The following is a 53,557-nucleotide window of genomic DNA, read 5'->3' as shown; positions in this document are numbered from 1 at the left end:
AAGGTATTAACTGATGAAATGTATAGAAGAAAAATTACAAAATAACATCTTAATATTAGATGGTGCAATGGGAACAATGATCCAGCAAGAGGACTTAACTGCGGAAGATTTCGGAGGAGAAGAGTACGAAGGGTGTAATGAATATTTAGTAGAAACAAGACCTGATGTCATTTTAAAGATTCATAAAGCTTATATTGAAGCTGGAGCGGATATTATTGAAACAAATACATTTGGGGCAACGAATATTGTACTAAGTGATTATGAGCTGTCTCATTTAGATGAAGAACTAAATGAAAAGGCAGCACTTTTGGCGAAGCAAGCTGTTAAAGAAAGCGGGAAGGAAGTATATGTTGCGGGAGCGATGGGACCAACAACGAAAGCAATTAGTGTTACAGGTGGTGTGACTTTTGAAGAATTGATTGAGGCTTATACAAGGCAGGCACGAGGATTATTAAAAGGAGAAGTTGATGTATTACTCGTTGAGACGAGTCAAGATATGCGTAACGTGAAAGCAGCTTATATTGGAATTCAAGCCGCTTTTGAAGAAATGAAAAAAACGGTTCCTATTATGATTTCAGGAACGATTGAGCCAATGGGAACGACTCTGGCTGGGCAAACAATTGAAGCTTTTTATTTATCAGTAGAACATATGAAACCATTATCTGTTGGATTAAACTGTGCGACTGGTCCGGAGTTTATGAGGGACCATATTCGTTCACTATCTGATTTATCGGAGTGTTACATTTCTTGTTATCCAAATGCAGGTCTTCCTGATGAAGATGGACATTACCATGAATCTCCATCTTCTCTTGCTGAAAAGGTGAAACGATTTGCTGAAGAAGGATGGGTTAATATTATTGGTGGTTGTTGTGGCACGACACCAGAACATATAAAAGCAATGAAAGAAGCACTAGCATCTCTTAAGCCTCGTGACCATCATGAGAGAGAAGGACATGGAATTAGTGGATTGGAGGCACTGCAATACGATGAGTCTATGAGACCGTTATTTGTAGGTGAAAGAACGAATGTTATTGGATCACGTAAATTTAAACGATTAGTAGCAGAAGGGAAATTTGAAGAGGCTGCTGAAGTGGCAAGGGCGCAAGTGAAGAAAAATGCTCATATTATTGATATTTGTATGGCAGATCCTGATCGTGATGAAATAGAAGATATGGAGAAATTTTTGACAGAAGTTACGAAAGTGTTAAAAGTACCGATTATGATTGATTCAACGGATGAAAATGTTATGGCAAGAGCACTTACTTATATTCAAGGAAAAGCTGTTATCAACTCTATTAATTTAGAAGATGGAGAAGAGCGTTTTGAAAAGGTAACACCGCTTCTTCGTAAGTATGGTGCTGCAATTGTAGTTGGTACAATCGATGAAGATGGTATGGCAGTAAGTGCTGAAAGAAAATTAGAAATTGCAAAAAGAAGTTACGAATTATTAACTACGAAATATGGGATACGCCCGTCAGATATTATTTTTGATGCACTTGTGTTTCCAGTAGGGACAGGTGATGAAGAATATATTGGTTCAGCGGCAGCGACTATAGAAGGAATTCGCCTTATTAAAGAAGCGTTACCAGAGTGTTTAACGATTTTAGGTGTAAGTAACATATCATTTGGTTTACCACCAGCTGGACGTGAAGTATTGAATTCCGTCTTTTTATATCATGCTACGAAGGCTGGATTAGATTACGCGATTGTTAATACGGAAAAATTAGAACGCTATGCGTCGATTCCAGAGGAAGAAAAACACCTTGCAGATGCATTACTGTTTGAAACGACGAAAGAGACGTTAGAAGAATTTACAAACTTTTACCGAGTCGCTAAAAAGAAAGATGTCGTTGTGCAAGAAACGTTAACGCTTGATGAAAGACTAGCAAATTATATTGTAGAAGGTACGAAACAAGGATTACACGAGGATTTAAGTCTTGCACTTGAAGAAGGAAGAAAACCTCTTGATATTATTAACGGTCCGCTTATGACAGGGATGGACGAGGTAGGACGACTATTTAATAATAATGAACTTATTGTTGCTGAAGTATTGCAAAGTGCCGAAAGTATGAAAGCTGCTGTAAGCTATTTAGAGCCACATATGGAATCTAGTGATAGTGCGAAAAAAGGGAAAGTATTATTAGCAACTGTAAAAGGTGACGTGCATGATATTGGGAAAAATCTCGTTGAAATTATTTTAGCGAATAACGGATATGAGATTATTAATTTAGGAATTAATGTACGTTCGGATCGAATTGTTCAAGAAGTACAAGAAAAGAAGCCGGACATTATAGGCCTCTCAGGTTTATTAGTAAAATCAGCGCAACAAATGGTAACGACTGCTGAAGATTTAAAAGCAGCAAATATTGATGTTCCCATTGTTGTAGGTGGTGCAGCGTTAACGAGAAAGTTTACAGATAATCGGATTTCACCATCATATAAAGGGCTCGTTTGTTATGCGAGTGATGCAATGACGGGGCTCGATATTATTAATAAGCTTCAAAAAGAAGAAGAGCGTGAGAAGATGAAACAGGATAAGAAAGAACGGCATCTTCATATCGTAAAAAAAGAGGAGAAGAAAGTAGAAATTCCAGCAGTAATTGAGCCATTACCGAAGACTGAGGTTATCGTGCCTGATTCAACAAAACGAATTGTATTACGCGATATTCCCGCCCTTCATCTCGCTCCATTTTTAAATAGACAAATGCTACTTGGGCATCACCTTGGATTAAAAGGAAATGTGAAGAAGCTTTTGAAAGAGGGAGATAAGAGAGCGTATGAATTAAATGATTTAATAGATGAATTATTGCAAGAAGGACAATCTTGGTTAAAGCCAAAAGCAGTGTATCAATTTTTCCCAGCGCAAAGCGACGGACAAAACATTGTAATATATGATCCAGAAGATCATACGCGTGTTATAGAGCGTTTCACATTCCCTAGACAAGGAAAGGCCCCCTATCGTACTTTAGGCGATTATTTGCGCCCAATTGGAGATGAGATGGACTATGTTGCTTTCTTATCTGTTACGGTTGGGGAAGGAGTTCGGGACATTGCTGAAGAGTGGAAAGCGAAAGGTGATTACTTACGTAGTCATGCCATTCAATCGTTAGCGCTTGAATTAGCAGAAGGACTTGCTGAAAAAACACATATGCTCATTCGTGACCGCTGGGGCATTCCAGACTCACCTGAACTGACGATGGAAGAACGTTTCCGTACGAAATATAGGGGAATACGCGTGTCATTTGGTTACCCGGCGTGTCCAGAACTTGCAGATCAAGAAAAGCTATTTCGCTTAATTCATCCAGAGGAAATAGGTATTTCATTAACAGAAGGATTCATGATGGAGCCAGAAGCGTCCGTAACGGCTATGGTATTTTCTCACCCTGAGGCAAGATATTTTAGTGTATTATAGTCTAGAAGGGGGAGACGTATGAAGAAAATAGTCTTTACAGGTGGCGGTTCGGCAGGACATGTAACACCTAATTTAGCCATTATCCCACATTTACAGAAAGACAACTGGGATATCTCTTATATTGGTTCTCATCAAGGTATTGAGAAAACGATTATAGAAAAGGAAGGCATTCCCTACTATAGTATTTCGAGTGGAAAGCTACGTCGTTATTTTGATTTGAAAAATATAAAAGATCCTTTTCTTGTAATGAAGGGTGTTATGGATGCGTATGTAAGGATTCGAAAACTAAAACCAGATGTGATTTTTTCAAAAGGCGGTTTCGTATCTGTACCAGTCGTAATAGGAGGATGGCTAAATAGAGTACCAGTTTTATTACATGAATCTGATATGACGCCAGGACTAGCAAATAAAATTGCGCTTCGTTTTGCTTCGAAAATATTTGTTACATTTGAAGAAGCAGCGAAACATTTACCAAAAGAAAAAGTAATATATACGGGATCTCCTGTACGTGAAGAAGTGCTGAAGGGAAATCCTGAAACAGGTTTAGCATTTTTAGGTTTTTCACGTAAAAAGCCAGTTATTACGATTATGGGAGGCAGCTTGGGCGCGAAGAAAATTAATGATACGGCTCGAGAAGCATTACCAGAACTTCTTAAAAAGTATCAAATTGTTCACCTTTGCGGAAAAGGTAACCTTGATGAAAGTTTACAAAATAAAGAAGGATATAGACAATTTGAATATGTACATGGAGAACTGCCGGATATATTAGCGGTAACCGATTTTGTTATTTCACGCGCGGGCTCCAACGCAATTTTTGAATTTTTAACATTACAAAAGCCGATGGTTTTAATTCCATTATCGAAATTTGCAAGCCGTGGCGATCAAATATTAAATGCAGAGTCCTTTGAAAGGCAAGGGTATGCCTCCGTATTATATGAAGAAGATGTAACTGTAAAATCTCTGATAAAGTATGTCGAAGAATTGAATCAAAATAATGAGAAGTATAAAACAGTACTAAAAAAATATAATGGAAAAGAAGCAATTAAAACAATTATTCAAAATATTTCAGAGGCATGATGAAACAATCATGCCTCTTTTAGTAGGGTGAAAGATTCCAAGAATTGATATTTTTATGTTACAATAAAGTGAAACTTTAATCAGTTGGGTGCATCCCACATCTAACTTCTTTACTTTTACTGAAATTTGAGGAGGGAGTCTTACTGCCCTCAAATAGCGGGATAACAAATGGGTTAATAGGGAAATTCCAATTAATGAGGCGTGAAAATACGAATGGATTAGGAGTGACTGTGTTGGAGCTAAGTCTCTATGAAAATACTGCACTTATTATATGCTTTGTGTTGTACGTTGGTAGTGTTATTGTTTATATTTCAAGGAAATTTTCGCAAGAAAGAGGGCTTGAAAAGTCAGAGATAACAGCTGAACTAGAAATGTTAGCTGATGAAAGTTATAAAAAACAAAAAATAAAAGAAGACCATGAAGCATCCCATCATTTAAACGCAAATAAGTTTTAAAGATGGGGATTTTTTTTGAAGTTGTTCTTTATTATAGCTATAACAAATAACGCTAAAAAGGAGTTTCCCCATACATAATGAAGGAGTGTATATAAATGAATTTTTATATCGCCTCAGGTTTCCAAAATAAACATCTTGTACGTTCCGTAGCAAATGAACTGAAACATGCAGGATGGCATCATACATATGATTGGACCAAAAACGAAAGAGCAGCGAATCAAGAACAATTAAGAGAAATTGGTCAGGCAGAACAAAATGCTGTAAAAGAAGCGGATGTATTTTTACTTATATTAGATGGCGGAAACGGGAGCCATACAGAGTTTGGAATGGCGATTGCGCTAGAGAAAACTATATATGTATATCATGCAGGAAATCCGTTCCAAACAACGTTCTATCACTTGCCAGAAATAAATATTTTTGAAGGAGATGTAGCTGAGTTTGCATCTTATGTTATGAATCATGTGAAATAATAGTAACTACCTAAAAGGTTATAAAAGTGATCTTTTGGGTACAGTGATGATAAGAAACGTATATAAAGGAGTACATAATATGAAATTAGAAAATGGATGGGAAACGAGCTTTTTAGAAGTCGTACAAAATAGTGAATTTAAGAAAGAGGCACTTCTTAGTCAATTGCTTTGTCAGGATAGTGAAGAAGTAGAAGAGCTTGTGGATGATTACGGCTACGAAGAGCTTGTTGAACGCGAACATGATGATGAGTTAGCTGAAATTTTAGGAGAAGAACTTTTTAGTGAGATGGAACGACAAGTATTCTTATCTTCAAACCCAGAAGAAAAACTTATTTCATTCGTCAATGGATTAGGTTTTCATGTATTAGATTGGATCGTTCTTCTTGAAACAGAATTTGGAATTGATAGTGCAAACTTTACATCAGATGCTGTGAAGGTGTTAGAAAAGCGTTTCAGCCAGTTTCCATACATAGAGGATAAGACAATTTTTGATATGACATTTGGAGAATCGATGGATGTATTAGAATCTGTTACAGGATTACAACTAAAGGAAAAGATGAACGTATAATGAAAAAAGAACGTGATTGGATCACGTTCTTTTTTTACATAATAATAATTTTATCATCTAGTTTTGTCTGCCCGGTAAGAAGTGCGTTTAAATATTCCACTTTTCTTATACAAGCTTGTATATGTCTTTCAACCTCTTGTAACTCTGCTTGGTGATGTGTTTCAATTGGATGAATTTGTACGTTGAATTTTTCAAATTGACTACTATATGTTATTTCTGCATAGCCGCTCATAATATCGGTTTCGTTATGAAATAAAAATTGCCTCGTTTTGTCACAGAATGATACATCCTGAAAGCCATATACTTTTAATGCTTCAATTACTTTTTTTATCATTTTTGTATTCATTTTTTAACCCTCTTTACGAAGTTCTACTTTTATATTATAACATAAAAAATTACATAGAAAGCGCTTCCAAGTGTATTTTATTATAAACTTTACGTTTCAATCACAAAAATGAAACAAAGAAAAAATAATTGTAAAGAAGGAAGGACTCTTTTATTGTTTCGTCATATATATAGAGAAATAGTGCAATGAAAGGAAATTTTCCGAGGTGGAGATCGTATTTCCAATTTGAGCGCAGTAAAAGAGGTGAGAATCTTGAACTTTGATATTGTAGGACAAAAAGCATATATAAAAGATGGACCGCATCGGAACCGAATTGGAATTGTAAAGAAAAGCGAGACAAAATTAGCATCGCAGTTTGCTATTGTAATTGGAGAACAAATCATTGATGTAGAGCTAAAGGATATCGTGTTAGTTGGAGTAGACGTAGGACAATTTCATAAATGGTGCGAACAAAATGGTTATTTGTGAAAAGGACGGGCTGTGAGATAATGAAATATATTTGAGGAAAGAGAATATGTTATTGTATTCTCTTTTTCTATGTTTAAGGAGGCGAAAATGAAATATAAAGAACAGGAGTTTACGTTGGAGTTAAAAGAGAACATTCAATGTATGGAGAAGGAAATAGAGCGAATATTACTTAAACTGTATAAAGAGTATTCGCATTTATACATAGAAAAACATATGGAATTAGATATGGGATTTGCAAGAGAAAAAAAGAATCCCTTTGAGGTGGGTTATTATTCATCAGTCGCTATAGCTATATTAGATGAAGAAAAAGAGATAATTGAATTTCACAATATTCCAATTTCGAAATGCGAAAGAATCTTTTTAGGAATGCCAATTCAATCAAACATTTTTGGGAGTAAGAAAGTAGGGGAACTTGCTGATGAATCTTGTTATGAAATTGAGGAAGAGTTAAAAGAGCGATTAGAACAATACTTGAAGTGATAATTCTCAAGATAAAATCTATAAAGAGGGAACGGAATAAAAAAAGACGCTAACAATTGTATGTTAGCGTCTTTTTTCATTATGAAGCAATTTCACCAGTTTTTGTATCATCTTGATTGTACGTATCTTGATCTAATTCACCAAGCCATTTACTTGAAATAAGACCTGCTGTCATAGAACCACTTACGTTAAGAGCTGTACGGCCCATATCGATTAATGGCTCAACTGAGATAACTAGAGCAACAATACCGATTGGTAAGTTCATTGTAGATAGTACGATTAAAGCTGCGAATGTTGCACCGCCACCAACTCCGGCAACACCGAATGAGCTAATAGCGACGACAGCGATTAAAGTTAAAATAAATTGTGGTTGTAATGGATTAATTCCTACAGTTGGAGCGACCATCATTGCAAGCATTGCTGGATAAATACCTGCGCAACCGTTTTGTCCGATAGATACTCCAAATGAAGCTGCGAAGTTTGCAATTCCTTCGGAGATACCAAGCTTTTCTTTTTGAGCTTCAATATTTAATGGCATCGCACCAGCACTAGAGCGAGATGTGAATGCAAATGTTAATACAGGGAATACTTTTTTCAAATATTGAATTGGATTTAAACCAGACAGTGCGATTAATAATAAGTGAATGATAAACATTACGATAAGTGCTACATAAGAGGCTAACACGAAGTTACCAAGTTTTAAAATAGCATTTATATCGCTACCAGCAACTGTTTTTGCCATAAGAGCTAATACGCCGTATGGAGTAAGACGTAAAATTAATGTTACCATACGCATTACGATTGCATATACAGCATCAAGCATTTTCTTAAATAGCTCTGCTTGTTCTGGATATTTTCGTTTTACACCTATAAAGGCAATGCCGATAAAGGCTGCAAATATTACGACAGAAATTGTTGATGTTGGACGAGCGCCTGTTAAATCAAGAAACGGATTTGTAGGCAATAGCTCTAATAATTTATCTGGAATTGTTGTCTTTTCAATAGAAGTAAATCTTTCTTCAACTAGTTTCAGACGAGTAGATTCTGCATCACCTTGTTGCAGGCCTGTTGCAGATACATCAAATCCTGCACTTGCAGCGATACCGACAGCTGCAGCGATTCCTGTAGTGAGAATTAAAATTCCGATAATAAGACCACTAATTTTACCAAGATTTTTCGTTAACTGTAATTTTGTAAATGCTGAAATAATAGATACTAAAATAAGTGGCATAACGATCATTTGAAGTAATTTCACATAACCGTTACCGATTAAGCCAAACCAAGTATTTGATTCAATAATTACTTTAGAAGTTGGCTCATAAATAAATTGTAATATAAGACCGAATAAAATTCCGACTCCTAAAGCGGTAAATACACGTTTATTAAAAGATACATGCTTACGTTGCATATAATATAATACGCCAACTAAAATGAGCATGACTGCAACGTTAATTCCGACAAGCAGTGTATTCATGTTGATTCCCCCTAATTCCAATCTGTTATATAGAATATAAGTTAATAAAACCTATAAGTCAACTAGGAAATTCCGGAATTAAAAAAAAGATGGCAAAATGCCATCTTTTAATGTCCAGCCCCAGGCACAAGTAAGAATGTCGTGTAGTATGTAAATCCTATGAAGAAAACAGTCAAATATGCCCCGAATACGTATATATACATACGCTCTGTTAATTTTAAATAGCTTAAAAGTACGAAGAAGCCTGTTTGTCCTAAAAATAGTAGTGCAGCCTGTTGCATATCTCCTACGTAAAACATAACCGAGAAAATTCCAGTCCAAAAGCCGAGAACGCGAAACATGCGATCCATGCCATTTCCCTCCTTTTCTAGAAAAAGTAAAACCTCACCTCATTATAGTTTATTTTTCTTACTATTGTAAATATTCGTTCATATAAAAAGAAGCCAATTATTATTGGCTTCTTTTTATATGAGAAATTAAATTGTTAGTTTATAATTACAAGATTTACATCCATCTAATAGACTATCATTTCGAGTTAATTCCATGTTAGGGAATAGGATTTCAAAAATTCCTTTCATCATATCTCCGTGCATGTTACAAATTTCAGTTGGATGATGAACAGCAACTTCTTTAAATGGACAATTGTGTACATCATAGAAAATTTTTGTTCCATCTGCACTTAATTCAAATGCAGGTGATAAGCCAGCTGTTGAGAAAGCTTCTTTTGCAATTTGAACTTTTTGTTCTACTGTTAAAGCATCTTCACTCACATTTAAACGTTGCATATGTTGTTGCATTAATTCGGCCCCGAATTGTTTTCCTGTTTCGTATAGCGCTTTTTCACCAGCAGCGCCAAGACTAAGTAAAGAATTAAATGCTATTCTTGCTAACAATTGATAATCACGGAATGGAAATTGCAATTGAATAACATCTTCAGATAAGACATATAATCTGCTTGGTCTTCCGCCTTTTCCAGTTTTCTTCGTTTCCGATTTAAGCATATGAACATCTTCTAATTTAGATAAATGTAAACGCGCTACGTTTGGATGAATATCGAATTCATCTGCAATTTCTTGTACAGTTACGTAACTATGTTTTTGCGAAATATATTTATAAATGTAATAACGAGTTGGGTCAGCTAAAACACCTGTAATTTTTAAAGCTTGTTCCATGAGGATCTCCACCTTTATCACTTTATCCAAGATAATAACATTATAATACAGATAAACATGAGTATAGGTAATTTCAGACAATAATTCAGAAATTGTTCATAATTTCACAAACATATTTTTCCTTTTTGTTCTAGTGAAAATGCAAAATTCCAAATTTTTATTGTGCATGTTTTCATGCTATATACATAGTGAGGAGGGAAAAGTGATGAATGGGATTGAAATTTTTGCGAATACAATTTTAAAAGAAGCGTGTAGGGTACAAGCGTCAGATTTACATATTGTGCCCCGGCAGAAGGATGTAGCGGTGCAACTACGTATAGGAAAAGATTTAATGACGAGACAATGTATTGAAAAGGAGTTTGGAGAAAAACTTGTCTCACATTTTAAATTTTTAGCATCTATGGATATAGGAGAGAAACGGAAGCCACAGAATGGTTCGTTGTATTTGCAAATTGATGGACAAGAAGTGTATTTACGCCTTTCAACACTTCCAACAGTATATCAAGAAAGTCTCGTTATTCGCCTTCATTTACAAGCATCTGTTCAGCCCTTATCACATCTTTCGTTATTTCCAAGTACGGCAGCAAAACTACTCTCGTTTTTACGCTATTCACAGGGGCTACTCGTGTTTACTGGACCGACTGGTTCTGGGAAGACAACGACAATGTATGCATTATTAGAGGTAATTAGAAAAAAGAAAACACGTCGCATCATTACACTTGAAGATCCGGTTGAAAAAAGAAGTGACGATGTATTACAAATTCAAATAAATGAAAAAGCGGGTCTCACATATGAAACAGGATTAAAGGCTATTTTACGTCATGATCCAGATATTATTTTAGTCGGTGAAATCCGTGATGAAGAAACAGCAAAAATAGCTATAAGAGCAAGTTTAACAGGACATTTAGTAATGACAACGCTGCATACGAATGATGCGAAAGGAGCAATCATTCGTTTCATGGATTATGGTATAACGAGGCAAGAGATTGAACAGTCTTTATTGGCTGTAGCTGCACAGCGACTTGTCGAATTGAAATGTCCGTTTTGCAGAGGGAAGTGCTCAACTTTATGTAAATCAATGAGGCAAGTAAGGCAAGCAAGCATTTATGAGCTGCTATATGGGTATGAGTTAAAACAAGCGCTTAAAGAAGCGAATGGAGAATGTGTTACTTACAAACATGAGACTTTAGAATCGTCAATACGAAAAGGATATGCTTTAGGGTTTTTAGAAGATGATGTTTATGTTTAAGAAAACTTGGAGTTTAAGTAATCAAGTAGTATTGTTGAAACATTTAGGAGAATTATTAGAAAAAGGCTACTCTCTTTTACAAGCATTAGAATTTTTACAGTTTCAATTACCTGTAGAAAAGAAAGTACAATTGCAGCGCATGGTTGAGGGATTAAAAGATGGGAAAAGTCTACATGATTCTTTTCATCAGTTAAGGTTTCATCAGGACATGTTAAGTTATTTATTTTATGCCGAGCAACATGGTGATATTTCTTTCGCTTTGCAACAAGGAAGTGCACTTCTTTATAAGAAAGATAAGTATAGGAAAGACATGATGAAAATAATGCAGTATCCTATGTTTTTGGTGTTTTTTCTACTAATCATGCTTTTTATTTTCAACCTCATCTTATTACCTCAGGTTGAAATGGTTTATAGTTCGTTCGGTTCTAATACACCACTACTTACAGAACAAATTTTAAGTGCAATAAAAATGCTACCTTACATTATTTTAACCGCTATTGTAACTGTTATTATTGGATGTAGTTTATATATGTTGTATTTTAGGAAACTTCCACATATTAGACAGGTAAAAATCATGCATCGTATTCCCTTCATCAAAACATTTCTTATTTTAAAGCATTCACATTATTTCGCTACTCAGTTGAGTGGTTTATTAAATGGTGGACTATCAGTATGCGAAGCTTTAACAATAATGATGGAGCAAAGATATCATCCGTTCTTTCAATATGAAGCGAGCCGAATTGAAAGACAATTAATTGGAGGAGAACAGTTACAATCTATCATTGCTAAAAGTGGGTATTACGAGAAAGAACTTTCTTATGTTATTACGCATGGACAAGCAAACGGCAATTTAGCGATTGAATTAGGTGACTATAGCGATCTTATTATGGAAAAGATGGAACGGAAAATTAAACATATGTTAGTTATCATTCAGCCTATTTTATTTACATGTATTGGAGGAATCGTTGTCCTTATGTATTTAGCGATGATTATGCCGATGTTTCAAATGATGAATTCTATTTAGGAGGCATTTGTATGCAGAATGAGGAAGGATTTACTCTGTTAGAGATGCTATTAGTAATGGTTGTCATAACTATATTATTACTATTAATTATTCCGAATGTAGTTACACAGCGCTCATCGATCCAAGGAAAAGGGTGTGCAGCTTACGTGAAATCTATAGAAGCGCAAATACAAGTATATCAATTACAACATAATAAAATTCCATCGTTAAAAGAACTGACAGATGAAAAGTATATTACAATTGATAAGTGTCCGAATGGCGAATCTATTCATATTTCAGATGATGGCACAGTATCAATTAGGACATTGTGAAACAACAAGGGTTTACTTTTTTAGAGATGTTACTCGTTTTATTTGCTATTTCTGTATTGAGTATAGTTACGTATTTTAGTGTTCATTCCTTATACGAGCGACAAAAAGTTGAACAATTTTTGAGACAGTTTTCAAATGATATTTTGTATATGCAGCAATTAGCGATAAACCGTCAAAAGCACTATACATTACGTTGGCATAAAGATAGAAATTTGTATGCTATAAAAGAGTTAGGTACAAAGTATTATATCGTCAAGCGAGAGTATGAGGAAGATATACAAATTAATTTGCATACGTTTCCAAATCCGATGACATATAATCCAAGTGGAAATATTAATAGAGGTGGTACGATTATAATTTCGTATCGAAATTATAAATATGAAATTGTATTTCAGCTTGGAAGAGGGAGATTTACGTATCGTGAAATGTCAAAAAGGATCCATAATGGCTGAAATGATTGTATCGTTAAGTGTTTTAATGATGGCTGTATCGTTACTACTACCGCAAACAGTATTAGTTATGCAAGAAAGAAAAAATATACAAATTCGTTATAAGGCATCTGGGTTATTAAAAAAAGAAGCAGCTATATATATGTATGGAAATGAAGAAAGGCGAATAATAGAAAAGAATGTAAATGGAATTGTGTATTACACATATTGGGGAGGCAATGAAGTTTGTACCATATGGAGAGATGTGAAAGACAGAATGGTGGAACAATGCTTTTATGTAGGAGAAAAAATAAATTAGAATGTGGTTTTTCATTAATAGAAATGATTGTATGTCTGTTTCTATTATCAATATTTTTTTTGCTCTTTCCCCGCCTACATTTCATTGAAATCGAAAATAAACAGTCAAAAGGATTAAATGATTGGGAGTGGGATGTGTTTTTAGGTCAAACGCAATTGGAGTTTCGTGAAGTATCATCTGGAGAACAGCTAGCATTTGAAAATGGAGAAAGTATTTTAAGATTCCGATCGCGTAATGGGAGTGAAGTATCATATGAAAAAGAGAATAGTCGTCTTATAAGAAAGGTAAATAGGCGCGGGAGAGAAGTTGTTTTACAAAATATTGGAACGGTTTCTTACAAACTAACACCTCATATACTCATTATAAATGTGAAAGATACTAGTGGGAAAATATATGAAGGGGTAGTTATGCGATATAGTGAAATGGAAATGAATGTATGAGAGGGCAAAATGGGTTTACAATGCCTGGAACGATCATCTTTCTTATTTTATTAACTTCTTTTTTTATATACGAAACCAATATGTTGCTTACAGATAAAAATTTTTATATGGAAATAGAACAAAAGTTTTTACTGGATGAATTACTTAACCGATCTATTACAGATATAAAAAAAGACTTACAGCAAAAAGAAAAAGAAGGTGCATTTTTCTTTCAGTATGAAAAGGGAGAAGCGAGTGGGAATTATGTTTTTGAAAATGATTCAATTCTCGTTGCGTTGCAGTGCACACTCAAACAGGAAGCTTTCTATACGGTGAGTTTTCGGTATAGAAAAAAGGATGGGAAAATAGTGGATTGGATAGAAGGATAATATGTAAAATATATATAGATCAACCAGGATTTTCTATTGTAAATTGAATTGATTTTTTAGAGGAAATGGATAAATATAATGATTAAAAGTTTAAATTTTCTCAAAAAAGAGAAAGGTAGAAAGAATATGATATATTCATGCTATCCAATCATTATTTTTAGGGAGAATAGGGAAATGACAAACAACAATCAAATAGATGAAAATAAGGAACAAACTATTTTTGATCATAAAGGAAATACGATTATGACAGAAGATAGAGAAATACACATTATTTCAAAATTCGAAGAACCTCTTATTGTCGTATTAGCAAATGTACTAAGTGATGAAGAGTGTGATGAATTGATTGAAATGTCTAAAAATAAAATGAAGCGTTCTAAAGTTGGTTCATCACGTGATGTAAATGATATTCGAACAAGTAGCGGTGCATTTTTGGAAGACAATGAACTTACTTCAAAGATTGAAAAACGAATTTCATCTATCATGAATGTTCCTGCGTCGCATGGAGAAGGGTTGCACATTTTAAATTATGAAGTGGATCAACAATATAAAGCACACTATGATTATTTTGCGGAACATAGTAGATCAGCTGTTAACAATCGTATTAGTACGCTTGTAATGTATTTAAATGATGTAGAAGAAGGCGGGGAAACGTACTTCCCGAAATTAAATCTTTCTGTACACCCTAGAAAGGGAATGGCAGTATACTTTGAGTATTTTTATCAAGATCAATCACTAAATGAGCTTACGTTACACGGAGGGGCACCTGTAACGAAAGGCGAGAAATGGATTGCAACGCAGTGGGTGAGAAGAGGTACTTATAAGTAAAAGCGAGTGTTACGTTTTGTTCTTCATAGTATAAGAACAAAACGTTTTTTTATTAAACAAAGTAGCATCTTTCGTTATAATAACAATTAATAAATGACGATTGAGAGGACAGAAAATGAAATCTATATACATAACCGGCTATATGGGAGCAGGGAAAACAACAATTGGAAAAGCATTAAGTAAAGAACTTCAAATGGATGTTGTAGATACTGATCAAAAAATCGAAGAGAAGCAAGAGAAGGCAATTCGAAATATTTTTGCCGAAGAAGGCGAAATGGCTTTTCGGGAATATGAAAGCGAAATGTTACGTTCGCTACCAGTCCATAATGTCATTATTACAACTGGTGGGGGAATTATTGAGCGAGCGGAAAATCGCAAGTGGATGAAAGAGAACGGAACTGTCGTGTATTTATATTGTGATCCGCATGTAATTGCAGAAAGGCTTCGTGAAGATACGACACGTCCACTATTTCAAAAGAAAGATATAGATGCATTTGTAACGAAATTTGAATCACGCCGAGCTTATTATGAAGAGGCTCATATTCATATCGATACGACAAATAAGTCTGTAAAGCAAATTATGAATGAATTAAAGGAAAAGATTAATGTATAAAAAAGTGGACATACTAATCAAGTAGAGGTGATGATAATATGTCTACTAATGATTATGTTCGCTTTGTGACGCAGCAGTTTGTGTCGTATATGGATGCTCCAAAAGAAGATCGAAAACAAAAGAAAGAACAACGCCGTGCTGAAAAAGAGCCATTTATGAATAAGTGGTTTGGTGTTATGCCGTTGAGTGCTGCTTTGTTTTATCGAAATGTAAAAAGTAAAAGAAAAAAATCAAGTTAAATTTTAGTCATATGTCTAGCAAAATAAAGATCCCCTAGTGTCGTAATACACTAGGGGATCTTCATTTACTGCACGGATTCTTGTTCTTCAGTAACGGCATGTATTTTATTGTTCACCCATACGAACCCTATTCCGATACAAATAGAAATGCCCCAGCCGACAGCGGTCATAATCGCTCTCATTTCACCATAGCCATCTACACCAAAAACAGAGATGAAATAAATTTTTAAAAAGCTTTTTAATATAAATTGCAGCCCGAAAAATAACGTTAAATATTGCAGTGCTGGATATATACGACTATCACGATAAAGCTCACGACTTTTATCGCGGTCATGGCCTTGCAGTGCGGCAATATCCGCAGCGAAATATAACATAAGTGGTTTTTTTATAAAAATTGTACAGATGACGATAATACCGAGTACGATGTGATAATATGCATCATTCCACAACATTCGTTCAGCTGACCCAGATAATAAATCTACCGTTGTATTAGAAATGAGTGTAATTAAAATAAAGAACCCTGTCACGTTAAACTGTTTTTCTTTTTTAAAGGTATACAGTGTATAAAGAATCCCGGGAACAGAGGAAAGTAACATCGCGTAATAAGGATCGATATAAGGTTTTGCAAATTTCCAAATGAGGAATGGGATTACGAGATAAAAGACAAGATCTAATATAGCTTTTTTATTTTGATTCATACAAAGCCTCCTTAAGTCATACATATATTTTATAATATAATTTCTGAAAATTGTATAAGGTTTAATGGGAAAAGAAAAAATATATCAATTTTCGAGGGGGTAGTAAATTGAAAAAAATTGCCCCTAGCGTAGTAAGTTTTTTTAGTATATAATAAAGGAAACGCTTTCATTTTTGATTTGTTCACAAAATGGACGGAAAATCACATATTTACTATCGATATGTTGCTTTATAATGAAACTAATTAAATATACATGCATACAATATTGTGAAATAAATAACATAAATAATTTATATAAATGTAAACGTTATCAAAAGAGAGAGGTGGAGACAATGAGTAAATTTTTCTTCAATCATAATCCAGCAACAGTAGAGGATGGAAGGCTTGTTAAATATGCTGAAATTATTTATGGAGAAGGTGGCCGTTCTGTATTAGAAAATTTAATGGTGAAGGCATCTATCAGGTTGCGTGATCGTTATCCGAATAAATCTGACGAGCAGATATCGAACCTAGTAAATAAAGGCATCCATGATATGTTTCAAAAATATGTGAGCGAGTAAGAGTAGCCGATGGCTGCTCTTATTTTTTTGCATAAGGATGGTGTCTCTAGCTGAAAATAAACATGTATTTTGAAAAACGTAAAAAGGAGTGGGAAAGATGAGCAATGGGATTGGACGTTCGAAAGAAAATCTTCCAACTGATGCAAATCATGTAAGCGCAAAGGATCGTGCGTATCAAAAACGTATGGCAAAGCAAAAACAACAAGAGCGTAATGAGGATAGAGAGTAACTCAAAATAAAGCTCCTTCTAAAGCAGAAGGAGCTTCTTCAAGATAGAAAATGATTCGCGGTAACATAAAAGAGTCCACCGTTAATAATTTGCACTGTAATACGTGGTTCATACTGTTCTTGCAGAGCTTGTTTTTCAATTTCATAGCTCTCAGGAAGTTCTTCACTTTCTTCATAAAAACGGTTTAAAAGGTCTAAATCATGATTCCAACGCACTCTTGCTTCTTTCGCCCACGTATGGTCATCTTCTGCAATTATATTTTTTAAAGCGTCTTCTATACGTTGTAAACCACTTTGAGGTTTAATGATGGGCGAGAGTGTAAAACAAAAATCAGGTATTTTTGGTGTGAGTTTAATGTTAGTTAATGTTTCATGAAAGTTTGCCATCATTGTTCCAGAAATGAGATGAATACCAATGGAGTGAAGGATGTCTTTTTTTCGATCACATTGATAGGAAACTTTTATATTAATACCAAGCCAAGGGTGGAGCGGTGTATGTGTTGCCCCATTATGTCTTACATCCTCATATAAACGTATGTAAGAGCCTAATTCTTTTGTCGTTTGGAAAATTTGATGTAGACGTGGTGAACCGTAGTGAATAAGCTCACCATCATTTTCTTCATTTTCTGGATTTGTAATAAGAGTAAGGCGCATCGGATTCGGTACGCCTCCTGTTTTCTCAAGATAGTGCCAATAAAAAGGACGATTCATTAATAATTTATCCATCTCAATTGTTAACTGTACATCTAATAAATGAGGAGAACGTTCTAAAATTTCGCAGTTATTCGCCTCAAAGAAATTGTATAAGTAATTATGAATTTCATGTTGCTGCATAGCCTTGCACCTCAGCTTCATTTCGTTTCGCAAAGTCTATAATAGATGTTAAGTTTTCCATCTTAATTCGGATTTCTCCTTCGCTTTTTGATTGCGCAAATATTTCTTGAATGTGCGCGTCGATGTTTTTCATATTAATTCTCGTTAAAATTTCATCAAGTTCACCGATAACGCGCTCAAATAAATTGATTTTTTCATATAATAATTTCAAAATATGTTCTTCAACAGTGTGCTTTGTAGCTAAGTTATAAATATGAACATCATTCTTTTGACCAAGGCGGTGAATACGTCCGATTCTTTGCTCGAGACGCATTGGATTCCATGGCAAATCATAATTGATCATATGGCTACAAAACTGTAAGTTAATCCCTTCACCACCAGCTTCAGTTGCAATTAATACTTGTGCGTGGTTTTGGAAAAGCTCCTTCATCCAATCTTTCTTCCCGCGTTTAAATCCGCCGCGGAATGGAACGGAAGAAATACCGTGTTGTTGTAAAAACCATTGTAAGTACATTTGTGACGCTCGATATTCTGTGAAGATAACGACTTTATCGTCAATTTCTTTTATAAGCTCAAGAGCTTTATTCGCTTTTGAATTGAAAGGAATATGATTAATTTTGTCCATTAGCACATCGATATGTGGATCTTTTATATAATGTTCATTTTCTTTCTGTCTTTTTTCTACATGCTTTTTCAATGAATAGTAAACAGCCTCACGACTACTGCACGCTTCCCGTTTTAAAGTTAACGATGAGAAAGCAGATGTGAAGGCGTCTTGTCCTCGCCAATTTTCGATATCATTATATAGAGCTTGTTCTTGTTCATTGAACTCAACAAAAATTGTACGTACATGTCTCTTCGGCCAATCGATACCGGTATTATGTCGTCTATTTCGCACCATTACTTTGTTAATGAGAGCTTTTAAGTCTTCATCTGATTCGGCTGAACGATTTTTGGAAGCGTAATATTCTTCAAAGTTGGATTGATTGCCTAAATGTCCTGGCTTTAATAAAGAAACAAGGTTAAAAATTTCATCAATCTTATTTTGAACAGGAGTAGCGGTTAGTAATAAACAAAACTTCTTTTTTAATCGTTGTGCAAATTCATAGTTTTTTGTTTTATTATTTTTCAGTTTATGTGCTTCATCGATAATAATAAGGTCATATTCTAAGTTCAACACGATATCGCGATGTGGTGAACGTTTCGCAGTATCAATTGATGATACGATTACGTCAGCTTGTTCCCACGAGTAGCTTTTCTTTTGTGCTACAGCGGGAATGAAAAACTTTGTATTTAGCTCGTATGCCCATTGTGATACGAGAGAAGCTGGGACAAGTATAAGTACCTTTTTCACAAGCCCGCGGACCATGTATTCTTTCAAAATAAGTCCAGCTTCAATTGTTTTTCCAAGACCTACTTCATCTGCTAGAATCGCTTTACCATTCATTTGTTCAATCACATTTTGAGCGACTTCTAATTGATGCGGAAGCGGCGTGAAATGGGATAAATGTTTTGGTGCTTGTAGTCCATCAAAAGTAGGAACAAGTAACGATTTTTCTGTTTCATAAGCTAAGTGATATAAATCCCAGTTTGTCCAAGGACCATCTTCATCAATTCTATTTAAAAAATTGTTTTGCCAAGTCCGATCTACGGAAATATCGACATTCATTACGACTCTCCCACCTTTTATAAACTAAAGTAATTATTTTTTAATGTATGATGATGTGCCTTAAAAGAAGGCATGATTATCGTTATTAAAGGCTATATGATAGACAATAATAAAGTATTAAATCTCAAAAGCTGTATTTATTGAGTTTTAACATAAAAAATTCTAAATTATTTTTTATGCTAGAATATTGATGAAATATAGCGAATGATGTTAGGATAATGGTGTGAAATGTGTGGAATCTTTCGTATTTTATCCAAGAAAGTGATTTTTTATTTACGCTTTCATAAAAAAATATAATGAGATTCCGTATATCCTATCTTTTCAGAATGAAAATGTTTAGAAAAGGGAAGCAACTTTTATTGATTTGTCAAAGCATAAGGGGGAGAGAGCATGATTACATTACAACGTACACCGTTATTTGATGTATACGCGAAGTATGGTGGGAAAACAATCGACTTCGGTGGTTGGGAATTACCAGTTCAATTTTCAAGCATTAAAGAAGAACACGAAGCTGTACGTACAGCGGCAGGTTTGTTCGATGTGTCTCATATGGGAGAAGTTGAAGTAAAAGGTGTAGATAGTTTAGCATTTTTACAACGTGTTGTTACAAATGACGTATCTACCTTAAAGGTAGGGGGCGCACAATATACAGCTATGTGCTACGAAAATGGTGGTACAGTAGATGATTTATTAATCTACAAACGTGGTGAAGAAGACTATTTATTAGTAATCAATGCATCAAATATAGAGAAAGATTACGAATGGTTAGCAAGTCATGTAATTGGCGATGCGACAGTAGTCAATGTTTCTAGTGAAGTTGCACAGCTTGCAATTCAAGGACCAAAAGCAGAAGGCATTTTACAAAAAGTTGTGTCAGAAGATTTGAAAGAAATTAAGTTCTTTAAATTTAAAAACAATATTCTTGTAGATGGAATTCCAGCACTTGTATCTCGTACAGGTTACACAGGTGAAGATGGATTCGAAATTTACTGTAAGAGTGAAGATGCTGCAAAACTTTGGGAGAAACTTCTTGAAGTTGGAGCAGAAGAGGGCTTAAAAGCATGTGGTTTAGGTGCTCGTGATACACTTCGATTCGAAGCAACATTACCACTTTATGGACAAGAATTATCAAAAGATATTACACCGATTGAGGCTGGAATTGGCTTTGCGGTAAAAACAAATAAAGAAGCAGACTTCTTTGGAAAAGCAACGTTAAAAGAGCAAAAAGAAAACGGTGCGCCTCGTAAATTAGTCGGCATCGAAGTAATCGAACGTGGAATTCCTCGTACGCATTACCCTGTATTTATTGGTGAAGAAAAAATTGGGGAAGTAACGAGTGGTACACAATCTCCAACGTTAAAGAAAAGCATTGGTTTAGCACTAATTGATGTAAAATACGCAGCAGTTGATACAGAAGTAGAAATTGAAATTCGTAATAAACGCGTCAAAGCAGTAGTTGTTCCAACACCATTTTACAAACGTTCAAAGTAACGGGGAGAGGGGTAGATTTCATGTTGCATCGTTATCTTCCAATGACAGAAGAAGACAAAAAAGAAATGTTACAAACGATCGGCGTTCAAACGATCGATGAATTATTCTCTGATATTCCAGAGAGTGTTCGTTTTAAAGGGGATTTAAAAATTAAAGAAGCAAAATCAGAGCCAGAGCTTTTAAAAGAGCTATCTCAAATGGCTAGTAAAAATGCTAACTTAAAAGAATACGCTTCTTTCTTAGGAGCAGGCGTATACGATCATTATGCTCCAGTAATTGTAGATCATGTTATTTCTCGCTCAGAATTTTATACAGCTTACACACCATACCAACCGGAAATTTCACAAGGGGAATTACAAGCAATCTTTGAATTCCAAACAATGATTTGTGAATTAACAGGAATGGATGTAGCAAACTCTTCTATGTATGACGGGGGTACAGCTTTAGCTGAAGCGGCAATGTTAGCAGCTGGCCATACTCGCAAAAAGAAAATTCTTGTATCTAGCGCGGTTCATCCAGAATCAAGAGCAGTACTTGAAACGTATGCAAAAGGTCAAAATCTTGAAGTTGTTGAAATTAATCATAAAGATGGTGTAACAGATTTAGACGTATTACAAAGTGAAGTAGATGATACAGTTGCTTGTGTAATCGTTCAATATCCAAACTTCTTCGGACAAGTTGAAAAATTAGCTGATATTGAAAAAATCGTTCATCAACAAAAATCATTATTTATCGTTTCTTCAAATCCATTATCATTAGGCGCATTAACACCACCAGGGAAATTTGGTGCTGATATTGTAATCGGTGATGCACAACCATTTGGTATCCCAACGCAGTTTGGTGGACCGCACTGTGGTTACTTTGCAACAACGAAAGCATTTATGCGTAAAATTCCAGGACGTCTTGTTGGACAAACTGTAGATTCAGATGGTAAACGTGGATTTGTATTAACGTTACAAGCACGTGAACAGCATATTCGCCGTGATAAAGCGACATCTAACATTTGTTCAAACCAAGCGTTAAATGCATTAGCAGCTTCTGTTGCAATGACGGCACTTGGCAAACAAGGTGTGAAAGAAATGGCACGTCAAAACATTTCTAAAGCACAATATGCAAAACGTCAATTTGAAGCGAAAGGCTTTACTGTAACATTTGCTGGACCATTCTTCAATGAGTTTGTTGTAGATTGCAAACGTCCAGTGAAAGAAGTAAACGATGCATTATTACAAAAGAATATTATCGGCGGTTACGATCTAGGCCGTGATTATAAAGAGCATGAAAACCATATGCTTGTAGCAGTAACTGAGCTTCGTACGAAAGAGGAAATTGACACACTTGTAAACGAAATGGGGGCTATCCAATGAAGAACCAAGACCAAGCACTTATCTTTGAAGTGACTAAAGCAGGACGCGTAGGATATAGCTTACCCAAATTAGATGTAGAAGAAGTGAAACTAGAAGATGTGTTTGAGAGCGATTATATTCGAGTAGAAGATGCAGAGCTACCAGAAGTATCTGAACTTGATATTATGCGCCACTATACAGCACTTTCAAACCGTAACCACGGTGTTGATTCTGGATTCTATCCACTTGGATCTTGTACGATGAAATATAATCCGAAAATTAATGAGAGTGTAGCTCGTTTCGCAGGATTTGCAAATATTCATCCACTGCAAGATGAAAAGACAGTACAAGGTGCAATGGAATTAATGTACGACTTACAAGAGCATTTAATCGAAATTACAGGTATGGATACTGTTACTTTACAACCAGCAGCTGGTGCACACGGAGAATGGACAGGTTTAATGTTAATTCGTGCATACCATGAAGCAAATGGTGACTTTAACCGTACGAAAGTAATTGTGCCTGACTCTGCTCACGGAACGAATCCAGCATCTGCAACTGTAGCTGGTTTTGAAACAATTACAGTAAAATCAAATGAAAATGGCCTTGTTGATTTAGAAGACTTAAAACGTGTTGTCAATGAAGAAACAGCAGCACTTATGTTAACAAATCCTAATACATTAGGTCTATTTGAAGAAAATATTTTAGAAATGGCAGAAATCGTCCATAATGCAGGCGGTAAATTATACTATGATGGTGCAAACTTAAATGCGGTATTAAGCCAAGCGCGCCCAGGAGATATGGGATTTGACGTTGTGCATTTAAACCTTCATAAAACATTTACAGGTCCGCATGGCGGCGGTGGTCCAGGTTCTGGTCCAGTAGGTGTGAAAGCTGATTTAATTCCGTACTTGCCAAAACCAATTTTAGAGAAAACGGAAAATGGCTACCACTTTAACTACGACCGTCCAGAAGCAATTGGACGCGTGAAACCATTCTATGGTAACTTCGGTATTAACGTTCGTGCATACACGTATATTCGCTCTATGGGTCCAGATGGACTACGTGCGGTAACTGAGTATGCTGTATTAAATGCGAACTATATGATGAGAAGATTAGCGCCATTCTACGATCTTCCATTCGATAGACATTGTAAGCATGAATTTGTATTATCAGGTCGTCGTCAAAAGAAACTTGGTGTACGTACATTAGATATTGCAAAACGTCTGCTTGATTTCGGTTACCATCCACCAACAATTTACTTCCCATTAAATGTGGAAGAATGTATTATGATTGAGCCGACAGAAACAGAATCAAAAGAAACATTAGATGGTTTCATTGATAAGATGATTCAAATCGCTAAAGAAGTAGAAGAAAATCCAGAAGTTGTACAAGAAGCACCGCATACGACAGTCATTAAACGTTTAGACGAAACGATGGCTGCACGTAAACCAGTTTTACGTTATGCAAAGCCAGCTCCTGTACAAGTTTGATTAGAATAACAAAGGAAGAACTCGCTACGGTGGGTTCTTTTTTTGTATGGATAATTTGTGCAGAAATAGTGAAGAAAATGTTAAAAAAATATGTTTTTTGTTTCATAATGGTGTAAAGATGTAGTTTTATAGGTAGTTTTGTTGAAAAAGTCGGTTTGATAAAAGTATTTATTTTTGTTAGAATTTTATTGAAATTAAGAAGATGTGATGAGGCAAAAATTACTCATTTTTATGTATATGTGAAAAAACGAGCAAGACGGGGGTGAAAGTGTGGGATATCGATGTTATAGAATGGTATACCATTTAGAAAATGGAGAAACAATTAAAGATGTAAAAGAATTTTGCTATCGAGACCAAGGAAAAGTGTTAGAAAGAGTAGCAAATCGTGTAATGGATAATAGAGAAGTGACGGCGATTGATAAACAAGGAACAATCATTTCAATAGCATGTGAGGACATTGTGAAGGTGGAACTTGATTACATAACAGAAAGTTAACCTTGAGTCATATCGAATTATTCGATAAAATAAACTGTTGAATGGTGAAGTGAGAAGAGAGGAGTTTATCATGGGTAGTACAAGACACTTTTATATGTTTATCTTAGCGTTTGTTCTTGTTGTGGCATTAACGATTTACTTAATCGTTGACAGCAGCTGGTACAACACAGTTCATCCGGCATTCCTTCTGTTTATGTATATAGGAATTGCAGTAGTAAGTTTCGGAATGAGAGACGAGATGTTAGATCGCTTTGAAAAGTGATACATATACGAAAGACCAACAGGAAAATGTTGGTCTTTTTTTCTTGCCAAAAATAGGATGATGTGTATATACTGTGTATATAAGGTATATACAGTATATACACACACTGGAGGAAAACATGAATATTATTATTTCGAATTCTTCCCAAGACCCTATTTATGTGCAAATAAGAAAACAATTAAGCCAGCTTATTTTAAATGGTGGTTTAAAGGGTGGAGACCAATTACCGTCTATTCGTAGCTTAGCGAAGGAATTGCAAATTAGTGTAATTACAACGAAGCGTGCGTACGAGGAGCTTGAAAAAGAAGGATATATAGAAACTGTTGCTGGGAAAGGGACTTATGTTTCACGTAAAAATAATGAACTATTAAAAGAACAGCGGCTACGTCTATTTGAAAGTAAGACTGAAGAAATCGTAAAAGAAAGTAAAGTGTTGCAACTTTCACTTGAAGAATTGCAGCAGATGATTGCGTGTTTATATAAGGGGGAATAAGAGATGTTAGAGCTAAAAAATGTTTGTAAAAGTTATGAAGATTTCGCAGTGAAAAATATAAGTTTTGCATTACCACGAGGATATATTATGGGGTTTGTCGGACCAAATGGTGCTGGGAAAAGTACAACGATCAAAATGATTATGAATTTAATTAGAAAAGATAGCGGCGATATAAAAATTTTTGGCAAAGACAATAAGAAAGCCGAAAAGGACATAAAACAAAACATTGGTTTTGTATATGATGAAAATCATTATTACGAAGATTTAACGTGTGAACAAATGAAACGTATTATTGCACCGTTATATAAAAAGTGGGACGAAAATCAATACCAATCGTATATGCACAGATTGCAAGTTCCAAAGTATAAAAAAATTAAAGAGCTATCTAAAGGGATGAAAATGAAGTTTGCGATTGCCATCGCACTTTCACATCATGCTGAGTTCATTATTATGGATGAACCAACAGCAGGATTAGATCCAGTTGTTCGAAGTGAATTACTTGATATGTTGCAAGAAATTGTAATGGAAGATGAAGTATCTGTATTATTCTCAACCCACATTACAACGGATTTAGAACGTATTGCAGATTATATTACGTTTATCAACGATGGAGAAATTATATTTACTGGTGAAAAAGATGAATTAATGGAGAACTACGTAATCGTAAAGGGAAGCAATGATTTATTAGATCGAGAAGGAAAAGAATTATTTGTTGGATTACGAAAAAATAAATTTGGTTTCGAAGGTTTAGCGAAGGATAAACAAGCAATTATCGATTGGTTTGGAAATGAGGTTGTAATAGAAAAGCCTACATTAGACGATATCATCGTTTACACTGCGAAAGGGAGAGGTGCTTATGCGTCAGCTCATCTATAAAGATTTGTTCTTTTTTCGGGTTACGTGGTTAGTCTATTTTATTATGCCCCTTGTTTTCTTTGGATTAGAGCCAGATGGTGAATTGTTATTTCCGATGAGTTGCTTACTCATAACGATATCATCTTCTATGATACTAATAGCGATGGATGAAAAAAATAAAAGTGATGTTATTATAAATAGTTTACCTGTTGGACGAAAGGATATCATTATTGCTAGATATATTTCGGGTGTAATATTCATTGTAGGTGGCATGATTTCTACTATGCTAGTTGTTTTTCTTATAAGAGGTATCGCTGTCATTGGTGATATTGGAGCTTATCATCCCAATTTGTATATTGAAATTCCTTGGTATGTAGTAGTCAGAGGTGCTGTATATTCTTTAGTTTATATTACAGCATTATTCCCGAGTTATTATGGGACAAAATCAAAAATAGTACGTGGAATATTTACAGGTGGAGCCGCTGGAATAGGTGTTATTGTTGGAATGTTTATTGGTGACGGAGAAAGCGCTACGGCATCATTCATTGATTGGATTGTGAATCCATTACATCTTGGTGTATTTATAGTTGGATTCATTACATTAGTTAGTATTTATATCGCTTCTATGTTTCTTACAATTAAAATTTATGAAACGCGTGATTTATAGAGAGGAGAATTTATATGCAGCAATTGATTTTGAAGGAGTGTTTCTTGCAGAAGAAGATGTTTCCTTTATATTTTTTAATACCTATTTTCTCTGTTTTTAGGAATCCAGTCCAACCGATGGGGATTGCAATAGGGTTATTTATAACATGTAGTACGATTATATATATTTCTTTTTATTATGAAGAGAAAAGTAAAACAGAAAAAATATTAGTGAGTCTGCCTATAACGAGAAAAGAGATAGTTATAGCTAAATATATTTCAAGTTCATTATTTATTATGGCTGGTTTGAGTACAACTTTTATAGTCATAATATTAGGAAATATTCTATTGAACAGAGATATAGTTATGCCTGGATATGCAGTACTTTCAGCAATAGTAGCAACTTTAATCTATTGTGTTGTAACGATACCTGCTAATTACATTGGAGGATATAAAGCTACTTCTGTTTTGAATGTTATTATGATTTTGCCTTTAACAGGTATGATTGGCCTTATGTGCAATATTTTTGGTGATAAAACAATTATGCTAAAAGTACTCCACTCTCAAGAGGCTACACTAGCAATGGGTGTTCTTGGTACTGGAGTGTTAGTAAGTATAGTCATATCAATGTTTCTCTCAATGAAAATGTTTCAAGAGGCAGAGTTATAGAAGGGATATTTTCATATTAGGAGGGGGAATACATGGTCAAGCAACTAATTTTAAAAGATTTCATCATTCAATGGAAATTTTTAATTTGGTACATACTGTATCCTGTTTTCTTTTATATGGCCTTAACAGATACGGAAAATCTGTTCATAATTATGTCAGTAATTATTACAATTGGGGCAACAGTAAAAACATTTGAAGCAGATAGTAAAAATGAGAGTGAAGTCATAGTGAATAGTTTCCCAATATTGAGAAAACAAATTGTGTATGCGAAATATATAGTAGCAATTATTATTCTTTTTATAAGTGTAACGGTCGGTTGTTTCACGATGGGAATGAAGAGTGGGGTTAACTTATTTGAATTTATTGAAACGACAATGGTTGCTAGTATTAGCTTTATTTTAGTGTATTTAAGTTTGGTTTTACCACTATCCTTTTGGCTAGGGTATAAGAAAACTATTTTTATTGCGATTTTTATACTAATAACACCTATGGCTGTTTCTACTATTTTCTTTGGAATCAACCTAGAACAAATTCAGCTATATAACAGCTTGTTATTCATTGGTTCAATATGCATGTTCATAGCATCTATCTTCGTTGCAGTAAAAGTATATGAAAAAAGAGAATTTTAGAAGGTGCCTTAAAAAAGGCACCTTCTTCAATAACGACAATACGAGAGCAGTAGTTTATAAAAAGAAACGCTATTTGGTACATCTTTCGGAGTATGTAATATAAAGCTGAAAACGATGATGAGAATAAGAAATAGGAAAAATAAAAATAGGATTTGCTTATGTATAGAATTTTGCATATTATTCACTCCTTTTTTAGGTAGTATGTCCAAAAGAAAGGAGTGTATGAAAAATTTTAGGAGGGGAGAATGATGAACAAAAGAAAATGGTTATATAGAATAGGGGTACTTTTTGTTTCAATCGGTCTCATATTAGCGAATTTTTATTCAGACATACCATCACCGTTTCCTAATTTGCATAAAGGGATTTGCATAAGTATTGTCATAGGTGGTCTACTTTGTCTTATTGCATCTAACTTTTATAGAAAATCTGAATGAATAAAAAAAAGGACAGTTACTCTTTTTTAGAAGAACTGTCCTTTTTAAATAACTTATTCCATAGTTTGGCGATACTCCATATAATGACAATTGCAATGGAGGCGATAATGGACCAAACAATCGATATAATTTCAAGTGTCATGTTAGGAAGGAATGTGAGAATGGATAATACTTTATGAAACAATGATTCTATTATATGAAAACTTATTTGTAATAGAATTACGATACCAAGTGTGATCCATGCTAATATTTTCTTTCCTTTTTCTTTCCACATGACATTCACCTCACGTTAGCTTAATAGTTTTAAGCCAACAGCGCCGCATAAAATGCAGCTTAAGAAAGCAAGACGACGCCAATCCGCTGATTCTCGAAAAATGAGAATGCCTAGAAGTGCACTTCCAGCAGTTCCGATTCCAGTCCAAATCGCGTAAGCAGTTCCCATCGGTAACGTGTTCATCGCAAGAGATAAGAAGAAGAAGCTTACGCCGAAGTTAGCGATTAAAATAACTTTTGGTGCCCAGCCTTTCTTTTCAGTGGCTACTTTCATAAAGAGTACACCAATAATTTCACAAATACCAGCCAGAATTAAAAATACCCAAGCCATTTTATGCAGCCTCCTTCGTTTCTTTTTCTTCTGTTACTCGTTTTAGACCAATTACTCCGAAGAAGATTAAACCGATTAATAAAACTTTTACAATAGAGAAAGGTTCTCCGAAGATGAAAATCTCTGTAAGAACGATTCCACCAGCTCCGATTCCTGTGAAGACTGCGTATACAGTGCCGACAGGTAAATCTTTATAAGCTCTAAATAATAAGACGAAACTAATTGTAATTAATAGAGCAACACCAGCCCACTCAAGTGGTGCCTCCGCTTTTTTTAGTCCAATCACCCAAAAGATTTCAATAATACCAGCGATGATTACATAAATCCATGCCATATGTCATTTCTCCTTCCTACCAGTCGTTAGGTAAAGGGCTTAAAAACGACGCATTGCAAAGGAGCAATCCGTCAGTTTGAAAGTCCGCGCCAAAATACTTTCCAAGAAGCGTCTAAACGTGTCTCAAAACGATTTAAACCTGCGTATAATAGTTCAACCATAAGACCGTCGAGTAAGCATAGAAAAGCCTCTAAGGCGTCTTTTACTTCAATGTTATGCAGCTCATCTTGTTCGCTTGCTCTTTTAAATACAGGGAATAAAAGTTTTCCGACGTTTTCAATGTGTACATTTGCTTTATTAATAATTTGTTCGCGAAATACATCAGGCGGAAAATAAGAAGTTCGTAACCAAAACATTGATTCTTCACTTTCACCAAATCGTTTTGCATAGCCTTTTAATAATTTTAAAAGCAATTCTTCAGTGGACGAATTGGAAAAGCTTTCGATATCGCCTGTGAAGCTCTGCAAATCTTTTTGAAGAGCAGATTCTAAGCATATGAAATATAGCTCTTCTTTTCCTTTAAAGTGTGCGTAAATCGATGGTTTTTTAATCCCAACTTCTTGAGCAATATTTGCCAATGAAGTTCCTTCATAGCCGTAGCGTGCGAAATGAGAAAGTGCTACAGCTTTAATGCGGTTTGCTGTCATTTTCATCCCCTACCTACCGTTCGTTAGGTTCATTATATGAGATGAAAAATATAATGTCAATAGGTGAAGAACTGAAAAAGAGCGCATTAGGTAACGCTCCTTTTCAGACTGTTTTCCGCTCAATTAAATGGAATGGAAGCTCTTCTGAGTTCCCAGCTAATTGTTCGGCCTGTATTTGTTTATGGAACAAGGTAAAAGCTCGCGATCCCATCGTGAGACCAGGATGTTCAATAGTTGAAATTTCTAATGCTTTTGAAATCTCATGGTTATCGAATCCTAAAATGGCGAGATCTTCAGGGACACGTATACCATGTTTTTTTGCTTCTGTTAGTAAACCGGCAGCTACTTGGTCATTCGCTGTGAAAATAGCAGTTGGACGATTTTTCATATTTAAAATACGATGGAGTATTTGTGCTCCGTCCTGCATTGTATAGCATTGGTGGAAAATCCATTCAGGATGCAACGTTTTCCCTTCGTTACGAAGTGTATCGGCGAACGCTTTTTCACGCTCCATGGAATTTACACTTGTTTTTCTCGCTAAACAAATTCCGATTTTTTCATGGCCTCTACTTAGTAAATAGGTAGTACCGAGACGGAAACCTTCATAATGATCTACGTAGATGGATGAAATGAGGGGATGCTTCATTTTTTCACATGAAATAATAGGGGCAAATTTGGCAAAAGGTTCGATTTGTTCCCAAGAGCTCGTTCGGGAGCAAATAATCATCCCATCAAATTGTTTCATTTTCATCATTTCAAGAACACGAATTTCTTCAAGGCTATCGTAATTTGTTTGGCATAAATTAATGTGATACCCAGCTAATAATGCTTCGTTACCGATTCCTTCAATAATGGTACTGAAGTAGGGGAGGTTAATGAAAGGGAGCATAACGCCAATTGTATATGTTTTCCCTCTTATTAAATGGACAGCATTTATATTTTTTGCGTAGTTTAATTCTTCAACAGCATCTAGAACACGCTTACGCTTTTCTTCTTTTACGTAAGGGTGATTATTCAGGACACGAGAAACAGTTGATATCGATACACCAGCAGTTTTAGCAATTTGTTTTATATTGGCCATATGTATCACCTCTTTCCCTTATTATAAGGGGAAAATAATAAGAAAGAAAAAATCTTGACCTGAAAAGCTTTTCACAAACTATGGTATTAATAAGACTTCTTTTTATTCGCGTAACCTTTTCACTTGGGCGTAAGAATGATAGGGGTCTTTTTTGTTTGCAAAAAGTGTTGTCAAAATGTGTGAGAATAACGTGGAAAGTTTTCAAAGGTGGAGTTTGGTGACAAAGCGAATATGAAGAGCATATAAAGTGAAACTTTAATCAGTGGGCGCCATCCCCCACTGATTATTAGCCCGCACCAATCGGGCCGTTAGTGCGGGATCAACGCTTCGTTCGTTAAGAGAGCGGTATGAAAGGGCGGAAACAAATTGAAAAAAAGAATCATTTGTTTCGTGTTTTCTAGTTTCGTGCTTAGTTCGTGTTCGTTTCAGCAAACGATGCAAGAAGAAAAACACTTTGTGGGAACAACAGGAGGAGCTATGGATCGTGTTACGGATCCTATTCCGTTAAAGGAACTTCCAAAATATTTTCCGGTGAAGTTTAAAGTTCCAACGTTTTTACCGTACGACATTACAAGTGATGTGAAGGGTGAAGTAAGAACGCTTGGGAAAAAGAACGCTGTCTTAACGATTAAATATAAACAGCAGGAGCCAGGTAGAAATGAGTATATTGAGTTAAATGTCGCGAACTTTCCTTATAGTTTTCCGGATCTTGTGGAAGAGAAGCGATTTCAAGAACAAATGAAACTGAATAATGGAACGTCTGCTTATTTTAAAAATAAAGATGATTATGAACGTGGTGACGAATTTGCTACGCTTATATGGAAAGAGAAAGGAATTGAATATCAGCTATTGTATCGGAATGTAGAAGAGAGCGATAAAGACACGATTAAGCAAAATTTATTATACATTGCGAATAAGATGAAATGAAAAAACTAGCTGATTTATTCAGCTAGTTTTTTGTATGTTATTATTTCTTTTTAATTTTGCCTGTCCAAGATTTAAATCCACCTTGTAATTGGTAGAAATCTTTGTAGCCTTGTTTTTTTAAGTATTGCGCTGCACGACCTGTACGGAAGCCGCTTTGGCAGTACAAGTAAACAGGTTGATCTTGACGAAGTTCTTTATGGCGAAGGCGAATTTGTGATAACGGAATGTTACGTGCACCTAAAATGTGCCCTGCGTTATATTCATCTGTTTCACGAATATCGATAAGCTGTGCTTTACGGTAGCCAGCGCGAAATTCTTCTTCTGTAAGAGTTTTAATTAATTTTTTCTGATAGAAGTACATCCATACAGTGTAGCCGATGAATGCTACGATTACGGCTAATAAAATAATCCAAGTTGTTGACACGATTCTATCGCTCCCTTTTTTCTTATCCTACTTTCAATATTATAATGCCCATATGTATTTATGCAACAGATTCATTTGCATATAAGAAGAAATTTCGTATTCTTTCACAAATTTTGTCGAATTTGGTAGACTAGAGAATGTGAAAAATACTTGGTTATATGAGGTGCAGGATGGGAAAAGAAAAATGGTGTTATATTAACTCTGGTCAATGTTCACCGGCATTTAATATGGCGTTAGATGAATGTTTATTAAATTGGCAAAGTGAAAAGAAAATGCCACCAACAATTCGTTTTTATGAATGGGAAGTACCAACATTAACAGTTGGATATTTTCAACGTGTTGAAAAAGATATTAATATGGATGTAGTTAACGAAAAGAAATATGGATTCGTTCGTCGTCAAACAGGCGGCAGGGGTGTACTACATGACAAAGAGTTAACGTATAGTGTTATTGTGTCTGAAGATCATCCGAATATGCCGAAAACAGTTACAGAAGCGTATCGTGTTATTTCGCAAGGCTTATTAGATGGTTTTAAGGCATTAGGGCTAGAAGCATATTATGCAGTTCCAAAAACAGAAGCAGATCGTGAAAATTTAAAAAATCCACGTTCAGGCGTATGTTTTGATGCACCATCTTGGTATGAAATTGTAGTGGAAGGAAGAAAAATTGCTGGTAGTGCTCAAACACGTCAAAAAGGTGTTATTTTACAGCATGGATCGATTCCATTAGAAATTGATTTAGATGAACTATATGATCTATTTTTATTCCCAAATGAACGTGTGAAGGAACGTATGAAAAGTATGTTTTCTTCTAAAGCGGTAGCAATTAATGAATTAACAGACCGTACATTTACGATAGAACAGTTAATTAAAGCTTTTGAAGTTGGCTTTGAAAAAGGATTGGATGTAGAACTTGTTCCATATGAATTAACAGAAGAACAGTTACATGAAGTTCAAACGTTAGCGAAAGAAAAGTATGAAAGTAATGAGTGGAATTATAAAAAATAAGAGATGGCAATTGCCACCTCTTATTTTTTTATAGTAAATTAAGTACTTTTTCTACTTTGATTCCTTTATCTTGTAAAGAACGAAGGCGACTTACAACGTCCATAATTTCTTTGTCAAATGTAACGCTAATACCTTGGCTTTGTAGTTCTTCTTTTAAGCTTTCAATAGAATCATCTATGTCGATGCCAAGCTCGTAATCTTGACAAACTTCAATTGTCTTTTTCACGAGTTTAACATAATTTTCTTGTAGTTTTGAATTTGTTTCAGTCAAAGCAGGCTGCTTCGGTTTTGCAGGGGCAACCGGTGCTGTTTCTTGCTTTGTAACTGGAGTAGGGACTACTTTTTTCACAGGTGCTGGAGTAGTTAGTTCTACAGCCACTTCTACACTTACTGGCTTCGGTGTCGGTACCGGAGTAGGCTTAGGTGCCATAGCAGGTGTTTCCACACGCGTAACAGGCTTAGGAGCGGGTGTAATTGCTTTTGGAGCTTCTACAACTACTTCTTTTTTCGGCGCTGCTTCTACCTGTGTTTCTTCTTGCTCGGCAGCGTCTTTATTTTCTTTACTCCACATAACGCGTTCAATTTCTAGAGAAACATTGTTTTTGTTCATCGCTGTTAATGTAACTTTACCAACTTCAGCGTTTCCAGTGAAATCAACAATTTTATAAATAACACTCTTGTTCCAATCCACGTTTCCGCTCAAAAATAATTCTTCGTTACATTTCGGCGTTAAGCCCTCGATTTTAATTTCTGCGTTTACACCGTTTTCACTATATACCATAATTAGCGAAGCATTTACATCTTCGTCTGCTAACATTAGTTCACGTACCATTTTGCCGGTGCGTACTTGCGTTTTCTTCTTAACTGACATCTAATTTCTCCTCTCAAAAATTCAGTAATAATAAAAAAATCGTATAACGAAAAATAATTGCTCACGAAGATTTATGATACCGATAATAAAAGCATCACGTCAACAATTAACTTTAATTATTTTGCATTTTTCTTATTTTCTTTATGAAATTTTTCAATTTGTAAAATTAGACAGAAGAAAAAACAGCCTTTTGAAGGGCTGTTAAAAATTTGATTTTTTATATAGTAATTTATATAAAATAAAAAATAAGATAGCAATTAAAGCATTTTGCCAAAAGGTTAGATGATAAATGAGATAAGGTTGCTTTTTAAAATAAACATGTAAAAATACAGATGCGCAAAATGGGGTAGCGAACGCGAATCCAAATAGAATTCTTCTTTTCCAATTTATTTTTTGATCAAAGGAGTAACGCTTTAATAAATATAAAATAAGCAGTATTCCTAGAATAATTAGTGAAACAGAAAAAGTAGTTCCAGGGATACTAAAAACTGGGGTTAATTGTTCCGCAGTATTTCCAAAGGTTGAAATAAAAAACGAAACAATTGCATCGATTCCAAACTGTATAGCAAGAAGGAAGCTAACAACAAAACCGATTGAAGAAGTTTTTTCTAATTTTGTTTGGGATGGTAAAGCTGATATAAGTTCATCGCAATAAGATTGTAAATCACTACCGAAAATGTCATAAGCGCTTTTATTTTCTGTTTGTGCTTCGATGAGGTGATCTAATATTTCTAGTAACAGTTCCTCCATTTGTTGCTCAGGTACGTTTGATATTCGAAGATATACTAACATATCGCCATAAGCAGCTTCGTTTTCGGAAGTTAGAAGCTCACGTTTTTTATTATTCAATTCAATCATGTCTTGTGCATTCATTCCTATCACTCCCCCTGTAATAAGTTATTTACCGTAGTAGAAACCATTCCCCAGCTTTGTTTAAATTCTTCAAGTTGTTCTAATCCTTTAGTGGTTACGTGATAATATTTTCGCTTTGGACCGAGTGAGGAAGCTTTTAATGTTCCTTCAATCAATTTTTCTTTTTGCATACGTAACAATAACGGATATATGCTCCCTTCGCTTACGAATGTAAAGCCGTGTTTATTTAATTTTGTGCTCAGTTCATATCCGTACACTTCTTCTTGTGAAATGATGTATAGGATGCAACCTTCGAGCACACCTTTTAACATTTGGCTGTGCATGATTTTACCACCTTTTATTTTAGGTAACTTGCATTGCAAGGTAGATGTTATCCAAATTATAACATTCAGTAACTTGCAACGCAAGTTACTGAAGTGGAAAACTTTAATGAGTGTTAATTTTTCAATGCTTCCCATACTAACGAGAGGAGGGAAGCGTATGAAACCATTTATGCCAAAACTCGTTTACTTTGAACCAAAGGCACTTGAATATCCACTTGGAAAAGAGCTTTATGAGAAGTTTACGAAGATGGGATTAGAAATTCGTGAAACGACATCACATAATCAAATTAGAAATTTGCCAGGAGAAAATGATTTGCAAAAGTATCGTAATGCAAAGGCTACACTTGTCGTTGGAGTGAGGAAGACGCTAAAGTTTGATACGTCAAAACCGTCAGCTGAATATGCAATTCCGCTCGCAACAGGGTGTATGGGACATTGTCATTATTGCTATTTGCAAACGACACTTGGGAGTAAGCCTTACGTTCGTGTGTATGTCAATCTTGATGAAATATTTGAGAAGGCAAAGCAATATATGGATGAAAGGGCACCTGAAATAACAAGATTTGAAGCAGCGTGTACATCAGACATTGTTGGAATTGATCATTTAACACATGCATTAAAGCGGGCGATTGAATTCATTGGAGAAAGTGAATATGGGTGCTTACGTTTCGTCACGAAATATTCGCACGTTGATCATTTATTAGATGCAAAGCATAATGGGAAAACTCGTTTTCGATTTAGTATAAATTCACGATATGTAATTAAAAATTTTGAACCAGGGACATCGCCGTTTGAGGAGCGAATAAAGGCGGCACGTAAAGTAGCAGGTGCAGGTTATCCACTTGGTTTTATAGTTGCGCCACTTTATATGCATGAAGGATGGGAAGAAGGATACCGTGAACTATTTGAGCGACTGTACAATGCGCTGAAAGATATGACGATACCAAATTTAACGTTTGAATTAATTCAGCATCGTTTTACGAAACCAGCGAAAAAGGTTATTCAAGAGCGTTATCCAAATACGAAACTTGAAATGGATGAAGAGAAGCGGAAGTATAAATGGGGACGATATGGCATCGGAAAATATGTATATAAAAAAGATGATGCAGCAGTGTTGGAAGAAACGATAAGAGTGTATATAAATGAGTTTTTTCCTAATGCAGAAATACAATACTTTACTTAAGAGGAGTCTGTATGCAAATACAGATTCTTTTTTGTTTTATATATTTAGGCTCGTTTCCACCTTGTCACGTTATTCTTTCTGGTGTATCATTTTATTGATTGCTTCGTACGGAATAAGCAAAATGAACTTGGATGGAGGAAACCGATGCCTACCCCTAGTATGGAAGATTATATTGAACAAATTTATTTGTTGATTGATGAAAAGGGTTATGCCCGCGTATCTGATATTGCTGAAGCGCTTAGTGTACATCCATCCTCTGTAACAAAAATGGTGCAAAAATTAGACAAAGATGAATATCTAATTTATGAAAAATATAGAGGGCTTGTATTAACAACAAAAGGTAAAAAAATCGGAGAACGTCTCGTATATCGTCATGACTTGCTAGAGCAATTTATGCGTATTATCGGTGTGGATGAAGGTAAGATTTACAATGATGTAGAAGGAATTGAACATCATTTAAGTTGGGAAGCGATTGATCGCATTGGTGATTTAGTGCAATACTTTGAACAAGATGCAGTCCGAGTGGAAACACTTCGCGGTGTTCAAAGAGCAAATGAAGAGAAAAGTAATTAAGGGGAACGTATGGCGTTTCCTTTTTTATTTCAATTCGAAAAGGATGGGAGAATTATGAAAGCAATTATTTTTGATTTTGATGGATTAATTGTGGACACAGAAACGATATGGTTTCACTCTTTCAGAGATGCTGTTCGTGAATACGGTGGAGAACTACCTTTAGAGGAATTTGCGAAATGCATTGGAACAACAGATGAGGTACTTTATGCATATTTAAATGATCAATTAAAAGAGAAGTTTAACAAAAGTGCATTAAAAGAAAAAGTGGCAACTTTACATAAAGAGAAAATGAAAATACCAGAAGCTCGTGACGGGGTAAAAGAATATTTAGAAGAAGCGAAAGAAATGGGATTAAAAATCGCACTAGCTTCTAGTTCGTCTAGAGAATGGGTTATTCATTTTTTAGAAGAGCTACAGATTCGAGATTATTTTGAAGTCATTAAAACGAGAGAAGATGTTGAGAAGGTAAAACCAGATCCAGCTCTTTATCGAGTTGCAATAGAAGAATTAGGAATTAAGCCGTCTGAAGCTATTGTATTTGAAGATTCATTAAATGGATTGAGAGCAGCAATTGCAGCGGGATTAACGTGCGTTGTGGTACCTAATGATGTGACACGGAATTTACCATTTGAAAATCATCATCTTCGAATTGAAAGTATGAGAGAGAAAAGTTTAAAAGAAGTGCTTCAAAGTATAAAAAAAGACCGTACTTCCTAAAAGGAAGCACGGTCTTTCTTTTTGCTTTTTTTGCCTTCAATGACAGTTAAATGAGACTGTTTTCTTTTTCGTTTCAAAGTGGAAGAATTCCCTTTTTTACTTTTGTCATTAGAAGTATTTGACTTAAAGAAAGAATTGCCTAGGGGTGCTACATTTTGTTTCCCATGTTTGCGGTTCGATTGTTTTGCCGCACGCTTATATGAGCTTTGCGAATTTGCAGAACCACTGGAATTTGTAAACATCTTGTATAGCAAGTAAAAGATACCGACAACAAGTAACATGTACCCGATATTTCTTAATACACCCATGGGATTTGTAATAACAGATGAAACAAGGCCGAATATTGCCAATCCGATAATAAGCACAAATATAGCGAAAGTAAACGAACGACCGTTCATAAGGGACACCTCCTAAAAACGTATATTAAAATTAGTATATTAACGATGAGGAAAGGAGTTGAACACCATTTTTAAATAATTATTGTTTGTTCTCTAAACGTAATAATTCTTCAAACGATGCAATTGCTACTTCCACTTGATCATCTGTTGGTTCTTTCGTTGTTAATAGTTGTAGCCATAATCCAGGATATCCAAGTACGCGTAATACGGGAATATCTCGTAATCGATTTGTAAATTGCAATACTTCAAAAGAAATACCAAGTACAACTGGAATTAATAAAATTCTGTTTATAACTCGTGCCCAAAGAGGATCTGTAGGGACTAGGAAATAAACGAACATTCCAATAATGACTGTAAATATAATAAAGCTACTGCCGCATCTATAATGGAGACGAGTTTGCTTTTGAACGTTTTCTACAGTCAGAGGAAGGTCATTCTCGTAAGCATTGATTACCTTATGCTCTGCACCGTGATACTGAAATACCCGCTTAATAAGTGGGGTTAAAGAAATAAAGTATATATAGCTCAATAATAGCATGAGCTTAATGACACTTTCGACAATGATTTGCCCAGTATGGGATGGGAAAATCGGTCTTGTTAATTCAGCTAATAGTGCAGGAACTGCTGTGAAAATGACTTTACCGAATATGAAAGATAAAACGCCAACGGCTGCAACTCCTAATACCATCGTTAATTTTGATTGTTCTTCTTTTTTATTTGCAATTTGTTCATCATCTTCTGGGTGGACGTCAAATCGTTCAGAAGCGAAGTTTAAATGCTTTGCTCCATTCGCACTTGCATCCACAATAGCGGCAATCCCTCGTAAAAATGGAATTTTTTTTAGGATAGATAATACTTTATTGCGAACGCGTGGTAATCGATAAAATTCAATCGATTTATCTTTACGACGAACCGCTGTAACAGTATATTCTCTACCGCCAAACATAACTCCTTCTATGACCGCTTGCCCGCCATATATTTGTTTTGACTCTTCTGCCATGTTAACACCAACCTGTATTTGTTTCTCTCTTATGTAGAAAAAGAGGCAATTGTCATACTGGGTTCTGTCGTTTTGAAATAAGACAATCACCGAGTTTCCTTTATTTTATCGGCAAATACAAGTAGATGACAAGGGAAAATGTTATGAGAGTCGGACATTTCTTATTCTTTTTATAGACAAATTTCGCAGGATTTAAACATGCTTCAAAATAGTTTCGGGCATACTATTGAGCGGAGGTGTCGATGTGAGTCAAGAACAATTAGGAACAAGGAATTTTGTGCAGATCGGTTTGTTTGGTGGAATCTTTTGGGGCGGGATATGGTATTTCCTTCATATATTTTCATTCACGGAGGCGGGACCGAATTATTTCCTTTTACCATTTGCGTTTGGAAGTTGGAAAGAGGGTGTATGGGGCAATGTGTCCGGAATAGTGTGTATGGGACTTCTTTCAATTTTGATTTCCTTTTTATATAAAGCATTTTTTGCAAAGTTTGAAGGGATTATTGCGGGAATTATTTATGGGCTATTTTGGTGGGTATTACTGTTTTTGGGGATGGGTTTAATGGCCCCTGTTATTAAAAGTGCGCTTCATTTACCAAAAGAGACAATTGTAACGACAATATGTATTTTTATATTGTATGGTGTGTTTATAGCATATTCTGTTTCTTATGCAGTAAATAGCAATAAAGCAGAACAAGAAGGGCAAGAGAAGACGAACTATTCAAATAAGTAACTCCTATGTTAAAATAGTGTATAGATATTTAATATTAAGGAGTTTTAAGAATATGAAAAAGTTACTCCTCGTAAACGGTCCTAACCTAAATCGCCTCGGTGTTCGTGAGGTAAATGTATATGGAAAGGGCACGCTAGCGACACTTGAAGCAGATATGAAGCAAGAAGCAGAAACAATGGGAGTGGAGTTAGAATGTTTCCAATCGAATCATGAAGGTGCCATTATCGACATTATTCATGAAGCGGAAGATATATATGAAGGGATCATTTTAAACCCGGGAGCATTTACGCATTATAGCTATGCGATTCGTGATGCCATTGCGAGCATTTCGATTCCTGTTATTGAAGTACATATTTCTAACATTCATCAGCGTGAATCGTTCCGTCACGAATCTGTGACGGCAGCTGTTTGTGCAGGACAAATTGTTGGATTTGGTTTTTATGGCTATAAGTTAGCGTTATTTGCATTAATGGAGAAATTGAGGGAGGCATAAAGTAATGGAGAAAATTGAAAGATTACGAAGTGCGTTTGATGAGGCTGGCATTGACGGTATTTTGTTAACAAATGAACATAGTCGTAGATATATGGCTAACTTCACAGGAACAGCAGGCGTTGTTCTTATTTCAAAAGATCGTGCTCAATTTATTACAGATTTCCGTTACGTCGAGCAGGCAAGTAAACAAGCGGTTGGATATGAGATTGTACAGCACGCAGGATTAATCATTGATGAAGTGGCAAAGCAAGTGAAAGAGCTTGGAATTCAAAAGCTTGGTTTTGAGCAAGATACTCTTACATATAGTTCTTATTCAGCGCATAAGGAAGCGATTGATGCTGAATTTATCCCGACTTCTGGACTTGTAGAAAAGTTACGCTTGATAAAGACTGATTCAGAGATTAAGATATTAAAGGAAGCTGCACAGATTGCAGATGCTGCCTTTGAGCATATTCTATCATTCATTCGCCCGGGAGTATCTGAAATTGAAGTGTCAAATGAACTTGAATTTTTCATGAGAAAACAAGGAGCAACATCTTCTTCGTTTGATATTATCGTTGCTTCAGGTCTTCGTTCGGCATTACCGCACGGCGTGGCATCTGAAAAAGTGATAGAAACAGGAGATTTCGTTACATTAGACTTCGGCGCTTATTACAAAGGATATTGCTCTGATATTACTCGTACGATTGCAGTCGGTGAACCATCTGATAAATTAAAAGAAATTTATAATATCGTTTTAGAAGCACAACTACGTGGTGTGAACGGTATTAAAGCTGGTTTAACAGGTCGCGAGGCTGATGCGCTAACGCGTGATTACATAACGGAAAAAGGATATGGTGAATACTTTGGACACTCCACTGGTCATGGAATCGGTCTTGAAATCCATGAAGCACCAGGTTTAGCGTTCCGTTCTGATACAGTACTTGAACCAGGTATGGCTGTAACAGTAGAACCAGGTATTTATATTCCAGGTATTGGCGGCGTACGTATTGAAGATGATATCATTGTGACAAGTGAAGGTAATGAAGTAATTACGAAATCACCAAAAGAACTTATTATTTTGTAATACACAGGAGGATTTTTTTACATGATTTCAGTAAACGATTTTCGTACAGGTTTAACAATTTCAGTGGACAATGCCCTTTGGCAAGTACTTGATTTCCAACACGTAAAGCCAGGTAAAGGTGCTGCATTCGTTCGTTCTAAACTACGTAACCTTCGCACAGGATCTGTTCAAGAGAAAACATTCCGTGCAGGTGAGAAAGTAGAAAAAGCACACATCGAAAACCGTCGTATGCAATACTTATACGCAAGCGGTGAGGCTCACGTATTTATGGATAACGGAACTTATGAGCAAATCGAGCTTGGTGAAAACCAAATCGAGCGCGAGCTTAAATTCCTAAAAGAAAACATGGAAGTAGCAATTATGACTTACCAAGGCGAAGTACTTGGTGTTGAGCTTCCAAATACAGTTGAATTACAAGTTACAGAAACAGAGCCTGGTATTAAAGGTGATACTGCTTCTAACGTAACAAAACCAGCTACATTAGAAACTGGTCTTGTTGTACAAGTACCAATCTTCATTAACGAAGGCGAAATGCTTATCATCAACACTGGTGAAGGTAAATACGTTTCTCGTGCATAGTAGAAAAGCACTCGTGATTATCACGAGTGCTTTTTTTTATAGGAAATAGGGTAGATAGTAAATAGCTGTTATTATAAAACTGAAAGCTGTAAGACTAGCAGCACCTACTGTGTAAGGGCTCCATGTCATATGAAAAGGTTTTACTTCACCTGTTTTATATATAGTGTGATCAATGTTGGCATTTTGGTTTACATTTAAAGCAATGAGCCAAATTGTACCGAATATCCCTAAGCTACCGAGGAAAAAGGTCTCTATAAATGACCAACCGACCAATAATGAAAAAAGATAAATAAGAGCTAATTCTACTACAACGGTTAAACTAATTTTCAATGCCTTCATGTTTTTCCTCCTCACTCTGTAATTCCAACCAGTTTAAAAAATTTTCACGTGACACGACATGCAGAGAGCAAGGCGACCTTACTTCTTTTTCTATTGCGGCGTGTTCATCTGGAAACTTGTTTTCCACGTGCAATGAAATATAAGGTAGTTTTTCTTGTGCTTTTAATGAGCGGATATTATTCGTCTTAGCACCAGCAAATACGCAGGAAAGTTGTAAGTCTAAAAAGGCGATTTTAAAGATTTCTTTTTTTGCAGCCTCGTTATAGCCTTTTCCCCAGTACGGATAGCCGAGCCAACTACCAATGTGAGATTGTTTCTTCTCATTATTAATATGTTTAAGTGTGGTAAGGCCAATTATTTCATTCTCTTCATTCACAACCATTCTCGATAAGGATTTCTTTTGGCGCTCTTCTTCTATTGCGAAAAGAAGAAATTTTTTCGTGTTTTCGATGTTTTCTACCGTTATCCCCAATGCATTTTTTATATGTGGATCACTTGATAGCTCGAAAATCACATTTGTATAGCGTAAATCTAGTGGTAATAAAGTAACGTGCTGCATGGTTTATACCCCTTTTAAACTAAATGTACCATAATATACCATAAAATAATATGAATATTCAGATTATCATGCGATCTTTAGAGAAAAATTATGTTTTTACTTCTGAAATAGACAACCTCTGCATATGGTTGTACAAATATATTCTTTTTTAGAATACGAAGTTAGTAACTGTTACGGGAGAAGGTGGAAGAATGAAACAGTGGCTAGCGGCAATGGAAACATCCGTGCTTGTTATGGGAGCACTTCGATTATTTTCAGGTAGTGCGGAGATATTTGCTGCTTTGCTTATGCTTTATGTGAATGATGCGAAGAAAGCGTTGTTTATAAATGGTATGTTAGCGTTTGTTGGACCTACCGTATTAATTTTAACAATGACAATTGGGATAGCGAGTGTAGCAAGTGAAATTTCTTTCTTGAAGCTCTTTTTTCTAGCGCTTGGAATTTGCTGTATTTTTATCGCATTACTGAAATAGTAAGTCGAGTATAGTGGGGAGAAGCCGATGAAAGAGGTATTAGAAGTTTTACCAAAAACGATGAAGTACTTAATTGAAGAATGTAAGCAATACGATGCTTTAGAGGAAATTCGTGTTCGAATTGGAAGACCGCTAGAGTGTATTGCACACGGAAAGGTATTTTTTTATGACTATATCACTACTGCAGAGGATGCTATTTATTTATTGAATAAGTTAAGTCAATTCTCAATTTATACGATGGAAGAGGAATTAAAACGTGGGTATGTGACGCTTCGCGGGGGGCATAGAATCGGGTTAGCGGGAAAAGTCATTACAGAAAAAAGCGCAGTGAAAATGATTCGTGATGTCTCTTCCTTTAATATTCGTATTGCTCGTCAAAAAATAGGGATTGCTGAACCGCTTTTGGCATATTTGTATGAAAAAAGGTGGTTAAACACGATGGTAATTGGCCCCCCGCAAACGGGAAAAACGACACTTTTAAGAGATGTAGCACGTTGCATGAGTCAAGGGGTAAGTGCTTCGGAAATTCCTTCCTGTAAAGTGGGGATCGTTGATGAACGGTCAGAAATTGCTGGCTGTGTGAAAGGGATCCCGCAATATGATTTTGGTACCCGAGTCGATGTGTTAGACGCATGTCCAAAAGCAGAAGGAATGATGATGATGATTCGTTCTATGAGTCCTGATATTTTGATCGTAGATGAAATTGGCCGTAAAGAAGATAGTGAAGCAATTATGGAGGCAGTGCATGCAGGTGTTCAGCTTTTTATAAGTGCACACGGATTCTCCTATGAGGATGTTGTGAAACGCCCATCGTTAAAGGCAGTGCTGGAGCTTGGGATATTTGATAGGTTTGTGGAGCTATCAAAAGCGAGGGGTCCAGGAACGGTTATGCAGGTGAAAGATAAATATGGAAAACCAGTGTTATCAAATAGAAAGGCTGAGGGCGTATGGTGAAAATATTCGGTGCAGTGTTAATCGTTGCGGTCAGCACCTTTTTCGGGTTTTCATACGCTAAAAGATATAGTGAGAGGCCGAGGCAACTTAGATTATTAAAATCAGCACTTCAATCATTAGAGGCAGAAATTATGTATGGACACACACCTTTATCTGAGGCTGCCGAGCGATTAGTTAAACAAATGCCAAAGCCATTAAATTGGATCTTTCAAAGTTTTGCTAAAAAACTAGAAAGTGGAGAACAAACAGTGAGGGAAGCTTGGATAGATAGTTTGAAAGAGAATTGGAAGTTGACGGCTTTTCAACAAACCGAGTATGAAATACTGCAGCAATTTGGTGAAACGCTCGGGCAACATGATCGTGAATCACAACAAAAACATATTCGCTTATGTATTACACATTTGGAGAGAGAAGAAGAGGAAGCAAAAGCTTTACAACTGCAATACGAGAAAATGATCAAGAGCTTAGGGGTACTAGCAGGGCTGCTTATTGTAATTTTACTGCTATAGGGGGGGAGAAAGGCGATGTCCATTGATGTTGGATTAATATTTCAAATCGCCGGAATCGGCATTGTTTTAGCTTTCATTCATACTGTACTAAAAGAATTGAAGCGTGAGGATATTGCAAATTGGGTTATCCTTGTCGGTTTTGTCGTCATTTTATTTCATGTTGCATTTTTAATTAATACGCTATTCGACAAGATTAAAAGTGTCTTTCTCTTCCAGTAAAGGAGGCGGTTCGAATCGAAATTATACAAATTGTCGGATTAGGCCTCGTTGCTACGTTTTTAGCTGCTGTTTTGAACCAGCATAAATCTAGCATTACATCTTTATTTATTGTGTTCGTAGGTAGCGTGATGTTTCTTATTTTAATTGATCAAATTCATTCTATTTTACAAATGATTGAGAGAGTAGCGAGTGAAGCGAAAGTTAGTAACGTCTATGTGGAAACGTTACTAAAGATTATTGGAATTGCTTATATTGCTGAGTTTGGAGCCCAAATTACAAAAGATGCTGGTCAAGGTGCCATCGCTTCGAAAATTGAACTTGCTGGGAAAATCCTCATTCTCGTTATGGCAATTCCTATTTTGACGGTTGTAATTGAAACTATTCTCGGATTTTTACCGACGGGATAAGGGGGAGTGAATGTTGAGGAGGTTTGGAGCTAAGCTGCTATTTGCTTGCTTCCTTTTCTTTTCTTTACCGGTTGTTGTACAAGCTTCTCCTGTAGAAACAAACGTCGTTGATCAACAATTGGATAAGCTCGGAATTGAAGATGTGAAGCAATTTTGGGACGGGCTTGTTACAAAATATGGAGGCTATTTGCCAGAGAGTCAAAAAGGGAGTTTTATGGAGTTTGTAAAGGGAGAAAAAGAATTCTCTCTAAAAGAGTGGATGATAGGGTTATTAAAATATTTATTTCATGAGCTTGCAGCTAATGGAAAACTGCTTGGCACACTTATTATGCTCACAATCTTTAGTGCATTGTTGCAATCACTGCAATCCGCTTTTTCAAAAAGTAGCGTAAGTAAAATTGCTGATGCTGTTGTATATATGGTACTTATTATTTTTGCTTTAAATAGTTTTTATGTCGTTATGACATATGCAAGAGAAACGATACAAACAATGGTAGATTTCATATTAGCATTATTGCCAATTTTGCTGGCGCTTATAGCAACTGGCGGGGGAGTTGTATCTGTATCGTTTTTTCATCCGGTTATCATTTTCTTAATGAATACGAGTGGGCTTCTTATGAATTATATCGTTCTACCACTTTTATTACTGGCAACGATATTAAGTATTGTAAGTACAATGAGTGATCAATATAAAGTGACGAAATTGTCCAAGCTTCTGCAAAATGTTAGCGTTGGGATTATCGGTATCTTTTTAACGATTTTTTTAGGAGTATTATCTGTACAAGGAACAGCAACAGCCGTTGCTGATGGAATAGCTGTGAAAACTGCTAAATTTGTAACAGGAAACTTCATTCCAGTAGTTGGAAGGATGTTTACAGAAGCGGCAGATACTGTTATCAGCGCATCAGGATTATTGAAAAACACAGTCGGAATTATTGGGCTCGTCATTTTATGCTTAATTGTTGCTTTTCCAGCGATTCAAATTTTCTGTATCGCATTTATTTATAAATTCGCAGCAGCAGTATTGCAACCGGTTGGCAGCGGAGCAATTATTCAATGCTTAGACATTATTGGACGAAGCATCATTTACGTATTTGCTTGCTTAGCTATCGTATCATTTATGTTCTTTTTAAGTATTACAATTATTATTGCTGCGGGGAATATTACACTTATGATGCGGTAGGAGGTGAAGAGTATGCAATTTGTTACAGAGTGGATTAGAAATATTATCGTTTTTTTGCTCTTAGCGACAATGCTTCATCTTATTCTTCCAAATTCGAATTTGCAAAAATACGTTAAATTTGTTGTAAGTCTTTTGTTAGTTGTATTAATTTTAACGCCTCTTTTTAAACTATTGCAGACAGATGTAAATGAAGTAATTGCAAATTTTAATGAAGAAAAGTACGTAGCAGAAGGATCTGTAAAAAATTCAATAGATTCGAAGAAAAAAGAAATACAAGCTCTAACACGTGCATATAGTTTAGAAGAGATGGCTACCAAAATGAAAAAAGAAGTAGGAAAAGAGTTTGAGAAAAAGTATGGTATGACTGTCTCTGAAATACAAATAGTCGCAGCAGAAAATACAGAAGAAGTAAAGTCAGCGAAAGATATTCAATCTGTTGTTGTGACGTTGAAAGAAAAAGAACGCAGTAAAAATGATGCAATCGAAACAGTAAAGCCAATTGAAATTAATACGAAAGAGCCTCCAAAAAAAGTGGAAGAAACGAATGTGGAAATGAAAGATTTCTTTTCAAGCAGGTGGCAACTAGAGGGTAAACAAATCCAAGTTCAAATGGAAGGGAGGACAGGTAGAGTAAATGGACAATAAAGATAAAAATTCGAAGTTCTCATTTTTTCGAAACTTATTGAATGGGGATCAAAAAGAAAGCAACGAGAAGGGTAAAAAGGTAACACCTAAGTTTTTACTTGTCCTACTCATACTTGGAATTTTGCTTATGTTTTCTAGTAGTCTCTTTTCAAGTAAAAAAGAAGAAGTACCTGTATTTAAAGAACAAAAAACTCAAAACCAAGAAAAAGACGTACCAACTTTCGGACAAAAAAATAATGATAGTATGTCAAATGTAGAAAAATATGAAAAAGCGTATGAACAAGAATTAAAAGCTGCTTTAGAAGAAATAGCAGGAGTAAAAGACGTAACGATTAAAGTGAATTTAGATTCATCTGAAGAAAAAATTTTAGAAAAAAATACAGTGAAACGCTCACAAACAACAGGTGAAACAGATAAAACAGGCGGTAAAAGAGAAGTAGAGGACGAGTCTCTTGATGAAAAGACTGTCATTATACGTGAAGGGGATAAAGAAACTCCTGTTGTTTTACGAACAGAGAAGCCGAAAGTACGTGGTGTTCTTGTCGTAGCAAAGGGAGTGGATAATATACAAGTTAAAGCAATGGTAAAAGAAGCTGTGATAAGGCTGCTAGATGTACCGGCCCATCGCGTTTCAGTTTCACCGAAAAATTGATAGGGAGGAAATAAAGTGTTAAAAAAACAAACAGTTTGGCTATTAACGATGTTAAGTTTAGTTGTTGTACTATCTGTGTATTACGTGACAACTCCTGACAAAATGAATACAGCATCGCCGGCAACAGGTGAAAAGATTGGACAAGAAAAACAAGGTACTGATAAAGCAGTAACAAACGAAGCACCTAAAGAAACCCCGAAAAAAGAAAATACAAGCAAGGAAACAACAAATAAAGAAACAACGAATAAAGAAACAGACAAAAAAGAAAATACTAAAAAAGAAACAAGTAAAAAAGAGGGTAATGTATCAGTTCAATCAAGTGATGAGAATTTCACAGCTTTACGTATGCAAATGGAAGATCAACGTAGTGAAGCGAAAGCAAAATTACAAGAAGTGATGAATTCTTCGAAATCTTCAGCAACAGAAAAGAGTAAAGCGAAAGATAACTTTGATGCAATCACTACAATGGAAACGAAGCAAGAATTACTTGAGACAGTAATTAAATCTCAAGGAGGATATCCAGATGCTCTTGTAAGAGCTGATGGTACAGATATTAGAGTAACGGTTAAAGCGGCAAAACATTCACAGAAAGAAGCAAATAAAATTATTCAACTTGTAAGAAGTGAAGGCGGATCAAAAGATGTAGGTGTGAAATTTGATCCACCAGCGAAATAAGTGAAACTTTAATCCGTAGGGGTTTCCCTGCGGATTATTACCTTTTACTAAGCAAAGGGTATGCAAATAGTGAAATAGAGTATGTAAGTAAACGTGTTAATAGAAAAAAGCTATCATTTTCGATAGCTTTTTTCTATTTTGTCTTTGTAGTTATTTTTACTATGTTCAACTCGGAATGGAGAAACACGTTGTGAGTAAAAGATTAATGGTTCATGGTACTGATGATTACTTTTTCCGGATTTGACGTGGATGCAAAGAACGCATGCCCAAACGATTACGGCAGGTAAAAAGAGAATGAGCCATATCATATTTCCACACCTCGGCACAATATATTTTCTACACTTTGAACATACTATTCTTATATGAAGGAATGATGAACGGCGTGTAAACAAAAATTAATATTTGGTAAAAATATGTTATTGACTATAGATGTGGTGAAGAGTGGAGAGGGAATGGCGTGTTTGCTGTGTAACGTTTTGAAAAAGTAGTGAATGTTTTTTTTGAAGTGGTCTTGCCAATTTCATGTGAAACTTGGTATTATTACTAGGTAATAATTTTTTATTGGAATAATATTTTTTACAGGAGTTTCGATTTATTATAAAGAAATATAAATTGGAATGTTTAAAAAATTTATCGTAAGATGGACATAGTAAATATTTCTATTAGTTAATGAAATATATTTTCTAATAGAATACATCGTATTTTTACAGTCAATCTAGTTTTCGTGACGAGAATCTGTAAAAACGGGACAAACAAGAGTATGGGAGTGGATTTTACATGTTTAAAATTCAAGAAGTTCGTGAATTAATTAAATTAATTGATAGCTCTAATATTGATGAATTTGAATACAAAAAAGACGGTACAACAATCAAAATGAAAAAGCGTGGTAATGAAGTTGTTGCTGTACAAGCACCTGCAGCAAAACAAGCTATGCAACCAGTAGCGCCTGTTGAAGTTGAAACGACAGTAGCAGCAGCGCAAGCAGAAGCACCAAAACAAGAAGAGAAGAAAACTGTTCAAGATGAAAACCTACATAAGATTACCTCACCAATGGTAGGTACATTCTATTCTTCATCTTCACCTGATACACCTCCATATGTAAGTGTTGGGGATAGAGTATCGAAAGATTCTATCGTATGTATTGTCGAGGCTATGAAGTTATTTAACGAAATTGATGCTGATGTAGAGGGCGAAATTGTTGAAATTCTTGTTAATAACGGACAGCTTGTTGAGTATGGACAACCGCTATTTCTTGTAAAAGCGTAATAAGGGAGTCTTTGTGATGATAAAAAAAGTATTAATAGCCAATCGTGGGGAAATTGCTGTACGAATTATTCGTGCTTGTAAAGAAATGGACATTGAAACAGTTGCAATTTATTCAGAAGCAGATAAAGAGTCACTTCACGTACAGATTGCAGATGAAGCGTATTGTGTAGGACCAACGATTTCGAAAGAAAGCTATTTAAATTTGACGAACATTATTAGCGTTGCGAAGTTAACAGGCTGCGATGCTATTCATCCGGGATACGGATTCTTAGCAGAGAATGCAGATTTCGCAGAGTTATGCCGTGAATGTAACTTAATTTTTATCGGTCCAAGTCCAGAAGCTATTTCAAAGATGGGCACAAAAGACGTTGCTCGTGATACAATGAAAGAAGCAGGGGTTCCGATTGTACCAGGTTCACAAGGGATTATTAAAAATACCGAAGAAGCGATCGAGCTTGCTAATCAAATTGGATATCCAGTTATTATTAAAGCGACTGCAGGTGGCGGCGGAAAAGGTATTCGTGTTGCACGCCATGAAGAAGAGCTTATAAAAGGAATTCAAATTACACAGCAAGAAGCTAGTACCGCTTTTGGGAACCCTGGTGTATACTTAGAAAAGTACGTTGAAGATTTCCGCCATGTTGAGATTCAAATAATGGCAGATACACACGGAAATGCCATTCATTTAGGAGAGCGTGATTGTACAATTCAGCGCCGTTTGCAAAAACTATTAGAAGAAAGTCCATCACCTGCACTTGATGAAGATATTCGCAAGCAGATGGGTGAAGCGGCAGTAAAAGCGGCGGTAGCGGTTGATTATACAGGTGCTGGTACGGTTGAGTTTATTTATGAATATAAAACGAAAACCTTTTATTTCATGGAGATGAATACGAGAATTCAGGTAGAGCATCCGGTTACTGAAATGGTAACGGGAATGGACTTAATTAAAGAACAAATTCTTGTTGCTTCAGGAGAAAAGTTATCGTTACAGCAAGAAGAAGTACAATTTAATGGTTGGGCAATTGAATGTCGAATTAATGCGGAAAACCCTGCCAAAAAATTTATGCCATCTCCAGGTAAAGTAGAAATGTACTTACCACCAGGAGGATTTGGTATTCGCGTCGATTCAGCTGTATATCCGGGATATTCCATCCCACCTTTCTATGATTCGATGGTTGCTAAATTAATTGTTCACGGAAAAACACGTGAAGAGGCAATTGCAAAAATGAAGCGCGCACTTAGTGAATTTGTCATTGAAGGCGTACATACAACAATCCCGTTCCATTTGCAATTGCTAGATCATCCTGATTTTGTAAAAGGTGAGTTTAATACGAAGTTTTTGGAAGAGCATGAACTTGTGACGCAGTGATACATTAAAGGAGGTTTTTTTCATGGCTGAACATATGTTAGATATGGGTCAAGATACAACTCTTGGTAAAGTAGAAATTGCACCAGAAGTAATTGAAGTAATTGCAGGTATTGCAGCTGCTGAAGTAGAAGGTGTAGCGGCAATGCGCGGTAATTTTGCTACAGATGTTGTTGAGAAGTTAGGTAAGAAAAATCATGGTAAAGGTGTAAAGGTTGAATTAGCAAACGAAGATATTATCGTTGACCTTTATGTTGTAATGTATTTTGGTGTAGCAATTCCAGTTGTTGCACAAAAGATTCAAGACAATATTCGCCAAGCGCTCTTTACAATGACAGGACTTGAGCCAAAAGAAGTGAATGTTCACATCGTTGGCGTAACATTCGAAACACAAAAAACAGAAATCGAACCAGTGTAAGAATGAAAAGGTGCCTAGTAACATAGGCATCTTTTTTATCGTTTCATTTCTTCACAAATTACAACCCTCTAATTATTATACTATTTCAAAAAATAAGAAATAAATAAGAAAATGTGTCGTTTTTCCAAAAAACGTACATTGTGATAAGATATGGAACTTGAAGTTAATCTTTTTATTATTTTTCAGCCTTGTAACCCGTGTGTGAAACGATAAATTGTGTTATTATCATTGTATTATAAGGTTGGAAAATCAATGAAAACTGTAAGAGTAAGTGAATTGACGGCTTATAAATTATAATAATATAACAAAGTATAAGGAAAGACTTGAAGCATAAAGGAGAGTTACAATGAAACGTAGGACGGCTAGAGAAAGAGCAATGCAAGCATTATACCAAATGGATATTACAGGTGAATTAGAACCGAAAGTAGCAGTGGAAAACACGCTAGATGAAGGCGAAGAAACAAATGAGTTTCTAGAGTCACTTGTAGTAGGTTTTGTAGAAAATAAAGAAGCAATCGATGAAGCGATTCGTCAAAACTTAAAAAAGTGGAAGCTTGAGCGTATTAGTATTGTTGATCGCAGTATTTTACGTGTAGCTGTGTATGAAATGAAGTACATGGAAGAAATTCCACACAACGTAACAATTAACGAAGCAATTGAAATTGCTAAAACATTTGGGGATGAGGAATCTCGTCGTTTTATTAACGGCGTTTTATCTAATATAAAAGATACACTGTAAATTCTTTAAGGGGGAATCTTAAAATGGTAGCAGTAATCATCAAAGGAAATGAAGTTGCGGAGAAAAAACGAGCACAATTAACAGAAGAAGTTGTGAAGTTGAAAGAGCAAGGGGTTGTACCAGGATTAGCAGTTATTTTAGTTGGAGAAGATCCAGCATCTCGTTCTTATGTAAAAGGAAAAGAAAAAGGCTGTGAACAAGTAGGGATTTACTCAGAGCTAATTGAACTTCCTGAAACAATTACTGAGGAACGCTTGCTTGCTGAAATCGATCGCTTAAATGGCGATGACCGCATTAATGGCATATTAGTGCAATTACCTTTACCAAAACATATTGAAGAAAAAGCTATCATTGAAAGAATTTCACCAGAAAAGGATGTAGACGGATTTCACCCAATCAGCGTGGGACGTATGATGACGGGACAAGATACATTCCTTCCATGTACACCGCATGGTATCGTAGAATTAGTAAAAGAAACAAATCTTGATATTTCTGGAAAACATGTAGTAGTAATTGGAAGAAGTAATATTGTCGGTAAACCAGTGGGACAATTGTTCTTAAATGAAAATGCAACTGTCACATATTGTCATTCTAAGACGCAAAATATGAAAGAGTTATCGAAGTTAGCGGATATTTTAATCGTAGCTGTTGGACGACCTAAAATGATAACAGCGGATTATATTAAAGAAGGAGCGGTTGTAATTGACGTTGGTGTAAACCGTTTAGAAACAGGTAAACTTTGTGGTGATGTTGACTTTGACAACGTGTTAAATGTTGCGGGTTAC

General features: G+C 35.5%; 76 protein-coding genes (2 of these 76 only partly in view). 54 read left to right on the top strand and 22 right to left on the bottom strand.

The genetic code is table 11. The annotated features are described in order from the left end of the window. The 6 genes from MHI26_RS21925 to MHI26_RS21900 all read left to right on the top strand — a co-directional run. Window positions 1–14, top strand: the 3' portion of a protein-coding gene (locus MHI26_RS21925; protein WP_000770355.1) for a bifunctional homocysteine S-methyltransferase/methylenetetrahydrofolate reductase. It extends 1,819 nt beyond the left edge of the window; 14 of the gene's 1,833 nt are visible here — the last part of the coding sequence; its start codon lies off the left edge, out of view; it ends in the stop codon at window positions 12–14. After that, window positions 14–3,412, top strand: a complete 3,399-nt coding sequence (gene metH / locus MHI26_RS21920) for a methionine synthase (RefSeq protein ID WP_061666290.1) — start codon at window positions 14–16, stop codon at window positions 3,410–3,412. The genes MHI26_RS21925 and metH overlap by 1 nt, the downstream gene beginning before the upstream one ends. An 18-nt stretch (window positions 3,413–3,430) precedes the next feature. Next, complete coding sequence (locus MHI26_RS21915) at window positions 3,431–4,489, top strand: undecaprenyldiphospho-muramoylpentapeptide beta-N-acetylglucosaminyltransferase (protein ID WP_000724758.1); 1,059 nt, start codon at window positions 3,431–3,433, stop codon at window positions 4,487–4,489. 194 nt (window positions 4,490–4,683) lie between these two features. Continuing rightward, a complete protein-coding gene (locus MHI26_RS21910; RefSeq protein WP_001250701.1) occupies window positions 4,684–4,944 on the top strand; it encodes a DUF3966 domain-containing protein in 261 nt (86 codons plus the stop codon). A gap of 95 nt (window positions 4,945–5,039) precedes the next feature. Then, window positions 5,040–5,414 carry a nucleoside 2-deoxyribosyltransferase gene (locus tag MHI26_RS21905; protein WP_001012346.1) on the top strand — a complete coding sequence of 125 codons (375 nt, stop codon included), beginning with the start codon at window positions 5,040–5,042 and terminating at the stop codon, window positions 5,412–5,414. Between the two features lie 79 nt (window positions 5,415–5,493). Then, window positions 5,494–5,982, top strand: a complete 489-nt coding sequence (locus MHI26_RS21900) for a hypothetical protein (protein WP_000764268.1) — start codon at window positions 5,494–5,496, stop codon at window positions 5,980–5,982. A 34-nt stretch (window positions 5,983–6,016) separates the two neighbouring features. On the opposite strand, the gene MHI26_RS21895 is transcribed toward MHI26_RS21900, so the two are convergent. Next, window positions 6,017–6,328 carry a hypothetical protein gene (locus MHI26_RS21895; protein ID WP_001093240.1) on the bottom strand — a complete coding sequence of 104 codons (312 nt, stop codon included), beginning with the start codon at window positions 6,326–6,328 and terminating at the stop codon, window positions 6,017–6,019. 252 nt (window positions 6,329–6,580) lie between these two features. Between MHI26_RS21895 and MHI26_RS21890 the strand changes: the two genes are divergently transcribed. Together MHI26_RS21890 and MHI26_RS21885 are read left to right on the top strand one after the other, a co-directional pair. Next, window positions 6,581–6,796: a DUF3912 family protein gene (locus MHI26_RS21890; protein WP_001008333.1), complete on the top strand. Its 216-nt coding sequence runs from the start codon at window positions 6,581–6,583 to the stop codon at window positions 6,794–6,796. Window positions 6,797–6,883: 87 nt separating this feature from the next. Further along, entirely contained in the window at window positions 6,884–7,276 is a 393-nt protein-coding gene (locus MHI26_RS21885; RefSeq protein ID WP_061666291.1) for a hypothetical protein, read from the top strand. 79 nt (window positions 7,277–7,355) lie between these two features. Here MHI26_RS21885 and MHI26_RS21880 read toward each other — a convergent pair whose 3' ends face one another. The 3 genes from MHI26_RS21880 to MHI26_RS21870 all read right to left on the bottom strand — a co-directional run bounded on the left by MHI26_RS21880 (window position 7,356) and on the right by MHI26_RS21870 (window position 9,922). Beyond that, window positions 7,356–8,750 carry an L-cystine transporter gene (locus MHI26_RS21880; RefSeq protein ID WP_061666292.1) on the bottom strand — a complete coding sequence of 465 codons (1,395 nt, stop codon included), beginning with the start codon at window positions 8,748–8,750 and terminating at the stop codon, window positions 7,356–7,358. Between the two features lie 107 nt (window positions 8,751–8,857). Next, window positions 8,858–9,100 carry a DUF2626 domain-containing protein gene (locus MHI26_RS21875; protein WP_000375619.1) on the bottom strand — a complete coding sequence of 81 codons (243 nt, stop codon included), beginning with the start codon at window positions 9,098–9,100 and terminating at the stop codon, window positions 8,858–8,860. Window positions 9,101–9,226: 126 nt separating this feature from the next. Then, complete coding sequence (locus MHI26_RS21870; protein ID WP_000434108.1) at window positions 9,227–9,922, bottom strand: helix-turn-helix transcriptional regulator; 696 nt, start codon at window positions 9,920–9,922, stop codon at window positions 9,227–9,229. A gap of 205 nt (window positions 9,923–10,127) precedes the next feature. On the opposite strand from MHI26_RS21870, the gene comGA reads away from it, so the two are divergent. From comGA to MHI26_RS21820, 10 genes are all read left to right on the top strand, one after another. Then, complete coding sequence (gene comGA, locus MHI26_RS21865; RefSeq protein WP_001013181.1) at window positions 10,128–11,171, top strand: competence type IV pilus ATPase ComGA; 1,044 nt, start codon at window positions 10,128–10,130, stop codon at window positions 11,169–11,171. Then, window positions 11,158–12,195, top strand: a complete 1,038-nt coding sequence (gene comGB / locus MHI26_RS21860) for a competence type IV pilus assembly protein ComGB (protein ID WP_042973412.1) — start codon at window positions 11,158–11,160, stop codon at window positions 12,193–12,195. The genes comGA and comGB overlap by 14 nt, the downstream gene beginning before the upstream one ends. A gap of 11 nt (window positions 12,196–12,206) precedes the next feature. Further along, window positions 12,207–12,506, top strand: a complete 300-nt coding sequence (gene comGC / locus MHI26_RS21855) for a competence type IV pilus major pilin ComGC (protein WP_001178681.1) — start codon at window positions 12,207–12,209, stop codon at window positions 12,504–12,506. Beyond that, the gene (gene comGD, locus MHI26_RS21850; protein ID WP_042972675.1) at window positions 12,503–12,958 is read left to right on the top strand and encodes a competence type IV pilus minor pilin ComGD; all 456 of its coding nucleotides are present in this window, start codon (window positions 12,503–12,505) and stop codon (window positions 12,956–12,958) included. The genes comGC and comGD overlap by 4 nt, the downstream gene beginning before the upstream one ends. After that, the gene (locus tag MHI26_RS21845; protein WP_000829466.1) at window positions 12,951–13,253 is read left to right on the top strand and encodes a hypothetical protein; all 303 of its coding nucleotides are present in this window, start codon (window positions 12,951–12,953) and stop codon (window positions 13,251–13,253) included. Before comGD ends, MHI26_RS21845 begins: the two co-directional genes overlap by 8 nt. Continuing rightward, window positions 13,223–13,693, top strand: a complete 471-nt coding sequence (comGF, locus tag MHI26_RS21840; RefSeq protein WP_000923095.1) for a competence type IV pilus minor pilin ComGF — start codon at window positions 13,223–13,225, stop codon at window positions 13,691–13,693. The genes MHI26_RS21845 and comGF overlap by 31 nt, the downstream gene beginning before the upstream one ends. Beyond that, entirely contained in the window at window positions 13,690–14,061 is a 372-nt protein-coding gene (comGG, locus tag MHI26_RS21835) for a competence type IV pilus minor pilin ComGG (protein WP_001214887.1), read from the top strand. Before comGF ends, comGG begins: the two co-directional genes overlap by 4 nt. Before the next feature lie 174 nt (window positions 14,062–14,235). Further along, window positions 14,236–14,886 carry a 2OG-Fe(II) oxygenase gene (locus tag MHI26_RS21830; RefSeq protein WP_000183838.1) on the top strand — a complete coding sequence of 217 codons (651 nt, stop codon included), beginning with the start codon at window positions 14,236–14,238 and terminating at the stop codon, window positions 14,884–14,886. A gap of 115 nt (window positions 14,887–15,001) precedes the next feature. Continuing rightward, a complete protein-coding gene (gene aroK / locus MHI26_RS21825; RefSeq protein ID WP_000836655.1) occupies window positions 15,002–15,499 on the top strand; it encodes a shikimate kinase AroK in 498 nt (165 codons plus the stop codon). 38 nt (window positions 15,500–15,537) lie between these two features. Next, window positions 15,538–15,738, top strand: coding sequence for a YqzE family protein (locus MHI26_RS21820; RefSeq protein ID WP_000106083.1), 201 nt, complete (start codon window positions 15,538–15,540; stop codon window positions 15,736–15,738). Window positions 15,739–15,803: 65 nt separating this feature from the next. On the opposite strand, the gene MHI26_RS21815 is transcribed toward MHI26_RS21820, so the two are convergent. Then, window positions 15,804–16,436, bottom strand: a complete 633-nt coding sequence (locus tag MHI26_RS21815) for a VC0807 family protein (RefSeq protein WP_001075116.1) — start codon at window positions 16,434–16,436, stop codon at window positions 15,804–15,806. 141 nt (window positions 16,437–16,577) lie between these two features. After that, complete coding sequence (locus tag MHI26_RS21810) at window positions 16,578–16,694, bottom strand: hypothetical protein (RefSeq protein WP_001987222.1); 117 nt, start codon at window positions 16,692–16,694, stop codon at window positions 16,578–16,580. A 73-nt stretch (window positions 16,695–16,767) separates the two neighbouring features. On the opposite strand from MHI26_RS21810, the gene MHI26_RS21805 reads away from it, so the two are divergent. Together MHI26_RS21805 and MHI26_RS21800 are read left to right on the top strand one after the other, a co-directional pair. Then, window positions 16,768–16,995 carry a hypothetical protein gene (locus MHI26_RS21805; RefSeq protein ID WP_000032702.1) on the top strand — a complete coding sequence of 76 codons (228 nt, stop codon included), beginning with the start codon at window positions 16,768–16,770 and terminating at the stop codon, window positions 16,993–16,995. Between the two features lie 97 nt (window positions 16,996–17,092). Further along, complete coding sequence (locus MHI26_RS21800) at window positions 17,093–17,224, top strand: hypothetical protein (RefSeq protein WP_000064668.1); 132 nt, start codon at window positions 17,093–17,095, stop codon at window positions 17,222–17,224. Window positions 17,225–17,262: 38 nt separating this feature from the next. On the opposite strand, the gene MHI26_RS21795 is transcribed toward MHI26_RS21800, so the two are convergent. Together MHI26_RS21795 and MHI26_RS21790 are read right to left on the bottom strand one after the other, a co-directional pair. After that, window positions 17,263–18,057, bottom strand: coding sequence for a YqhG family protein (locus MHI26_RS21795; protein WP_001183965.1), 795 nt, complete (start codon window positions 18,055–18,057; stop codon window positions 17,263–17,265). Then, the gene (locus MHI26_RS21790; protein ID WP_001100037.1) at window positions 18,044–19,726 is read right to left on the bottom strand and encodes a DEAD/DEAH box helicase; all 1,683 of its coding nucleotides are present in this window, start codon (window positions 19,724–19,726) and stop codon (window positions 18,044–18,046) included. The genes MHI26_RS21795 and MHI26_RS21790 overlap by 14 nt, the downstream gene beginning before the upstream one ends. 390 nt (window positions 19,727–20,116) lie before the next feature. Here MHI26_RS21790 and gcvT point away from each other — a divergent pair, with 390 nt between their 5' ends. From gcvT to MHI26_RS21735, 11 genes are all read left to right on the top strand, one after another. Then, on the top strand, window positions 20,117–21,217 hold the full coding sequence (gene gcvT / locus MHI26_RS21785; RefSeq protein ID WP_000631776.1) for a glycine cleavage system aminomethyltransferase GcvT: 1,101 nt from the start codon (window positions 20,117–20,119) through the stop codon (window positions 21,215–21,217). A 20-nt stretch (window positions 21,218–21,237) separates the two neighbouring features. Further along, window positions 21,238–22,581 (top strand): aminomethyl-transferring glycine dehydrogenase subunit 1, encoded by a 1,344-nt coding sequence (gene gcvPA / locus MHI26_RS21780; RefSeq protein ID WP_000903240.1) that lies wholly within the window; start codon window positions 21,238–21,240, stop codon window positions 22,579–22,581. After that, window positions 22,578–24,053, top strand: coding sequence for an aminomethyl-transferring glycine dehydrogenase subunit 2 (gene gcvPB / locus MHI26_RS21775; protein ID WP_000795708.1), 1,476 nt, complete (start codon window positions 22,578–22,580; stop codon window positions 24,051–24,053). The genes gcvPA and gcvPB overlap by 4 nt, the downstream gene beginning before the upstream one ends. 291 nt (window positions 24,054–24,344) lie before the next feature. After that, complete coding sequence (locus tag MHI26_RS21770) at window positions 24,345–24,548, top strand: DUF3929 family protein (RefSeq protein ID WP_000262496.1); 204 nt, start codon at window positions 24,345–24,347, stop codon at window positions 24,546–24,548. A 70-nt stretch (window positions 24,549–24,618) separates the two neighbouring features. Beyond that, a complete protein-coding gene (locus tag MHI26_RS21765; protein WP_000535933.1) occupies window positions 24,619–24,810 on the top strand; it encodes a hypothetical protein in 192 nt (63 codons plus the stop codon). A 118-nt stretch (window positions 24,811–24,928) separates the two neighbouring features. Further along, on the top strand, window positions 24,929–25,303 hold the full coding sequence (locus MHI26_RS21760) for a GntR family transcriptional regulator (protein WP_061666294.1): 375 nt from the start codon (window positions 24,929–24,931) through the stop codon (window positions 25,301–25,303). Between the two features lie 3 nt (window positions 25,304–25,306). After that, complete coding sequence (locus tag MHI26_RS21755) at window positions 25,307–26,179, top strand: ABC transporter ATP-binding protein (protein WP_000891285.1); 873 nt, start codon at window positions 25,307–25,309, stop codon at window positions 26,177–26,179. Then, complete coding sequence (locus MHI26_RS21750; protein WP_001249442.1) at window positions 26,160–26,825, top strand: ABC-2 transporter permease; 666 nt, start codon at window positions 26,160–26,162, stop codon at window positions 26,823–26,825. The genes MHI26_RS21755 and MHI26_RS21750 overlap by 20 nt, the downstream gene beginning before the upstream one ends. A gap of 14 nt (window positions 26,826–26,839) precedes the next feature. After that, on the top strand, window positions 26,840–27,472 hold the full coding sequence (locus MHI26_RS21745) for an ABC-2 transporter permease (protein WP_001186539.1): 633 nt from the start codon (window positions 26,840–26,842) through the stop codon (window positions 27,470–27,472). 32 nt (window positions 27,473–27,504) lie between these two features. Beyond that, window positions 27,505–28,101 carry an ABC-2 transporter permease gene (locus MHI26_RS21740; RefSeq protein ID WP_061666295.1) on the top strand — a complete coding sequence of 199 codons (597 nt, stop codon included), beginning with the start codon at window positions 27,505–27,507 and terminating at the stop codon, window positions 28,099–28,101. 248 nt (window positions 28,102–28,349) lie between these two features. Continuing rightward, window positions 28,350–28,535 (top strand): hypothetical protein, encoded by a 186-nt coding sequence (locus tag MHI26_RS21735; RefSeq protein ID WP_001042452.1) that lies wholly within the window; start codon window positions 28,350–28,352, stop codon window positions 28,533–28,535. Between the two features lie 16 nt (window positions 28,536–28,551). Here the strand turns inward: MHI26_RS21735 and MHI26_RS21730 are convergent, their stop codons facing one another. From MHI26_RS21730 to MHI26_RS21710, 5 genes are all read right to left on the bottom strand, one after another. Next, window positions 28,552–28,809, bottom strand: coding sequence for a DUF3975 family protein (locus MHI26_RS21730; protein WP_000265369.1), 258 nt, complete (start codon window positions 28,807–28,809; stop codon window positions 28,552–28,554). 15 nt (window positions 28,810–28,824) lie between these two features. Beyond that, entirely contained in the window at window positions 28,825–29,139 is a 315-nt protein-coding gene (locus tag MHI26_RS21725) for a DMT family transporter (RefSeq protein WP_000312623.1), read from the bottom strand. 1 nt (window position 29,140) lies between these two features. Then, on the bottom strand, window positions 29,141–29,473 hold the full coding sequence (locus tag MHI26_RS21720) for a DMT family transporter (RefSeq protein WP_000312340.1): 333 nt from the start codon (window positions 29,471–29,473) through the stop codon (window positions 29,141–29,143). 71 nt (window positions 29,474–29,544) lie between these two features. Further along, window positions 29,545–30,126 carry a TetR/AcrR family transcriptional regulator gene (locus tag MHI26_RS21715; protein ID WP_061666296.1) on the bottom strand — a complete coding sequence of 194 codons (582 nt, stop codon included), beginning with the start codon at window positions 30,124–30,126 and terminating at the stop codon, window positions 29,545–29,547. A 97-nt stretch (window positions 30,127–30,223) separates the two neighbouring features. After that, entirely contained in the window at window positions 30,224–31,201 is a 978-nt protein-coding gene (locus MHI26_RS21710) for a LacI family DNA-binding transcriptional regulator (RefSeq protein WP_001273988.1), read from the bottom strand. Window positions 31,202–31,591: 390 nt separating this feature from the next. Between MHI26_RS21710 and MHI26_RS21705 the strand changes: the two genes are divergently transcribed. Continuing rightward, entirely contained in the window at window positions 31,592–32,128 is a 537-nt protein-coding gene (locus MHI26_RS21705) for a hypothetical protein (RefSeq protein ID WP_042973414.1), read from the top strand. A gap of 40 nt (window positions 32,129–32,168) precedes the next feature. On the opposite strand, the gene MHI26_RS21700 is transcribed toward MHI26_RS21705, so the two are convergent. Continuing rightward, window positions 32,169–32,552: a rhodanese-like domain-containing protein gene (locus MHI26_RS21700; protein WP_000108654.1), complete on the bottom strand. Its 384-nt coding sequence runs from the start codon at window positions 32,550–32,552 to the stop codon at window positions 32,169–32,171. Window positions 32,553–32,722: 170 nt separating this feature from the next. On the opposite strand from MHI26_RS21700, the gene MHI26_RS21695 reads away from it, so the two are divergent. Beyond that, entirely contained in the window at window positions 32,723–33,559 is an 837-nt protein-coding gene (locus MHI26_RS21695; protein ID WP_000514081.1) for a lipoate--protein ligase family protein, read from the top strand. A gap of 28 nt (window positions 33,560–33,587) precedes the next feature. On the opposite strand, the gene MHI26_RS21690 is transcribed toward MHI26_RS21695, so the two are convergent. From MHI26_RS21690 to MHI26_RS21680, 3 genes are all read right to left on the bottom strand, one after another. Further along, on the bottom strand, window positions 33,588–34,430 hold the full coding sequence (locus MHI26_RS21690) for a hypothetical protein (RefSeq protein ID WP_000111892.1): 843 nt from the start codon (window positions 34,428–34,430) through the stop codon (window positions 33,588–33,590). Window positions 34,431–34,631: 201 nt separating this feature from the next. After that, window positions 34,632–35,303 carry a DUF1129 family protein gene (locus MHI26_RS21685; protein WP_061666297.1) on the bottom strand — a complete coding sequence of 224 codons (672 nt, stop codon included), beginning with the start codon at window positions 35,301–35,303 and terminating at the stop codon, window positions 34,632–34,634. A 5-nt stretch (window positions 35,304–35,308) separates the two neighbouring features. Beyond that, window positions 35,309–35,626, bottom strand: coding sequence for a PadR family transcriptional regulator (locus MHI26_RS21680; RefSeq protein WP_061666298.1), 318 nt, complete (start codon window positions 35,624–35,626; stop codon window positions 35,309–35,311). Between the two features lie 157 nt (window positions 35,627–35,783). Here MHI26_RS21680 and splB point away from each other — a divergent pair, with 157 nt between their 5' ends. The 3 genes from splB to MHI26_RS21665 all read left to right on the top strand — a co-directional run bounded on the left by splB (window position 35,784) and on the right by MHI26_RS21665 (window position 38,099). After that, window positions 35,784–36,809, top strand: a complete 1,026-nt coding sequence (gene splB / locus MHI26_RS21675; protein ID WP_061666299.1) for a spore photoproduct lyase — start codon at window positions 35,784–35,786, stop codon at window positions 36,807–36,809. Window positions 36,810–36,953: 144 nt separating this feature from the next. Then, entirely contained in the window at window positions 36,954–37,382 is a 429-nt protein-coding gene (mntR, locus tag MHI26_RS21670; RefSeq protein ID WP_001143082.1) for a transcriptional regulator MntR, read from the top strand. A 54-nt stretch (window positions 37,383–37,436) separates the two neighbouring features. Next, window positions 37,437–38,099, top strand: coding sequence for an HAD family hydrolase (locus MHI26_RS21665; RefSeq protein WP_061666430.1), 663 nt, complete (start codon window positions 37,437–37,439; stop codon window positions 38,097–38,099). On the opposite strand, the gene MHI26_RS21660 is transcribed toward MHI26_RS21665, so the two are convergent. Both MHI26_RS21660 and MHI26_RS21655 read right to left on the bottom strand, forming a co-directional pair. Further along, complete coding sequence (locus tag MHI26_RS21660) at window positions 38,096–38,497, bottom strand: SA1362 family protein (protein ID WP_001014463.1); 402 nt, start codon at window positions 38,495–38,497, stop codon at window positions 38,096–38,098. The genes MHI26_RS21665 and MHI26_RS21660 overlap by 4 nt on opposite strands. A gap of 79 nt (window positions 38,498–38,576) precedes the next feature. Then, window positions 38,577–39,497: a DUF1385 domain-containing protein gene (locus MHI26_RS21655; protein WP_000807119.1), complete on the bottom strand. Its 921-nt coding sequence runs from the start codon at window positions 39,495–39,497 to the stop codon at window positions 38,577–38,579. A 244-nt stretch (window positions 39,498–39,741) separates the two neighbouring features. On the opposite strand from MHI26_RS21655, the gene MHI26_RS21650 reads away from it, so the two are divergent. The 4 genes from MHI26_RS21650 to efp are packed head-to-tail and all read left to right on the top strand — an operon-like array spanning window position 39,742 to window position 42,368. Beyond that, the gene (locus MHI26_RS21650; RefSeq protein ID WP_000076887.1) at window positions 39,742–40,230 is read left to right on the top strand and encodes a YqhR family membrane protein; all 489 of its coding nucleotides are present in this window, start codon (window positions 39,742–39,744) and stop codon (window positions 40,228–40,230) included. 52 nt (window positions 40,231–40,282) lie between these two features. Beyond that, on the top strand, window positions 40,283–40,723 hold the full coding sequence (gene aroQ, locus MHI26_RS21645) for a type II 3-dehydroquinate dehydratase (protein WP_000735140.1): 441 nt from the start codon (window positions 40,283–40,285) through the stop codon (window positions 40,721–40,723). Window positions 40,724–40,727: 4 nt separating this feature from the next. After that, the gene (gene pepQ / locus MHI26_RS21640; protein ID WP_000411037.1) at window positions 40,728–41,789 is read left to right on the top strand and encodes a Xaa-Pro dipeptidase; all 1,062 of its coding nucleotides are present in this window, start codon (window positions 40,728–40,730) and stop codon (window positions 41,787–41,789) included. A gap of 21 nt (window positions 41,790–41,810) precedes the next feature. After that, on the top strand, window positions 41,811–42,368 hold the full coding sequence (gene efp, locus MHI26_RS21635; RefSeq protein ID WP_000626517.1) for an elongation factor P: 558 nt from the start codon (window positions 41,811–41,813) through the stop codon (window positions 42,366–42,368). Window positions 42,369–42,404: 36 nt separating this feature from the next. On the opposite strand, the gene MHI26_RS21630 is transcribed toward efp, so the two are convergent. Both MHI26_RS21630 and MHI26_RS21625 read right to left on the bottom strand, forming a co-directional pair. Continuing rightward, window positions 42,405–42,707, bottom strand: coding sequence for a hypothetical protein (locus tag MHI26_RS21630; protein WP_000645575.1), 303 nt, complete (start codon window positions 42,705–42,707; stop codon window positions 42,405–42,407). Beyond that, window positions 42,688–43,266, bottom strand: a complete 579-nt coding sequence (locus tag MHI26_RS21625; protein ID WP_001165001.1) for a GNAT family N-acetyltransferase — start codon at window positions 43,264–43,266, stop codon at window positions 42,688–42,690. Before MHI26_RS21625 ends, MHI26_RS21630 begins: the two co-directional genes overlap by 20 nt. A gap of 191 nt (window positions 43,267–43,457) precedes the next feature. Here MHI26_RS21625 and MHI26_RS21620 point away from each other — a divergent pair, with 191 nt between their 5' ends. Genes MHI26_RS21620 through MHI26_RS21580 form a run of 9 tightly spaced genes read left to right on the top strand, consistent with a single transcriptional unit; the run spans window position 43,458 to window position 48,983 of the window. Beyond that, entirely contained in the window at window positions 43,458–43,739 is a 282-nt protein-coding gene (locus tag MHI26_RS21620) for a YqhV family protein (RefSeq protein ID WP_000816050.1), read from the top strand. 27 nt (window positions 43,740–43,766) lie between these two features. Continuing rightward, window positions 43,767–44,693 (top strand): stage III sporulation protein AA, encoded by a 927-nt coding sequence (gene spoIIIAA, locus MHI26_RS21615; protein ID WP_000665904.1) that lies wholly within the window; start codon window positions 43,767–43,769, stop codon window positions 44,691–44,693. Then, complete coding sequence (gene spoIIIAB, locus MHI26_RS21610) at window positions 44,687–45,202, top strand: stage III sporulation protein SpoIIIAB (RefSeq protein ID WP_000238702.1); 516 nt, start codon at window positions 44,687–44,689, stop codon at window positions 45,200–45,202. Before spoIIIAA ends, spoIIIAB begins: the two co-directional genes overlap by 7 nt. Before the next feature lie 15 nt (window positions 45,203–45,217). Continuing rightward, a complete protein-coding gene (spoIIIAC, locus tag MHI26_RS21605) occupies window positions 45,218–45,421 on the top strand; it encodes a stage III sporulation protein AC (RefSeq protein ID WP_000020914.1) in 204 nt (67 codons plus the stop codon). A gap of 23 nt (window positions 45,422–45,444) precedes the next feature. Then, window positions 45,445–45,828 carry a stage III sporulation protein AD gene (gene spoIIIAD, locus MHI26_RS21600; RefSeq protein WP_077393170.1) on the top strand — a complete coding sequence of 128 codons (384 nt, stop codon included), beginning with the start codon at window positions 45,445–45,447 and terminating at the stop codon, window positions 45,826–45,828. Between the two features lie 10 nt (window positions 45,829–45,838). Continuing rightward, window positions 45,839–47,011, top strand: a complete 1,173-nt coding sequence (gene spoIIIAE / locus MHI26_RS21595; protein ID WP_000946111.1) for a stage III sporulation protein AE — start codon at window positions 45,839–45,841, stop codon at window positions 47,009–47,011. Between the two features lie 12 nt (window positions 47,012–47,023). Then, window positions 47,024–47,656 carry a stage III sporulation protein AF gene (gene spoIIIAF, locus MHI26_RS21590; protein ID WP_001161037.1) on the top strand — a complete coding sequence of 211 codons (633 nt, stop codon included), beginning with the start codon at window positions 47,024–47,026 and terminating at the stop codon, window positions 47,654–47,656. Beyond that, entirely contained in the window at window positions 47,646–48,308 is a 663-nt protein-coding gene (spoIIIAG, locus tag MHI26_RS21585) for a stage III sporulation protein AG (protein WP_000368887.1), read from the top strand. Before spoIIIAF ends, spoIIIAG begins: the two co-directional genes overlap by 11 nt. 15 nt (window positions 48,309–48,323) lie before the next feature. Then, window positions 48,324–48,983 carry a SpoIIIAH-like family protein gene (locus MHI26_RS21580; protein WP_000914712.1) on the top strand — a complete coding sequence of 220 codons (660 nt, stop codon included), beginning with the start codon at window positions 48,324–48,326 and terminating at the stop codon, window positions 48,981–48,983. A 113-nt stretch (window positions 48,984–49,096) separates the two neighbouring features. Here the strand turns inward: MHI26_RS21580 and MHI26_RS21575 are convergent, their stop codons facing one another. Beyond that, the gene (locus MHI26_RS21575) at window positions 49,097–49,291 is read right to left on the bottom strand and encodes a hypothetical protein (RefSeq protein ID WP_003309905.1); all 195 of its coding nucleotides are present in this window, start codon (window positions 49,289–49,291) and stop codon (window positions 49,097–49,099) included. Between the two features lie 469 nt (window positions 49,292–49,760). Between MHI26_RS21575 and accB the strand changes: the two genes are divergently transcribed. The 5 genes from accB to folD all read left to right on the top strand — a co-directional run. Beyond that, window positions 49,761–50,249 carry an acetyl-CoA carboxylase biotin carboxyl carrier protein gene (accB, locus tag MHI26_RS21570; protein ID WP_000472863.1) on the top strand — a complete coding sequence of 163 codons (489 nt, stop codon included), beginning with the start codon at window positions 49,761–49,763 and terminating at the stop codon, window positions 50,247–50,249. A gap of 16 nt (window positions 50,250–50,265) precedes the next feature. Continuing rightward, window positions 50,266–51,618, top strand: a complete 1,353-nt coding sequence (gene accC / locus MHI26_RS21565; protein ID WP_000592870.1) for an acetyl-CoA carboxylase biotin carboxylase subunit — start codon at window positions 50,266–50,268, stop codon at window positions 51,616–51,618. A 22-nt stretch (window positions 51,619–51,640) separates the two neighbouring features. Then, window positions 51,641–52,033 carry an Asp23/Gls24 family envelope stress response protein gene (locus tag MHI26_RS21560; protein ID WP_000807630.1) on the top strand — a complete coding sequence of 131 codons (393 nt, stop codon included), beginning with the start codon at window positions 51,641–51,643 and terminating at the stop codon, window positions 52,031–52,033. 346 nt (window positions 52,034–52,379) lie between these two features. Continuing rightward, entirely contained in the window at window positions 52,380–52,772 is a 393-nt protein-coding gene (nusB, locus tag MHI26_RS21555) for a N utilization substance protein NusB (protein ID WP_000830247.1), read from the top strand. Window positions 52,773–52,795: 23 nt separating this feature from the next. Then, window positions 52,796–53,557, top strand: the 5' portion of a protein-coding gene (gene folD, locus MHI26_RS21550; RefSeq protein ID WP_061666300.1) for a bifunctional methylenetetrahydrofolate dehydrogenase/methenyltetrahydrofolate cyclohydrolase FolD. 99 nt of this gene lie beyond the right edge of the window; the window shows 762 of its 861 coding nt (coding positions 1–762); the start codon lies at window positions 52,796–52,798; its stop codon lies off the right edge, out of view.

The organism is Bacillus sp. FSL K6-1218, from assembly GCF_038006445.1.
Lineage (GTDB): Bacteria > Bacillota > Bacilli > Bacillales > Bacillaceae_G > Bacillus_A > Bacillus_A thuringiensis_S.
This window is presented reverse-complemented; position numbering and strand designations above follow the sequence as displayed.

Excerpts from the sequence above, each read along its gene's own strand:
- MHI26_RS21745 (WP_001186539.1), top strand. The coding sequence starts at position 26,840 with ATGCAGCAATTGATTTTGAAGGAGTGTTTCTTGCAGAAGAAGATGTTT.
- MHI26_RS21740 (WP_061666295.1), top strand. The coding sequence starts at position 27,505 with ATGGTCAAGCAACTAATTTTAAAAGATTTCATCATTCAATGGAAATTT.
- nusB (WP_000830247.1), top strand. The coding sequence starts at position 52,380 with ATGAAACGTAGGACGGCTAGAGAAAGAGCAATGCAAGCATTATACCAA.
- MHI26_RS21575 (WP_003309905.1), bottom strand. The coding sequence starts at position 49,291 with ATGATATGGCTCATTCTCTTTTTACCTGCCGTAATCGTTTGGGCATGC.
- MHI26_RS21665 (WP_061666430.1), top strand. The coding sequence starts at position 37,437 with ATGAAAGCAATTATTTTTGATTTTGATGGATTAATTGTGGACACAGAA.
- MHI26_RS21885 (WP_061666291.1), top strand. The coding sequence starts at position 6,884 with ATGAAATATAAAGAACAGGAGTTTACGTTGGAGTTAAAAGAGAACATT.
- MHI26_RS21725 (WP_000312623.1), bottom strand. The coding sequence starts at position 29,139 with ATGGCTTGGGTATTTTTAATTCTGGCTGGTATTTGTGAAATTATTGGT.
- spoIIIAB (WP_000238702.1), top strand. The coding sequence starts at position 44,687 with ATGGTGAAAATATTCGGTGCAGTGTTAATCGTTGCGGTCAGCACCTTT.
- comGA (WP_001013181.1), top strand. The coding sequence starts at position 10,128 with ATGAATGGGATTGAAATTTTTGCGAATACAATTTTAAAAGAAGCGTGT.
- gcvT (WP_000631776.1), top strand. The coding sequence starts at position 20,117 with ATGATTACATTACAACGTACACCGTTATTTGATGTATACGCGAAGTAT.
- MHI26_RS21795 (WP_001183965.1), bottom strand. The coding sequence starts at position 18,057 with ATGCAGCAACATGAAATTCATAATTACTTATACAATTTCTTTGAGGCG.
- MHI26_RS21830 (WP_000183838.1), top strand. The coding sequence starts at position 14,236 with ATGACAAACAACAATCAAATAGATGAAAATAAGGAACAAACTATTTTT.
- spoIIIAE (WP_000946111.1), top strand. The coding sequence starts at position 45,839 with ATGTTGAGGAGGTTTGGAGCTAAGCTGCTATTTGCTTGCTTCCTTTTC.
- comGC (WP_001178681.1), top strand. The coding sequence starts at position 12,207 with ATGCAGAATGAGGAAGGATTTACTCTGTTAGAGATGCTATTAGTAATG.
- MHI26_RS21695 (WP_000514081.1), top strand. The coding sequence starts at position 32,723 with ATGGGAAAAGAAAAATGGTGTTATATTAACTCTGGTCAATGTTCACCG.
- spoIIIAA (WP_000665904.1), top strand. The coding sequence starts at position 43,767 with ATGAAAGAGGTATTAGAAGTTTTACCAAAAACGATGAAGTACTTAATT.
- MHI26_RS21900 (WP_000764268.1), top strand. The coding sequence starts at position 5,494 with ATGAAATTAGAAAATGGATGGGAAACGAGCTTTTTAGAAGTCGTACAA.
- MHI26_RS21750 (WP_001249442.1), top strand. The coding sequence starts at position 26,160 with ATGCGTCAGCTCATCTATAAAGATTTGTTCTTTTTTCGGGTTACGTGG.
- spoIIIAG (WP_000368887.1), top strand. The coding sequence starts at position 47,646 with ATGGACAATAAAGATAAAAATTCGAAGTTCTCATTTTTTCGAAACTTA.
- MHI26_RS21880 (WP_061666292.1), bottom strand. The coding sequence starts at position 8,750 with ATGAATACACTGCTTGTCGGAATTAACGTTGCAGTCATGCTCATTTTA.
- MHI26_RS21810 (WP_001987222.1), bottom strand. The coding sequence starts at position 16,694 with ATGCATGTATATTTAATTAGTTTCATTATAAAGCAACATATCGATAGT.
- MHI26_RS21685 (WP_061666297.1), bottom strand. The coding sequence starts at position 35,303 with ATGAATGCACAAGACATGATTGAATTGAATAATAAAAAACGTGAGCTT.
- MHI26_RS21690 (WP_000111892.1), bottom strand. The coding sequence starts at position 34,430 with ATGTCAGTTAAGAAGAAAACGCAAGTACGCACCGGCAAAATGGTACGT.
- MHI26_RS21815 (WP_001075116.1), bottom strand. The coding sequence starts at position 16,436 with ATGAATCAAAATAAAAAAGCTATATTAGATCTTGTCTTTTATCTCGTA.
- MHI26_RS21715 (WP_061666296.1), bottom strand. The coding sequence starts at position 30,126 with ATGAAAATGACAGCAAACCGCATTAAAGCTGTAGCACTTTCTCATTTC.
- MHI26_RS21560 (WP_000807630.1), top strand. The coding sequence starts at position 51,641 with ATGGCTGAACATATGTTAGATATGGGTCAAGATACAACTCTTGGTAAA.
- MHI26_RS21805 (WP_000032702.1), top strand. The coding sequence starts at position 16,768 with ATGAGTAAATTTTTCTTCAATCATAATCCAGCAACAGTAGAGGATGGA.
- efp (WP_000626517.1), top strand. The coding sequence starts at position 41,811 with ATGATTTCAGTAAACGATTTTCGTACAGGTTTAACAATTTCAGTGGAC.
- mntR (WP_001143082.1), top strand. The coding sequence starts at position 36,954 with ATGCCTACCCCTAGTATGGAAGATTATATTGAACAAATTTATTTGTTG.
- MHI26_RS21630 (WP_000645575.1), bottom strand. The coding sequence starts at position 42,707 with ATGAAGGCATTGAAAATTAGTTTAACCGTTGTAGTAGAATTAGCTCTT.
- accC (WP_000592870.1), top strand. The coding sequence starts at position 50,266 with ATGATAAAAAAAGTATTAATAGCCAATCGTGGGGAAATTGCTGTACGA.
- MHI26_RS21770 (WP_000262496.1), top strand. The coding sequence starts at position 24,345 with ATGGTATACCATTTAGAAAATGGAGAAACAATTAAAGATGTAAAAGAA.
- metH (WP_061666290.1), top strand. The coding sequence starts at position 14 with ATGAAATGTATAGAAGAAAAATTACAAAATAACATCTTAATATTAGAT.
- MHI26_RS21895 (WP_001093240.1), bottom strand. The coding sequence starts at position 6,328 with ATGAATACAAAAATGATAAAAAAAGTAATTGAAGCATTAAAAGTATAT.
- MHI26_RS21730 (WP_000265369.1), bottom strand. The coding sequence starts at position 28,809 with ATGTGGAAAGAAAAAGGAAAGAAAATATTAGCATGGATCACACTTGGT.
- MHI26_RS21875 (WP_000375619.1), bottom strand. The coding sequence starts at position 9,100 with ATGGATCGCATGTTTCGCGTTCTCGGCTTTTGGACTGGAATTTTCTCG.
- MHI26_RS21755 (WP_000891285.1), top strand. The coding sequence starts at position 25,307 with ATGTTAGAGCTAAAAAATGTTTGTAAAAGTTATGAAGATTTCGCAGTG.
- aroK (WP_000836655.1), top strand. The coding sequence starts at position 15,002 with ATGAAATCTATATACATAACCGGCTATATGGGAGCAGGGAAAACAACA.
- aroQ (WP_000735140.1), top strand. The coding sequence starts at position 40,283 with ATGAAAAAGTTACTCCTCGTAAACGGTCCTAACCTAAATCGCCTCGGT.
- MHI26_RS21845 (WP_000829466.1), top strand. The coding sequence starts at position 12,951 with ATGGCTGAAATGATTGTATCGTTAAGTGTTTTAATGATGGCTGTATCG.
- MHI26_RS21870 (WP_000434108.1), bottom strand. The coding sequence starts at position 9,922 with ATGGAACAAGCTTTAAAAATTACAGGTGTTTTAGCTGACCCAACTCGT.
- MHI26_RS21910 (WP_001250701.1), top strand. The coding sequence starts at position 4,684 with ATGAGGCGTGAAAATACGAATGGATTAGGAGTGACTGTGTTGGAGCTA.
- spoIIIAC (WP_000020914.1), top strand. The coding sequence starts at position 45,218 with ATGTCCATTGATGTTGGATTAATATTTCAAATCGCCGGAATCGGCATT.
- comGG (WP_001214887.1), top strand. The coding sequence starts at position 13,690 with ATGAGAGGGCAAAATGGGTTTACAATGCCTGGAACGATCATCTTTCTT.
- MHI26_RS21765 (WP_000535933.1), top strand. The coding sequence starts at position 24,619 with ATGGGTAGTACAAGACACTTTTATATGTTTATCTTAGCGTTTGTTCTT.
- MHI26_RS21625 (WP_001165001.1), bottom strand. The coding sequence starts at position 43,266 with ATGCAGCACGTTACTTTATTACCACTAGATTTACGCTATACAAATGTG.
- MHI26_RS21660 (WP_001014463.1), bottom strand. The coding sequence starts at position 38,497 with ATGAACGGTCGTTCGTTTACTTTCGCTATATTTGTGCTTATTATCGGA.
- accB (WP_000472863.1), top strand. The coding sequence starts at position 49,761 with ATGTTTAAAATTCAAGAAGTTCGTGAATTAATTAAATTAATTGATAGC.
- MHI26_RS21680 (WP_061666298.1), bottom strand. The coding sequence starts at position 35,626 with ATGCACAGCCAAATGTTAAAAGGTGTGCTCGAAGGTTGCATCCTATAC.
- comGB (WP_042973412.1), top strand. The coding sequence starts at position 11,158 with ATGTTTATGTTTAAGAAAACTTGGAGTTTAAGTAATCAAGTAGTATTG.
- gcvPB (WP_000795708.1), top strand. The coding sequence starts at position 22,578 with ATGAAGAACCAAGACCAAGCACTTATCTTTGAAGTGACTAAAGCAGGA.
- gcvPA (WP_000903240.1), top strand. The coding sequence starts at position 21,238 with ATGTTGCATCGTTATCTTCCAATGACAGAAGAAGACAAAAAAGAAATG.
- MHI26_RS21820 (WP_000106083.1), top strand. The coding sequence starts at position 15,538 with ATGTCTACTAATGATTATGTTCGCTTTGTGACGCAGCAGTTTGTGTCG.
- pepQ (WP_000411037.1), top strand. The coding sequence starts at position 40,728 with ATGGAGAAAATTGAAAGATTACGAAGTGCGTTTGATGAGGCTGGCATT.
- comGF (WP_000923095.1), top strand. The coding sequence starts at position 13,223 with ATGCTTTTATGTAGGAGAAAAAATAAATTAGAATGTGGTTTTTCATTA.
- MHI26_RS21620 (WP_000816050.1), top strand. The coding sequence starts at position 43,458 with ATGAAACAGTGGCTAGCGGCAATGGAAACATCCGTGCTTGTTATGGGA.
- spoIIIAF (WP_001161037.1), top strand. The coding sequence starts at position 47,024 with ATGCAATTTGTTACAGAGTGGATTAGAAATATTATCGTTTTTTTGCTC.
- MHI26_RS21720 (WP_000312340.1), bottom strand. The coding sequence starts at position 29,473 with ATGGCATGGATTTATGTAATCATCGCTGGTATTATTGAAATCTTTTGG.
- MHI26_RS21790 (WP_001100037.1), bottom strand. The coding sequence starts at position 19,726 with ATGAATGTCGATATTTCCGTAGATCGGACTTGGCAAAACAATTTTTTA.
- MHI26_RS21905 (WP_001012346.1), top strand. The coding sequence starts at position 5,040 with ATGAATTTTTATATCGCCTCAGGTTTCCAAAATAAACATCTTGTACGT.
- MHI26_RS21710 (WP_001273988.1), bottom strand. The coding sequence starts at position 31,201 with ATGGCCAATATAAAACAAATTGCTAAAACTGCTGGTGTATCGATATCA.
- MHI26_RS21735 (WP_001042452.1), top strand. The coding sequence starts at position 28,350 with ATGAACAAAAGAAAATGGTTATATAGAATAGGGGTACTTTTTGTTTCA.
- splB (WP_061666299.1), top strand. The coding sequence starts at position 35,784 with ATGAAACCATTTATGCCAAAACTCGTTTACTTTGAACCAAAGGCACTT.
- MHI26_RS21915 (WP_000724758.1), top strand. The coding sequence starts at position 3,431 with ATGAAGAAAATAGTCTTTACAGGTGGCGGTTCGGCAGGACATGTAACA.
- MHI26_RS21760 (WP_061666294.1), top strand. The coding sequence starts at position 24,929 with ATGAATATTATTATTTCGAATTCTTCCCAAGACCCTATTTATGTGCAA.
- MHI26_RS21655 (WP_000807119.1), bottom strand. The coding sequence starts at position 39,497 with ATGGCAGAAGAGTCAAAACAAATATATGGCGGGCAAGCGGTCATAGAA.
- MHI26_RS21800 (WP_000064668.1), top strand. The coding sequence starts at position 17,093 with ATGAGCAATGGGATTGGACGTTCGAAAGAAAATCTTCCAACTGATGCA.